The sequence below is a fragment of the Amniculibacterium aquaticum genome (assembly GCF_003852705.1).
GTDB classification, from domain to species: domain Bacteria; phylum Bacteroidota; class Bacteroidia; order Flavobacteriales; family Weeksellaceae; genus Amniculibacterium; species Amniculibacterium aquaticum.
In genome coordinates this window covers 57,672-115,342 of the sequence record NZ_REFA01000004.1, presented here as the reverse complement: position 1 = coordinate 115,342, position 57,671 = coordinate 57,672, and the positions used below count along the sequence as shown (strand labels likewise).

The 57,671-nt window shown below is 38.4% G+C and carries 47 protein-coding genes (2 of these 47 cut by a window edge); 25 read left to right on the top strand and 22 right to left on the bottom strand.

Annotated elements, in window-relative coordinates:
* The 3 genes from secA to EIY84_RS03085 all read right to left on the bottom strand — a co-directional run.
* A protein-coding gene (gene secA / locus EIY84_RS03095) for a preprotein translocase subunit SecA (protein WP_124640404.1) crosses the window boundary here: on the bottom strand, nt 1-1,116 show its start. 1,956 nt of this gene lie to the left of the window's left edge; only the first 1,116 of its 3,072 coding nucleotides appear in the window; the start codon lies at nt 1,114-1,116; the stop codon falls past the left edge of the window.
* A 160-nt stretch (nt 1,117-1,276) separates the two neighbouring features.
* Nucleotides 1,277-1,498 (bottom strand): DUF2795 domain-containing protein, encoded by a 222-nt coding sequence (locus EIY84_RS03090; RefSeq protein WP_002662059.1) that lies wholly within the window; start codon nt 1,496-1,498, stop codon nt 1,277-1,279.
* 108 nt (nt 1,499-1,606) lie between these two features.
* Nucleotides 1,607-2,635, bottom strand: a complete 1,029-nt coding sequence (locus tag EIY84_RS03085) for a GDP-mannose 4,6-dehydratase (RefSeq protein WP_124640402.1) — start codon at nt 2,633-2,635, stop codon at nt 1,607-1,609.
* Nucleotides 2,636-2,829: 194 nt separating this feature from the next.
* Here EIY84_RS03085 and EIY84_RS03080 point away from each other — a divergent pair, with 194 nt between their 5' ends.
* Nucleotides 2,830-3,621, top strand: a complete 792-nt coding sequence (locus tag EIY84_RS03080) for a DUF2797 domain-containing protein (protein WP_124640401.1) — start codon at nt 2,830-2,832, stop codon at nt 3,619-3,621.
* Between the two features lie 84 nt (nt 3,622-3,705).
* On the opposite strand, the gene EIY84_RS03075 is transcribed toward EIY84_RS03080, so the two are convergent.
* A complete protein-coding gene (locus tag EIY84_RS03075; RefSeq protein WP_394336890.1) occupies nt 3,706-5,748 on the bottom strand; it encodes a prolyl oligopeptidase family serine peptidase in 2,043 nt (680 codons plus the stop codon).
* 208 nt (nt 5,749-5,956) lie between these two features.
* Between EIY84_RS03075 and EIY84_RS03070 the strand changes: the two genes are divergently transcribed.
* Nucleotides 5,957-7,471, top strand: a complete 1,515-nt coding sequence (locus EIY84_RS03070; RefSeq protein ID WP_124640443.1) for a GH3 auxin-responsive promoter family protein — start codon at nt 5,957-5,959, stop codon at nt 7,469-7,471.
* Between the two features lie 2 nt (nt 7,472-7,473).
* On the opposite strand, the gene EIY84_RS03065 is transcribed toward EIY84_RS03070, so the two are convergent.
* The 4 genes from EIY84_RS03065 to mutL are packed head-to-tail and all read right to left on the bottom strand — an operon-like array spanning nt 7,474 to nt 11,324.
* Nucleotides 7,474-7,806 carry a hypothetical protein gene (locus EIY84_RS03065; protein ID WP_124640397.1) on the bottom strand — a complete coding sequence of 111 codons (333 nt, stop codon included), beginning with the start codon at nt 7,804-7,806 and terminating at the stop codon, nt 7,474-7,476.
* Nucleotides 7,806-8,789 carry an endonuclease/exonuclease/phosphatase family protein gene (locus EIY84_RS03060; protein WP_124640395.1) on the bottom strand — a complete coding sequence of 328 codons (984 nt, stop codon included), beginning with the start codon at nt 8,787-8,789 and terminating at the stop codon, nt 7,806-7,808. The genes EIY84_RS03065 and EIY84_RS03060 overlap by 1 nt, the downstream gene beginning before the upstream one ends.
* Nucleotides 8,790-8,791: 2 nt before the next feature.
* A complete protein-coding gene (locus EIY84_RS03055) occupies nt 8,792-9,550 on the bottom strand; it encodes a rhomboid family intramembrane serine protease (protein WP_124640393.1) in 759 nt (252 codons plus the stop codon).
* A 4-nt stretch (nt 9,551-9,554) separates the two neighbouring features.
* Entirely contained in the window at nt 9,555-11,324 is a 1,770-nt protein-coding gene (mutL, locus tag EIY84_RS03050) for a DNA mismatch repair endonuclease MutL (protein WP_124640391.1), read from the bottom strand.
* A 172-nt stretch (nt 11,325-11,496) separates the two neighbouring features.
* On the opposite strand from mutL, the gene EIY84_RS03045 reads away from it, so the two are divergent.
* From EIY84_RS03045 to rnhA, 4 genes are all read left to right on the top strand, one after another.
* Nucleotides 11,497-11,697, top strand: a complete 201-nt coding sequence (locus EIY84_RS03045; RefSeq protein ID WP_124640389.1) for a hypothetical protein — start codon at nt 11,497-11,499, stop codon at nt 11,695-11,697.
* Between the two features lie 237 nt (nt 11,698-11,934).
* On the top strand, nt 11,935-14,007 hold the full coding sequence (locus tag EIY84_RS03040; RefSeq protein ID WP_124640387.1) for a T9SS type B sorting domain-containing protein: 2,073 nt from the start codon (nt 11,935-11,937) through the stop codon (nt 14,005-14,007).
* Nucleotides 14,008-14,170: 163 nt separating this feature from the next.
* Nucleotides 14,171-15,757 (top strand): replicative DNA helicase, encoded by a 1,587-nt coding sequence (gene dnaB, locus EIY84_RS03035; RefSeq protein WP_124640385.1) that lies wholly within the window; start codon nt 14,171-14,173, stop codon nt 15,755-15,757.
* Nucleotides 15,758-15,795: 38 nt separating this feature from the next.
* A complete protein-coding gene (rnhA, locus tag EIY84_RS03030) occupies nt 15,796-16,272 on the top strand; it encodes a ribonuclease HI (RefSeq protein ID WP_124640383.1) in 477 nt (158 codons plus the stop codon).
* A gap of 49 nt (nt 16,273-16,321) precedes the next feature.
* On the opposite strand, the gene EIY84_RS03025 is transcribed toward rnhA, so the two are convergent.
* A complete protein-coding gene (locus EIY84_RS03025; protein ID WP_124640381.1) occupies nt 16,322-16,603 on the bottom strand; it encodes a cytochrome C in 282 nt (93 codons plus the stop codon).
* Nucleotides 16,604-16,653: 50 nt separating this feature from the next.
* Between EIY84_RS03025 and meaB the strand changes: the two genes are divergently transcribed.
* Entirely contained in the window at nt 16,654-17,637 is a 984-nt protein-coding gene (meaB, locus tag EIY84_RS03020; protein ID WP_124640379.1) for a methylmalonyl Co-A mutase-associated GTPase MeaB, read from the top strand.
* Here meaB and EIY84_RS03015 read toward each other — a convergent pair whose 3' ends face one another.
* Nucleotides 17,638-18,156 carry a DUF4251 domain-containing protein gene (locus EIY84_RS03015; RefSeq protein ID WP_124640377.1) on the bottom strand — a complete coding sequence of 173 codons (519 nt, stop codon included), beginning with the start codon at nt 18,154-18,156 and terminating at the stop codon, nt 17,638-17,640.
* A 172-nt stretch (nt 18,157-18,328) separates the two neighbouring features.
* On the opposite strand from EIY84_RS03015, the gene EIY84_RS03010 reads away from it, so the two are divergent.
* The 3 genes from EIY84_RS03010 to EIY84_RS03000 all read left to right on the top strand — a co-directional run bounded on the left by EIY84_RS03010 (nt 18,329) and on the right by EIY84_RS03000 (nt 26,148).
* Nucleotides 18,329-19,141 (top strand): M48 family metallopeptidase, encoded by an 813-nt coding sequence (locus EIY84_RS03010; RefSeq protein ID WP_124640376.1) that lies wholly within the window; start codon nt 18,329-18,331, stop codon nt 19,139-19,141.
* A gap of 346 nt (nt 19,142-19,487) precedes the next feature.
* Entirely contained in the window at nt 19,488-23,501 is a 4,014-nt protein-coding gene (locus EIY84_RS03005) for a fibronectin type III domain-containing protein (protein WP_124640374.1), read from the top strand.
* A gap of 262 nt (nt 23,502-23,763) precedes the next feature.
* Entirely contained in the window at nt 23,764-26,148 is a 2,385-nt protein-coding gene (locus EIY84_RS03000) for a fibronectin type III domain-containing protein (protein WP_124640372.1), read from the top strand.
* A 222-nt stretch (nt 26,149-26,370) separates the two neighbouring features.
* Here EIY84_RS03000 and EIY84_RS02995 read toward each other — a convergent pair whose 3' ends face one another.
* Nucleotides 26,371-26,898 carry an SPOR domain-containing protein gene (locus EIY84_RS02995; RefSeq protein WP_124640370.1) on the bottom strand — a complete coding sequence of 176 codons (528 nt, stop codon included), beginning with the start codon at nt 26,896-26,898 and terminating at the stop codon, nt 26,371-26,373.
* A 182-nt stretch (nt 26,899-27,080) separates the two neighbouring features.
* On the opposite strand from EIY84_RS02995, the gene EIY84_RS02990 reads away from it, so the two are divergent.
* The 10 genes from EIY84_RS02990 to msrA all read left to right on the top strand — a co-directional run bounded on the left by EIY84_RS02990 (nt 27,081) and on the right by msrA (nt 39,376).
* A complete protein-coding gene (locus EIY84_RS02990; RefSeq protein ID WP_124640368.1) occupies nt 27,081-28,454 on the top strand; it encodes a c-type cytochrome in 1,374 nt (457 codons plus the stop codon).
* Nucleotides 28,455-28,476: 22 nt separating this feature from the next.
* A complete protein-coding gene (locus tag EIY84_RS02985; protein WP_124640366.1) occupies nt 28,477-31,545 on the top strand; it encodes a TAT-variant-translocated molybdopterin oxidoreductase in 3,069 nt (1,022 codons plus the stop codon).
* 18 nt (nt 31,546-31,563) lie between these two features.
* Entirely contained in the window at nt 31,564-32,961 is a 1,398-nt protein-coding gene (gene nrfD, locus EIY84_RS02980) for an NrfD/PsrC family molybdoenzyme membrane anchor subunit (RefSeq protein WP_124640364.1), read from the top strand.
* Complete coding sequence (locus EIY84_RS02975; RefSeq protein WP_124640361.1) at nt 32,948-33,469, top strand: DUF3341 domain-containing protein; 522 nt, start codon at nt 32,948-32,950, stop codon at nt 33,467-33,469. Before nrfD ends, EIY84_RS02975 begins: the two co-directional genes overlap by 14 nt.
* Entirely contained in the window at nt 33,462-34,181 is a 720-nt protein-coding gene (locus EIY84_RS02970) for a c-type cytochrome (RefSeq protein ID WP_124640359.1), read from the top strand. The genes EIY84_RS02975 and EIY84_RS02970 overlap by 8 nt, the downstream gene beginning before the upstream one ends.
* A gap of 16 nt (nt 34,182-34,197) precedes the next feature.
* A complete protein-coding gene (locus EIY84_RS02965; protein WP_124640357.1) occupies nt 34,198-35,526 on the top strand; it encodes a quinol:cytochrome C oxidoreductase in 1,329 nt (442 codons plus the stop codon).
* Between the two features lie 571 nt (nt 35,527-36,097).
* Nucleotides 36,098-37,213 (top strand): hypothetical protein, encoded by a 1,116-nt coding sequence (locus EIY84_RS02960; RefSeq protein ID WP_124640355.1) that lies wholly within the window; start codon nt 36,098-36,100, stop codon nt 37,211-37,213.
* Between the two features lie 7 nt (nt 37,214-37,220).
* Nucleotides 37,221-37,757 carry an adenine phosphoribosyltransferase gene (locus tag EIY84_RS02955; RefSeq protein ID WP_124640441.1) on the top strand — a complete coding sequence of 179 codons (537 nt, stop codon included), beginning with the start codon at nt 37,221-37,223 and terminating at the stop codon, nt 37,755-37,757.
* Between the two features lie 5 nt (nt 37,758-37,762).
* A complete protein-coding gene (locus EIY84_RS02950; protein ID WP_124640353.1) occupies nt 37,763-38,725 on the top strand; it encodes an ROK family protein in 963 nt (320 codons plus the stop codon).
* Nucleotides 38,726-38,830: 105 nt separating this feature from the next.
* Nucleotides 38,831-39,376 carry a peptide-methionine (S)-S-oxide reductase MsrA gene (gene msrA / locus EIY84_RS02945; protein WP_124640351.1) on the top strand — a complete coding sequence of 182 codons (546 nt, stop codon included), beginning with the start codon at nt 38,831-38,833 and terminating at the stop codon, nt 39,374-39,376.
* Nucleotides 39,377-39,411: 35 nt separating this feature from the next.
* Here the strand turns inward: msrA and hemE are convergent, their stop codons facing one another.
* Genes hemE through hemC form a run of 3 tightly spaced genes read right to left on the bottom strand, consistent with a single transcriptional unit; the run spans nt 39,412 to nt 42,057 of the window.
* Nucleotides 39,412-40,440: a uroporphyrinogen decarboxylase gene (gene hemE / locus EIY84_RS02940; RefSeq protein ID WP_124640349.1), complete on the bottom strand. Its 1,029-nt coding sequence runs from the start codon at nt 40,438-40,440 to the stop codon at nt 39,412-39,414.
* Between the two features lie 16 nt (nt 40,441-40,456).
* Entirely contained in the window at nt 40,457-41,146 is a 690-nt protein-coding gene (locus EIY84_RS02935; RefSeq protein ID WP_206428187.1) for a uroporphyrinogen-III synthase, read from the bottom strand.
* 2 nt (nt 41,147-41,148) lie between these two features.
* Nucleotides 41,149-42,057 (bottom strand): hydroxymethylbilane synthase, encoded by a 909-nt coding sequence (hemC, locus tag EIY84_RS02930; protein ID WP_124640345.1) that lies wholly within the window; start codon nt 42,055-42,057, stop codon nt 41,149-41,151.
* Between the two features lie 170 nt (nt 42,058-42,227).
* Between hemC and EIY84_RS02925 the strand changes: the two genes are divergently transcribed.
* Complete coding sequence (locus EIY84_RS02925) at nt 42,228-42,824, top strand: superoxide dismutase (RefSeq protein ID WP_124640344.1); 597 nt, start codon at nt 42,228-42,230, stop codon at nt 42,822-42,824.
* A 121-nt stretch (nt 42,825-42,945) separates the two neighbouring features.
* Here the strand turns inward: EIY84_RS02925 and EIY84_RS02920 are convergent, their stop codons facing one another.
* On the bottom strand, nt 42,946-44,148 hold the full coding sequence (locus tag EIY84_RS02920; protein WP_124640342.1) for an endonuclease/exonuclease/phosphatase family protein: 1,203 nt from the start codon (nt 44,146-44,148) through the stop codon (nt 42,946-42,948).
* A 298-nt stretch (nt 44,149-44,446) separates the two neighbouring features.
* On the opposite strand from EIY84_RS02920, the gene EIY84_RS02915 reads away from it, so the two are divergent.
* Together EIY84_RS02915 and EIY84_RS02910 are read left to right on the top strand one after the other, a co-directional pair.
* Complete coding sequence (locus EIY84_RS02915) at nt 44,447-47,314, top strand: carboxypeptidase-like regulatory domain-containing protein (protein WP_124640340.1); 2,868 nt, start codon at nt 44,447-44,449, stop codon at nt 47,312-47,314.
* Nucleotides 47,315-47,341: 27 nt separating this feature from the next.
* On the top strand, nt 47,342-48,736 hold the full coding sequence (locus EIY84_RS02910) for a DUF5689 domain-containing protein (protein ID WP_222933870.1): 1,395 nt from the start codon (nt 47,342-47,344) through the stop codon (nt 48,734-48,736).
* A gap of 433 nt (nt 48,737-49,169) precedes the next feature.
* Here the strand turns inward: EIY84_RS02910 and EIY84_RS02905 are convergent, their stop codons facing one another.
* The 3 genes from EIY84_RS02905 to EIY84_RS02895 are packed head-to-tail and all read right to left on the bottom strand — an operon-like array spanning nt 49,170 to nt 51,037.
* On the bottom strand, nt 49,170-49,736 hold the full coding sequence (locus tag EIY84_RS02905) for a hypothetical protein (protein WP_124640338.1): 567 nt from the start codon (nt 49,734-49,736) through the stop codon (nt 49,170-49,172).
* A gap of 4 nt (nt 49,737-49,740) precedes the next feature.
* Nucleotides 49,741-50,553, bottom strand: a complete 813-nt coding sequence (locus EIY84_RS02900) for a GLPGLI family protein (RefSeq protein WP_164472003.1) — start codon at nt 50,551-50,553, stop codon at nt 49,741-49,743.
* Between the two features lies 1 nt (nt 50,554).
* The gene (locus EIY84_RS02895) at nt 50,555-51,037 is read right to left on the bottom strand and encodes a hypothetical protein (RefSeq protein WP_124640334.1); all 483 of its coding nucleotides are present in this window, start codon (nt 51,035-51,037) and stop codon (nt 50,555-50,557) included.
* Nucleotides 51,038-51,155: 118 nt separating this feature from the next.
* Here EIY84_RS02895 and EIY84_RS02890 point away from each other — a divergent pair, with 118 nt between their 5' ends.
* Nucleotides 51,156-51,470 carry a helix-turn-helix transcriptional regulator gene (locus EIY84_RS02890; protein ID WP_124640332.1) on the top strand — a complete coding sequence of 105 codons (315 nt, stop codon included), beginning with the start codon at nt 51,156-51,158 and terminating at the stop codon, nt 51,468-51,470.
* A gap of 6 nt (nt 51,471-51,476) precedes the next feature.
* On the opposite strand, the gene EIY84_RS02885 is transcribed toward EIY84_RS02890, so the two are convergent.
* The 4 genes from EIY84_RS02885 to EIY84_RS02870 are packed head-to-tail and all read right to left on the bottom strand — an operon-like array spanning nt 51,477 to nt 57,191.
* Nucleotides 51,477-53,021 carry a protein adenylyltransferase SelO gene (locus EIY84_RS02885; protein ID WP_124640330.1) on the bottom strand — a complete coding sequence of 515 codons (1,545 nt, stop codon included), beginning with the start codon at nt 53,019-53,021 and terminating at the stop codon, nt 51,477-51,479.
* Nucleotides 53,022-53,075: 54 nt separating this feature from the next.
* Entirely contained in the window at nt 53,076-55,445 is a 2,370-nt protein-coding gene (locus EIY84_RS02880) for a transglycosylase domain-containing protein (protein ID WP_124640329.1), read from the bottom strand.
* Between the two features lie 8 nt (nt 55,446-55,453).
* Nucleotides 55,454-55,918 carry a gliding motility lipoprotein GldH gene (locus EIY84_RS02875; RefSeq protein ID WP_124640327.1) on the bottom strand — a complete coding sequence of 155 codons (465 nt, stop codon included), beginning with the start codon at nt 55,916-55,918 and terminating at the stop codon, nt 55,454-55,456.
* Nucleotides 55,911-57,191 (bottom strand): PSP1 domain-containing protein, encoded by a 1,281-nt coding sequence (locus EIY84_RS02870; RefSeq protein ID WP_124640325.1) that lies wholly within the window; start codon nt 57,189-57,191, stop codon nt 55,911-55,913. The genes EIY84_RS02875 and EIY84_RS02870 overlap by 8 nt, the downstream gene beginning before the upstream one ends.
* 335 nt (nt 57,192-57,526) lie before the next feature.
* Here EIY84_RS02870 and EIY84_RS02865 point away from each other — a divergent pair, with 335 nt between their 5' ends.
* On the top strand, nt 57,527-57,671 hold the beginning of the coding sequence (locus EIY84_RS02865; RefSeq protein WP_124640323.1) for an OmpP1/FadL family transporter. Its footprint extends 1,094 nt past the window's final position; 145 of the gene's 1,239 nt are visible here — the first part of the coding sequence; the start codon lies at nt 57,527-57,529; its stop codon lies beyond the right edge, outside the window.

The following is a 57,671-nucleotide window of genomic DNA, read 5'->3' as shown; positions in this document are numbered from 1 at the left end:
AGCTTGCAACAATTTGAAGCCTCCGTCTTTGGTGTTTCCTTGGGCAATTAATTTTTTAGCTTCCGCAAAAATGTGAGTTACGGTTTGTTTTTGAACTCCAACAATACGGTCAACTGAAGGTTTCAGTACATCGAATTCTTGGCGGTCACCTTGTGGAACCGGTCCGGAGATGATCAATGGAGTTCTGGCATCATCGACCAAAACAGAATCCACCTCGTCGACAATGGCAAAATTTAATTCTTTTTGAACCAACTCGTCTGGATTGGTGACCATGTTGTCTCTAAGATAATCGAAACCAAATTCGTTGTTGGTTCCGTAGGTAATATCGGAGTTGTAGGCTTTTCTTCTGGCGTCAGAGTTGGGTTGATGATGGTCGATACAGTCAATACTCAATCCGTGGAATTGGTACAAAGGTCCCATCCAAGCGGAGTCTCTTTTTGCCAAATAGTCGTTTACGGTTACAACATGCACCCCTCTTCCTGGAAGAGCATTCAGGTAGATGGGTAGTGTCCCTACAAGGGTTTTACCTTCACCGGTTGCCATTTCGGCAATCTTACCCGAGTGCAAAACAACACCACCAATAAACTGCACATCGTAGTGCACCATATCCCAAACTACATCGGTGCCGTGAGCATTCCATGAGTTTTTCCAAACGGCTACATCGCCTTGGATTTCTACAAAATCTTTGGTTTGGGCCAAGTCTCTATCGTAATCTGTCGCTGTAACACGGATTTCTCCATTTTGAGCCCATCTTCTTGCGGTCTCTTTCAGCAAAGCAAAAGCCTCAGGAAGAATTTGGTTCAAAACCACTTCTTCTAGTTGATATGCTTCTTTCTTTAGAACTTCAATATTTCCAAACAACGCTTCTTTCTCATCCACATTGTTGGACGATTTGATTTGTTCTTGAATTTTTTCGATTTTCTCGTTTACTTGTGCAGAGGCTGCTTTTATTTGAGATTTGAAAGCTTCGGTTTTTTCTCTCAATCCGTTGTCGGATAGCTGTTGAATACCCGCTTCAACCGATTTAATTTTAGCGACTACTTTCTTTACTTCTTTCAGGTCGTTGGCATTTTTATCGCCTAGAAAACCTTTCAGAACTTTGTTTAAAAAACTCATAGTATAATTGGGAATAGCAGCAGAGAAACCGATGCTAAACTTTGGTTTTAGATTTAATAATTCAATGATTGGTCTTTCGATTGAGTAACCGAATGATAATAAGACTGTTGACTAAAAATTAAAAAAAGGCAAATGACAATAAGCCAAGTGCCAATCGTTTTTAGTACTCATCCTCGTTCCAAAGGAAGTCTTCGTCTGTAGGATAATCGCTCCACACCTCTTCGATGCTTTCATAGATTTCTCCCTCATCTTCAATGGCTTGTAGGTTTTCTACCACTTCCATTGGTGCCCCTGTACGGATGGCATAATCAATTAGTTCTGCCTTGGTCATTGGCCAAGGAGCGTCGCTCAGGTATGATGCTAATTCTAATGTCCAATACATAAAAATTATTTTTTTTGCAAAAGTATAAAAATAGGTTAATAATCAAAGTTTTTTCGTACTGATTTTTAGCGGTTTGCTAAGATAAAATCAAAATAATTAAAAAAAACATTAGCGTTGTTTTCTCAAAAACCATTCCACAAATTTTTTTATGCCATTTTGGAATGTTGTATCTGGTGCATAACCGATCATGGTTTTTGCCTTGTCGATGTCGGCATTGGTTCTCTGCACATCACCAGGTTGCATGGGCAACGGGTTGATGTCGGCTTTTTTGCCCAACTCGGTTTCAATGGTAGAAAGCATTCTGTCTAAGCTAACCACTTCACTTTCACCAAGATTGATGATTTCATAAACTTTCGTGTTGCTTTCTAAATATGAAATGGACTTTAATACCCCGTCGATTATGTCATTGACAAAGGTGTAGTCTCTGGCGGTTTTGCCATCGCCGTAGAATGGGATTTTATCTCCTTCGATGATGGATTGCGTGAATTTTCTAATGGCCAAATCCGGTCGTTGTCTTGGTCCGTACACGGTGAAAAATCTCAGGAAAATTAGATCTAAATGATAAAGATGATGGTAAACATGACCCATAATTTCTCCGCATTTTTTGGTCGCAGCATAGGGCGAAATCGGTCGGTCAACAGGATCGTTTTCAGAAAAAGGCACCTTGTCGTTGTTTCCGTAAACGCTTGAGCTGGAGGCGCAAACAAATTTTTTAACATCAAATTCTTTACACAGTTCCCAAAGATTCATGCTTCCTCTTAGGTTGACTTCTTCATAATCCAAAGGTCTTTCTATCGATGGCCGAACTCCGGCCAATGCCGCCAAATGAATCACCATGTCTATCGAATGATTTTTAAAAATGTTTCTTAGACCATTTAGATCTCTAATGTCTTGATAATAAAGAGTGTAGTTGTCCGAATTTACAATTTTCTCCAATTTCTGAAGGTCTTTTTCTCTTTCTTCAAACTGAAAATCAATGTCTTGACCGATACTTTCTAAAGTATTCAGAATTTTATTTTGATACTTATAAAATGTGTCAAAATTATCTATATTGATGACAGAATGTCCATTTTCCAGAAGATGTTCTACCAAATGAGAGCCAATAAAACCACTCCCTCCAGTTACAAGATATGTCATTTGATGCTTTTTCGCAAATATATTGACTTTTTTAGAAAAGATTAATATTGAATTGAAAATCACGGTTTCATGTTGATTATCAATATAAAAGCCTTAAATTTACTTTGTAAAAATAGCAGAGCTCTGAAAATAGTATTCGTTGAAACAATGATTCTTGCGGTGTTTTATTATTTTTACCCAAGAATTTACACACCATGATATTTCAAGGCACTCTAAAAAAAATGATTTCCGAAATGGGAAATCCCATTCAATATTTTTTGAATTTGAACAACGACTTAATCAGCATGAACCAATTGATTGGGAAGGATATTCGCTTTCAGCATACCGGCTATCACTGTGTGTCATGCGGTAGCGAACAACCCATTTTCCGAATGGGATTCTGTAAAAAATGTTTTTTTGAAAGTCCGTATGCCAGCGAAACCATCATCAGACCCGAATTGTCCAAAGCTCATTTGGGTATTGAAGAGCGAAATCTGGAAGTGGAAAAAGAAATACAACTTCAGCCTCACATTGTATATTTGGCCTACACAGGCGATGTAAAAGTAGGCGTTACCCGAGAAAATCAAATCCCAACGAGATGGATCGATCAAGGTGCGACCTTTGCCATCCCCATTGCGAGAACCGAAAACCGGTACGAAGCCGGCGTTATTGAAGTGGAGCTTAAAAAACACTTGGCTGACAAAACCAATTACAAAAAAATGCTGTCTGCAGCGTTGGAAAGCGATGTGGATCTGGCGGATTTTCGCGATAAAGTGAAAGCCTATTTTTCGGATGAAAGTCAGAAATTCTATACCGATGAGCAAGAAATTACACGATTGGATTATCCCTACGAGGCACCAGAAAAAATTGTAGCATTCACTTTGGATAAAAGCCCCGAATTTTCAGGTGTTCTGAGAGGTATTAAAGGTCAATATCTTTGTTTTGACGAAGGTAAAGTCATCAACATCCGAAATCACGAAGGTTATGTCGTAACTATGGAAGTTTAGTTTAATTTTCTTTCAAAAAATATAAAAATCCGCATCCTGAAAAGAAGCGGATTTTATGATTCAGACATTCTTTAAGAACTCTGTTTATTTTTTGTTTAAAGATTTAATTCCCATTTCGAAAAGAGCAAAACTCAACAAATCGGTATTTTCACCAATGACTTGGGCGGTACTTCTTCCGGCACCGTGACCGGCATTGGTTTCAATTCGTATCAGGATCGGTTGTGTACAGCTTTGTTTTGCCTGAAGTTCGGCACCGAATTTAAAAGAATGCGCCGGAACCACTCTGTCGTCGTGATCGCTGGTGATGATCATGGTAGAAGGGTAACAAACAGTGTTCTTCACATTGTGCACCGGTGAGTAGGATTTTAGATATTCAAACATTTCTTTGGAGTCTTCGGCCGTTCCGTAATCGTAAGCCCAGCCCGCACCTGCAGTAAATTTATTGTATCTAAGCATATCCAATACCCCAACACCTGGGAAAGCGACTTTTGCCAAGTCCGGTTTCATGGTCATGGTTGCTCCTACCAAAAGTCCGCCGTTGGATCTGCCAGAAAGTGCCATGTAGTCTTTGGAAGTGTAGCCTTTGCTTTGCAAATATTCACCTGCAGCAATAAAATCGTTGAAAACATTTTTCTTTTGCATTTTGGTTCCTGCGTTGTGCCATTTGTTTCCGTACTCGCCACCACCTCTAAGATTTGGTACGGCATAGATCCCGCCGTTGTCCATCCAAACGGCATTCACCACAGAAAACGATGGGGTAAGGCTAATTTTGAAACCTCCGTAACCGTAAAGTATCGTTGGATTTTTCCCATCCATTTTTAGTCCTTTTTTATAGGAGATCATCATGGGAACTTTTGTTCCGTCTTTTGAGGTGTAGAAAACCTGTTCCGAAACATAATCTTCTGGGTTAAAATTCACTTTTGGTTTTTGATAAATCTCAGAAGTTCCTTTCTCTACATTGTATTTGTAAGTCGTAGGTGGAGTGATGTAATTGGTGAAAGAATAGTAGAGATCTTTTTCGCTGTCTTTCCCTCCAAAGCCGCTGGCAGTGCCGTTTCCGGGCAATTTGACCTCACGGACTAATTTTCCGGAATAATCCAATTGCTTCACCCAAGTTAGGGCGTCTTTCATGTATTTGGCAAAAAGATAACCACCACCGGTAGAAAGGCTCAGTACCTCGTCGGTCTCTGGAATTACCGTTTCCCATTGTTCGGGCTTGTTGATGTTGAATTTCACCAATTTGTTATTCGGTGCATTCTTATCGGTACTCAGATAGACGGTTTCTCCTTTGGTGTCCAAAACATGAGAGTTGTTATCAAACCCTTTTTGTATCGCTACCCAATCGGTTTTTTTCTTTTTAAGATCTTTGATGTACAATTCGTTTCCGTTGGTGGTGTTGGAGGCGGATAAAATCAAAAATCGCTGATCATCGGAAACGCTAACGCTCATGTATCTTCTTTTGAAATCTTCGCCGCCGATGATCAATTTATCTTCTTTCTGCTTGGTTCCTAATTTATGAAAATATACTTTTTGGGTATCGGTAATCCCGGAAAGCATGCTCCCTTCCTTTGGTTGATCGTAGGTTGAATAGTAAAAACCTTCGTCCCCGAGCCAAGAAGCACCAGAAAATTTCATCACGATGGGTTCGTCCAATATTTTCTTGGATACAACATCCATGATGATGATCTTTTGCCAATCCGAGCCGCCCTCAGAAATGGAATATCCCACCAATGTGCCTTTTTTGTTGAATGAAATTCCGGACATGGAAGTGGTTCCTTTCTCTGAAAATTTATTGGGATCCAGGAAAACCTCTGTTTTTCCGTTCTTATCCGTTCTATACAATACAGATTGAGCCTGAAGGCCATCATTCTTGTAGAAATAGGTGTAATCTCCTTTTTTAAATGGCGCCGAAATTTTTTCATAATTCCAAATGTCATTCAATTGCTTTCTGATCTGTTCCCTGAACGGGATTTGTGAAAGATAATCTTGGGTAAATTTATTCTCTTCCTTGACCCAAGCGCCGGTTTCGACAGATCGATCGTCTTCTAACCATCGATACGGGTCTTGCACCACAGAACCAAAATAGGTGTCTTGATGTTCTATTTTATGGGTGGTAGGGTATTTCATTTGTTGCGCATTGATGGTGTTTGCCGCGATAGCCGATGCAAAAAGCATCACGGCAGTTCGTCCTAATTGTTTTTGAATTTTCATTTTAAAAAAATTTATGTCCAAAAATAAACATTAATTTATGAATGAACGAGAAGATGAAAAGCATCATGCCAAATTAAAGCTTAAAAAACTTGGTCGAGTTGCAAAAAAAATTAACTTTGTCCTAATGGCAACAAAAGCACTTTTCAATTCGGTAGTCAATTGGTTTATCAAGCAAAGGATAGATCAAATTCAGCATTTTATCGATTATCCCATCGATACTCAAAATGGCGTTCTATTTTCCCAATTGTATCATGCCGAAGACACGGTGTATGGTAAAAAATTTGGGTTCAACAGCATTTCTTCCTACGAAGATTTCAAAAACAAAGTCCCAATTGTGAGTTATGAGGGGATAGAGCCCTACATTGAAAGAGCCAGACAAGGCGAGAAGGATGTAATTTGGCCTGGACAAATCAGAAATTTTGCAAAATCCTCTGGGACCACCAATGCGAAGAGCAAATTCATCCCCATTACCGATGAAAGTTTGGAGTTCTGCCACATGAAAGCGGGAAAAGATTTGGTCTCCATCTATGCCAACAATCATCCGGGCAACCAACTTTTTGTTAATAAAAATTTGAGATTAGGAGGTAGTGCCGAATTGTACGAAAATTTCAACACCAAATTTGGAGATTTATCAGCAATTTTAATTGATAACCTTCCTTTTTGGGTAGAGATGACCACCACACCCAGCAAAAAAGTTTCTTTGATGTCCGAATGGGAAACGAAACTAAAAGCCATAGTCGCTGAAGTGAAAAATGAAAATGTGGGCAGCCTTACCGGAGTTCCGAGTTGGATGATGGTGCTTTTGCAAAGGGTAATCCAAGAAACCAATGCGGTTAATATTACCGAAATTTGGCCCAATTTAGAAGTCTTTTTCCACGGAGGAATCAGCTTTAAGCCGTACAAAGATCAGTACATGAAAATCATCGGCAAAGACATCAATTATTACGAAATTTACAATGCTTCCGAAGGTTTTTTTGCCATACAAGACCAAGCCGGTAGCGACGAAATGTTGTTGATGTTGGATTATGGAATTTTCTATGAATTTGTTCCGTTGGACGAGATTGGTAAAGAAAACCCCATAGCTCTTTCACTGGATCAGGTCGATATAGGGAAGGTCTATGCCGTGGTGATCACCACCAATGGTGGATTGTGGAGATACATGATCGGTGATACCGTAATTTTTACATCCACACAACCGTATCGCGTTCGTGTTGCCGGAAGAACCAAGCACTACATCAATGCTTTTGGTGAAGAATTGATGATTGATAATGTAGAAACGGCCCTAACCAAAGCCTGTGAAAGCACAGGTGCTTCCGTGAGAGAATATACCGGTGCTCCGGTGTACATGAAAGAAGGCGAAAGTGGTGCCCACGAATGGATTATTGAATTTGGTGAAATGCCCAATAATTTGGATTATTTTATAGAAGTTTTCGATAACCATCTCAAGGCAATCAACTCAGACTATGAAGCGAAAAGATACAACAACATGACCCTGAAAAGGCCGATTGTTCATTTGGCAAAAAATAATCTTTTCTATCGTTGGATGGAGCAAAGAGGAAAATTGGGCGGACAAAACAAAGTCCCAAGACTGAGCAATACCCGAGAATTTATAGATCCTTTGTTGGAGCTGAACCAATAAATTTATTCTGCGGTTGATGTTTGTACATCAGCCGTTTCTTTTTTTACAGACTTTTCAACTTCTTTTTTAAGTTTTTCTTCCAGCTGTTTTTGTTTAAGCAGTTCTGCTTCCTTTTGCAAAGCCTTTTTTAAAGAATCTTGATAGGACGACGACGCCATCCTGATCCTTCTGGCGACATCGGCAGAAGTGGCACCTGCAGAAAAAGAATCGACCGGAGTGGTGTCGTACTTGGGTTCTACAAAAACGGCATCCGGATAATTGGCATGGTCATTTTGATTTTCGGAACAATACGAAAAACAAACAGCGAGAGTGAAAACGAGTACGAATTTTTGCATTATTTAACAAGTTTGAATTGGGCAATTACAGGATAATGATCGGAGATATGAACCGTTCTGTCCACCTTATACGACAAGGCTTTGATTGTTTTTGAACTGAAAATATAATCAATCCGGATGGGGATTTTATAATCGTGAAAACTGGTGGACAATCCGGATCCACTGTCTATAAAGCCATCGTTCAGACCTTTAACCAGCTGATAATATTCGTAAGAATTGGGTACGGCATTGAAATCGCCACACAAAATAATCGGATACGGAGTTTGTTCGATAAACTTTTTAATTTCCTCTACCTGTGTTGCGTGCGTTTCGTAGGTGGTCAGCAACCGTTTGATGATGAACTTTGCCTTGGCTTCATCTTGTTCAAAATCACCATCGGTTAGCAGTTTCTTCTTCTCAAAAGAATACGGTTCTAGGTAAATATTAATGAGGCGTATGCGTTGTCCATCAATTTCCACATCGGCATATTGCATATTCCCGGTATAATCTTTAGGGTCAAATAAAATTCCTTGCTCAAGTATTTTGTATCGGCTGTGGATGGACAAAAGCCAATCGTGATCGGTAACATACTTCAGTCTGATTTCCGGACGGCTGGCGTTTTCCGTTCCGGATTCTTGTAAAAAAACGATGTCTGCATTTTGATGGTTCAAATACTCTTCGGCATCCTTTTTACTTTTATTGTTAAAAGAAACCACCTTTAGTGTTGCATTTTCTTTGGATTTTGTGTTGAAATTAACCCATCTCAGGACTGGTTTATAAAAAAACAAACCTAAAATCAGGAAAACCAAAGCTCTTTTTTTCCAAAGAACCATCCAGAACAGACAAAGCAAAACATAAACAATTAAGAGCCCTGGAAATGCCAAGGACAGCAGATTGAAATACGGAAAAAAAAGAGGCGAAACATAAGCGTTCATCAAAACACCCATCAATACGAAAAAGAGGAGTACATGGATGAGGGTGAAAATAAATCTAAACGGTTTCAACTTTAGTAAATTCTAAATCGATTGCGGTTCCAGATTTTAGCCATAATGTATCCGACAAGTGCACCGCCCACATGAGCAAAATGGGCAACACCACCCACATTTCCGCTAAATCCGAGGTATATGGAAACCAAAATGATAATGGGCAACAATATCTTGGCTTTAATAGGAAAAGGAATGAACATGAACATTAATTTGGCATCCGGAAATAGAGTGGCAAAGGCAGCTACAATTCCAAAAATAGCACCAGAAGCACCCAACATCGGACTTCTAAGATCCGAAAACAACTGTCTGGAAAGGTCGATCGCTTCCTGACTGTTGGCCGAAATGTTCATATCTCCTTGATAGCCAATTTTTGCTTTTAGGTAAATGTCCGAAACATCTACACCCAAAACCTGCAATTGACCGACCAAATGATTTACCTGGTAGAAATTCCAAATGTTAAAGAGTAAAAAAGAGCCGATCCCTGAAAGAAAATACAGCCACAGATATTTTTTTTGTCCTAAAGATTGCTCCAAAACCGGTCCAAAACTCCACAAAGTAAGCATGTTGAAAAGGATATGCGTAATCCCGATTCCCTCGCCCATTGGTGCGTGCATAAACATGTGTGTGAGGATTTGCCACCAATGAAAATTGGGAGAAAAAGGATAATATGCAGAGAGCACATTGTACAACGCACCGTTCATCAATAAATTGGTAAGTAAATAGACCACCACATTGATGATGATGATGTTTCTGGTGATGGGAGGGATATTTTGAAACATAAGTTTAAAATTTATTTTTAAAATCGTCTATCGGCAATTCGATAAAACACCTTTTGCCATCGGGCAAATATTCTGGGAAGCCTAAATTAGTAAAATCTTTTATTAAATCTTCAGCATCATTTTTATAAATAAAATCAAATCTGGATTTGCTTTGCATTTTATTCCATTGATTTTCATAGAAGTGTAAAAATTCTTCTTCGGTTTTGTATTCCAAGATATCGAATAAGTTCTCTAAAAACTTCATCACCTGAGTTTCCTTCAAGCCTTCAGGGACGGCATCTATCCTCAGGACATTTTCATACGCCACATGCATTTGGAAACCCAAATCCGGCAGGTATTTTTTGAAGGATTTGTATTTGTTTTTTTCAATTTCGTTCATGTGATATTCCAAAGAAAACAGGAGGGCATGGCTTACCGAGCTTTTGTTTTGCACTTTGTTACCGTTTGCAATTACCAAACGATGCATGCGTCCCAAATCCAGCATCAGTGTTCGGTCTCCCTTGTTGAAAACCCAATATCCGTTGGGCAATCGCATCAGATCTTCTTCAAAATCTTCGTCCTCGAAAAGGTTGATTTTAGATGGCGCCGCCTCGATATTTTGATGGTACAGTTCTGCCAGATTCTGGATTTCTGCATGTTTGTGTGAGATGCTTTCTTCTTTGAACGGATTAAAAGTTCGATCTACAGAAATTTCAGGGGTCTTAAAATTTTGCATAGAAGGAGTTTTTCCGCCAAAAAAATCGTCCATTTTGACATCCCTTTCAAAATCCAAACTCGGTGCAATGTTGTATATGCCCAAAGCTCTTTTGATGGTAGATCTTAGCAATGCAAAAATCAGATGCTCGTCTTCGAACTTTACTTCTGTTTTTTGAGGATGAATGTTGACATCGATTTTCTCGGGATCCATTTCCAAAAACAAGAAAAAAGAAGGGATGTATCCCGGTAGCAATAGTCCATCAAAGGCTTCTTGTACCGCTTTGTTCAGATAAGGGCTTTTAAAATATCGACCGTTTACAAAAAGAAATTGTTCGCCTCTAACTTTTTTGGCACCTTCAGGTTTTGCGACAAATCCGTTAAGGTTCACCCAATCCATATCTTCTTTGATGGGTACCAAAAGCGGTTGAAGTTTTCTTCCAAAAACATCAACAATTCTTTGCAGGAGAGATCCTTTTCTGAGTTTGAAAATGGGTTCGTCGTTGTGGAACAAATCAAATTCGACTTGGTCATGAGCCAAAGCCACGCGTTGAAATTCATCAATAATATGCCTGAATTCTATATTGTTGTTTTTCAGGAACTTTCTACGGGCAGGCACATTGTAGAATAAATTTTTTACTGCAAAATTAGAACCTTCAACCGTCTGTACAGGTTCTTGAAACTGCAATGTTCCCCCTTCAATATAGATGTTTGTTCCAATGCTGGCCTCTTTTTTTTTGGTTTTCAACTCCACCTGAGCCACCGCAGCAATGGATGCCAAGGCTTCGCCACGAAAACCTTTGGTTGCGATTTTAAAAATATCTTCAGTATTTTTTATTTTGGAAGTTGCGTGTCTTTCGAAGGCCATTCTGGCATCGGTTTCTGACATTCCCAATCCGTCGTCCACCACTTGGATCAGGTTTTTTCCGGCATCACGAACGATGAGTTCTATTTTACTGGCTTTGGCATCGATGGCATTCTCCATGAGTTCTTTTACGATAGATGCAGGCCTTTGTACCACCTCGCCCGCAGCGATTTGGTTGGCGACATGATCCGGTAAAAGTTGTATGATATCCGACATATAAAACAAAATAATTCGCAAAAGTAACGAGAATTTCTCAAATCATCTCGGTCTTAGAAAATCTGAAATGGTCAGTATTAACAAAGTTTAGATTTTTATTAACATAAATTTAAAACAACATGCATAAAAAAGGCATGTTTTTTGCGAATGTTTGGATACAAAAAATGAAATTATGAAAAGCGAAACAAAAATTATTTTGGCCGCAGGTATTGGATTGTTTACCGTATTGGGTATATGTGCGTTGAATAGAATCATGAAAACCAAAAAAAGAAAAAATCAAGACATTTATTTGTATAGAGATGAACATCGACATTTTGATATTTCTGAACATACAGAAGATCTGGATGGAGTTGAGCTTTATGCATTAAAATAGAGAAACTTCATATTTTTTATAATTAACTTCAGAATCAATAATGCTCCAGCGTTATTGATTTTTTTATGTTTACATCCCTAGTTATTTAATTTGAAACAATACAGCTTCATAATAAAATGCATAAATCATAGGATTTATGGAGCAATAAATCGGAACTAAGCATCAACAAAAGCATTTTGCTGTGTAAACAACAATCAAATGCAGAAAATTTTATAAATTTGTTCACATTTTATTTTTATGAAGAAAATTGTACTCTTAACACTTATTTGGTTTTCCCAATTTATTTATGCGCAGTCCGATTGCGAAACAGCAATGGCTGTTTGTGGAAATACCGGAATTTCATACACCCCAAGTGGAAACGGAAATGTACCTGAAACTTTAGGGGGCTGTCTATCTTCTAATGAGCACTATTCGGTTTGGTATAAATTTACCGTGAATACCGCCGGAACATTGACTTTTCTAATCGTTCCGAATGGTAATGCCGATTATGACTGGGCGGTTTACGGACCCAATGTCACCTGTGCTACCAAAGGTACACCAATCCGTTGTTCTTATGACGGCCCACCAAGTGATGACGGTACTTATACCACAGGACTTAGCCTGACTTCTACCGTAATCACAGAAGGTGCAGGAGGTACAGGATATTGTAAATATTTGGATGTATTGCCTGGGCAAACATACTACATGGTCATCGATAACTATTCTGCAAATACAAACGGTTTTGCGCTAACATGGGGCGGGACTGCAACTTTGTCATCGTCGTTTGATAATCCTGGGGTTCAGCCTTTTCCGATTATTGCTCCAGGACCTAACCACGACGGTTTTATCCCGATGTGTGTCAATACAGCGACTTATGATTTCACACAACTGAATGCAGGAATTATCAACGGTAACCAAAACTTCATCATTACCTATCACAGCAATCAAAACGATGCCCTTACGGGTGCCAATCCTTTGCCAATGCCGGTAACCATTAATGTTCCATCGATCTATTACTACAGCATCCGTTACGAAGATCCTAACGATCCCAACAATATCATCAACAGTTGTAGAAAAGTGGGGCCGGTAAAATTTGTATATGGAAACATTTCGTTGAATCCGGCAACGGTACAAGCGTGTAACAACAATAACATCGGTTATGGATTTTTCAATCTGAACAATGCCGCTGTAATCAACGATCCTACAGCAACCAAAAAGTTTTACCCAACCATGGCCGATTTGAACGCAGGAACCAACCAAATTACCAATCCTAATGCGTATCAATCGACCGCTCCAAAGCAGGTTTTTGTAAAGGTAACAACGGCGCAAAACTGTACCAATTCTGGACCTATTAATTTAGAATATTTCCCATCGTTTCAAGTGAATGAAGCAAGTTTGGTATCTTGTTTTATAGAAAATACGCCTACCAAAGCCGTATTCAACCTGACCAATGCTGTGGTTACTGCGCTTCCTGGAGCCGTTATCAAGTATTATCCTACAACCAATGATGCTGCCCAAAATGCCAATGAAATCCTAAATCCTACGGCATATATTTCTGAAACAAAAGCGATCTATGCGAAAGTTTTGGATGCAAACGGTTGTTATAATTTAGCTAAAATTAACCTTTCGGTTACAGCTCCGGCACCGTCATCAGTTTTGGTGGACAAAATTATTTGTGCAGAAAAAACGACAACCCTTGATGCCGGTTCGGGATATACCGCTTACGAATGGAGTACTGGTGCAACTACGCAAATCATCAATAATGTAGGGGTTGGTAACTATTGGGTTAATCTTACCAAGAACAATTGTGTGACCAAACAAAATGTAAAAGTTGTTGCAACCGTAGCTCCCATCATTTCAAATGTAGAAATTACCAACAACACCATTGTTATAAACGCAACAGGAGGTGTAGCTCCGTACAAATACTCTATCGACGGTGTCAACTGGCAAGATTCCAACACTTTTTCTGGATTGCCAAGAGGTTTGAATATGGTCTATTTAAAAGACAGTTTCAACTGTATTCCTGTTTCCTTACAGATCACTGTACCCAATCTGTTGAACGCCATCACTCCTAATAACGATGGAGTGAATGACGAAATAGAATATTCGGCTTTGGCTTACAAAGAAAATCTTCAATTCACTGTATTTGATCGTTATGGTAAAAAAGTTGCCGTAGCCGATAAAACCAACGGTTATAAATGGGACGGAAAATTCCAAGGAAAAAGATTGAATACCGGAACCTATTGGTATGTTATTACTTGGAACGAAGACGATGCCAATAAAACTCCGGTAACCTATTCCGGATGGATTATGTTGAAAAATTTTGAATAAATTTAACATGAAAACCCAAAATAAAAAAAAGAGATTGCCACAGCGGCAGTCTCTTTTTTATTAACATTGTATCTGTTTGTAAGTCAGTAATATGAATGTGGATTGAACATGATTGTTGATTAAATATTCGGAAGATGAAGTGTAAATATTCTATCTTTGTTTCATGGCACAAAAGGAAACCTTATCATCTCTTACCCACGGCAATTTTGCTAAAGAACTTTCCATTTCCGATGGAAAACTACCTCCCAATGCAGTTGATCTAGAAAAAATTGTAATCGGTACTTTTCTTATTGACAAAAAAGGACTCGATTATTCCATTGACTTGCTGACTCCGGAAGTTTTTTACGATCCCAGACATCAAGTTATTTTTTCGACGATTGTCAAACTTTATTTGGAAAGTAAACCGGTGGATATGGTTACGGTGATCCAAGAGCTTAAAAAAAGTGAACAATTGGGGACAGCAGGAGGTGATCATTATATCATTGACCTCACCATGGGGGTTTCGTCCAGTGCGCATATCGAATATCATGTTCGAATTATCTTGGAAAAATTTATTCTAAGAAGCCTTATCAATGTATCCGCCAATGTTATCGACAGTTCATACAAAGAGTCAACCGATGTTTTTGAATTGTTGGACAAAGCCGAACAAAGTTTTTTTGAAATTACCAACGGAACCATCAAAAAAGGATTCGATACAGCGAATGATTTGGTAAAACAAGCCATAGAGTCCATCAAAGCCTTGAAAGACAAAGAAGGTCTTTCGGGGATTCCTTCGGGATTCACAAAATTGGATGAACTGACAGGCGGTTGGCAAAACTCGGACTTGATTATCATTGCAGCGCGTCCGGCGATGGGTAAAACGGCTTTTATCCTTTCCATGGCCAGAAATATTTCTGTACAACACAAAATTCCTTTGGCCTTATTCTCTTTGGAGATGGCATCTGTACAGTTGATTACGAGGATGATTTCTTCTGAAACCAATATTTCATCAGAAAAATTAAGAAAAGGAACCCTAACCGATGACGAATGGCAAAGGCTTTTCACCAATGTTTCTGAATTGGAAAATGCCCCATTGTACATCGACGAAACGCCATCGCTTTCCATATTTGACTTTCGTGCAAAAGCCAGAAGATTGGTGATGCAACATGGAGTGAAGATTATCATGGTCGACTATCTCCAGTTGATGACCGCCGGCGGAGGAAAAGGATCCGGAAACCGTGAGCAAGAAATCTCCATGATCTCTCGATCGTTGAAGGCCATTGCTAAAGAATTGAATGTCCCTGTCATTGCCCTTTCACAGTTGTCCAGATCGGTAGAGACCCGTTCTGCAACCAATAAAAGACCTCAGCTTTCCGACCTTAGGGAATCGGGAGCCATCGAGCAGGATGCCGATATTGTTTCCTTCATCTATAGACCGGAATATTATAAACTCGGAACTTGGGATAACGATCCGGAGGATGCACAAACTTCAACCGAAAACCAAGCCGAAGTCATTGTTGCAAAACACAGAAATGGATCTGTGGACGATGTTCGGTTGGCATTTTTAAAAACCATGGGTAAATTTGCCGATTTAGAAGCGCTTACCACTTACAATTACGGTTCTTCTAATTTTTCAGATCACAATGAGCCTTCTGGATTTGATAAAATTAGAACCACCATCGATCCTGGTGCTGCCTTCAATATGGGAGGAAATAACAACCTGAGTGCCTCATCCATGAACGATGACGACGATGAAGGAATGCCTTTCTAAGAAAATTGAATAGTACTGATACTTTCACAAAACAATTCATGAAAATAGAGATTTTCACCGATGGTGCATGTAGCGGAAACCCCGGAAAAGGAGGCTATGGAATCCTGATGAGGGTGGTGGGTAAAAATTATCAAAAAACCTACAGCTGTGGCTACAGAAAAACCACCAACAACAGAATGGAACTTTTGGCGGTCATTGTGGCTTTAGAAAACCTAAATTCCACGGGACACGATGTTCACATCTATACCGATAGTAAATATGTTGCCGATGCCATCAACCAAAAATGGTTATTGGGTTGGGTGAAAAAAGGTTTTAATAAGGTTAAAAATCCCGACCTGTGGAAAAGGTTTTATCCACTCTTCATTCAACATCAGCCAAAGCTGCATTGGATAAAAGGACACAATGGACATCCTGAAAATGAAATTTGTGACCAATTGGCCGTAAAGGCATCTCAGTCTGCACAATTAGAAATAGATCATTACTACGAACAACCTGAAGGCAACGGATTGTTTTGAAAGTCAAAAAATAAACAAGCCACCTCAGAAAAAGGTGGCTTGTTTTCAATTAGTTTTGGGTTAGATAGTCATAAACCAAAGTTGATTGAGCCTCGTCCAATTTTGCTTTTGGTGCCATAGACTTCATGATTCCCACCCATTTTTCAGCAGAATAATCTTTTGCTTTTGGCAAATCGTGACACTTACCACAAGATTTTTCAAAAAGCATTTTGCCTTCTGCTAATGCTTCTTTAGAAACTTTCTTGGTTGCAGCAGTTCCTGCTTGGGTCTTTGTTGTACACGACATTACAAAGGCAGTTGCCAAAACGGATAATACAAATAATTTTTTCATAACTTTCAAATTAAAACATTCTTTCAAATATATATATTATTTTTGTTTTGATGAAAGTTTCAACAAAAGATTTGTACCAAGGCATTATCAATGGAGATACCCGATTGTTGGGTAAAGCAATCACTTTGGTCGAAAGTAAAAAGCCAGAACACCGAGAACAAGCCGAAGATTTATTAAAGATGATTATGCCTCTCACCGGACAATCGGTTAGGATTGGTATTACTGGAGTGCCGGGTGCTGGAAAATCTACTTTTATAGAAAGTTTTGGACTTTTTGCCATAAAAAAAGGACTAAAAGTTGCGGTTTTGGCCATTGATCCCAGTTCTGCTCTCAACAAAGGTTCTATTTTGGGGGACAAAACCAGAATGGAAGAATTGGCAAAAGAGAAAAATGCCTTCATCCGTCCTTCTCCAAGTTCCGGATTTTTAGGCGGTGTTGCCAATACGACCTTTGAGACCATGTTGATTTGTGAAGCGGCAGGTTATGATTTTATCCTAATCGAAACCGTAGGTGTGGGACAAAGTGAAGTTTTGGTCTCCGATATTACTGATGTTTTTTTGTTTTTAAAAATTATTGGTGGAGGCGATGAGTTGCAAGGTATTAAAAGGGGGATTATGGAAATGGTAGATTTGATCTTCATCAACAAGGTCGATGATCAGAACATTCAAAAAGCCAAAAATACCAAGTTGGAATTGATGCGGGCCTTGCATTTTATACATCCTAAAGAAGAAAATTGGAAAATTCCTGTTTTGCTGGGATCGGCATTGGAGCATCGTGGTTTGGATGAGGTCTATGCTCAGATTGAAGCGTATATTCAGCTAAAAAAATCGACCGGTAGATTTGATGAGGTGAGAAAACTTCAGGCTGAAAAACGCTTTGATTATTGGGTGCAAGAGCTAATTTTACAGAAAACCAAAACCGGAAATTACGGAAGTTTGGATTATGAGCATCACAGAAAAAATGCTTCCAACCTTTTGGCCAATCCCAGTACAGAAGCGGCAGAGTTTGTTGAAAGCATTTTCAAAAAAATCTAATTATTTTTTAAATTTTTCGAGGTAGCCGTCGTAAGTGATCGGTTGTCTGTCGTTGGAGTCTACAGAAACCATTGCCGATCCTGAAGGGTATATTTCTATGCTGATTCTTCTGATTGCTGTATTGTCATTGGGCTCGATGGTGTAGATCATTTTACCGTTCTTTCCTACAGATTTTTTTAGATAAAAATCTTTTGATGCAAAACGATAACCGATTTCTAAAGGATTGGTAGAGGCTTTGTACGCTCTTCCAAAATAGGGTAAATTAACCTCCAGTAAATTTTTCTTTAGACTCAGCCCGTAACCGGTGCTCAATTCCAAAATTCGGGTAGCTGTAGAATTTGGAATGGAATTAATAGTATTGATCACTGCATAATTGGTAGGGTTGGCTCTTTTTGCAACAAATGAAAACTCATCGGATTGAATTGCTGTATTCAGTTCCTGGGGTTCCATATAGATTTGTGAAGCACAACTTTGAAGAAGTGCAATTGCAGAAAATATTAAGATGAATGTTCTTTTCATGAATAACACTGTTTTTTGGTAAAATCTTTTCTTAAAAAATTAACAACCTGAGATTGAGTTGCTTTGTAAAGCACAACAAATTTAATGCTAAACATCGGTCAAATCATGAAAAAGTGGAATAAATTTTGTTGATCGTGAGAAAATTATTAATTTAGAATCTTAAATACCGATTATGAAAAAAATAAAATTTTTTGGTTATGCATTGGCGTCAGTTGCATTGGTGTCGTGTGTTACCAATCCCATGACGGGCAGAAGTTCCTTACAAATTGGAAACAATGCAGAGCTAAGTACTATGGCTTTGAAAGAATACAACAATACGCTTTCTAAATCCAAAGTTATCAAAAATACCGCTGCGGCAAAGTCGGTGACCAATGTGGGTATGAGGATAAAAAATGCCGCCAACAATTATTATAAAAGTATCGGAAGGGAAGGGGATTTGGCCAATTACCAATGGGAATTTACTCTGATAGAGGACAAGCAACTGAATGCTTGGTGTATGCCGGGAGGTAAGGTTGCTGTGTACACCGGGATTTTGCCCATCACCAAAGACGATACAGGATTGGCTGTAGTGATGGGTCACGAAGTATCTCACGCTTTGGCAGGTCACGGAAACGAAAGAATTTCTCAAGCCATGATTGCCCAATATGGAGGTGCTATTTTGGGGGCGTCCATTTCCAATGCTCAATTACAAAGCATTTTCCAACAGGCGTATCCTATGGGTTCGCAAGTAGCGTTATTGGCTTACGGTCGAAAGCAAGAGTCGGAAGCCGACCAAATGGGCCTTTACCTAATGGCTATGGCGGGATACGATCCAAGACAAGCTGTACCTTTTTGGAACAGGATGGAAGCGGCGTCTAGTGGAGCTAATAAACCACCTGAATTTTTATCGACACACCCAGGTGCTGAAAACAGAATTGCCGGACTGAATGCCAATATGGCTAAAGCTTTGGAGTATTACAAAGCAGCAGGAGGAAAAATTAAATAAAAGCATTTAGAAGTTATCAGGCAAAATAATTTTCAAAGAATTATCAGAAAAGGAGTTAAAAATCTTAGGATTTTTACTCCTTTTTTCGTTGTGCCTAATGTGTCTAATGAATGTTGTTTTGTGTGAAAATCATCTTTTGGTTGGATGATAGGAATGTGTTTTTAATTAGATGTTTAATTATATTGATATTTTGATGGACTATTTGTAATTATTTTTAGTTAATATAAATTGATTTAATTCATTAATATCAACTTAAAGCTGATTAAATGTTAAAATTTAAAGTATATAGCAAGGGTATATTTAGATTTTTTTTACATTTGTTGAAGTTTAATAAAATATTAGCGATATGAAGAATTTTAATTTATTTCGAGGTTTTAGTCAAAACCTCAAGATGTACAGGCTGCGGCACACGGTTGTGTTGCTCTTAGCTCTGCTTGGTTCCCAGTTTTCCTGGGCACAACTTTATCCTGTTGCCGGTACCTGTACCGGTGGTATTGGGACTACTGTATATGCGCCCGCAAGTTCCACCAATTCGTTGTCCACCAGTAGACATGCGGTGATCTATCCTGCAAGCCAATTGTCCGGAATTGCAGGGCAAACATTGTCTTCTCTGTATCTTTGGAAGTTTACAACGGCAGATATGGTGGGAACACCGAATCTTAAGATTTATCTTAAAGAAACGACTGCAACGGATCTTGGTACAAGCGCAGTGGATTGGTCAACCGTTTCTACTGGAGCTACTTTGGTTTATGATGGAAATCCGGTTACTGCAACAGCTGGTGTTGCGGGATGGAAGCAATTGGTATTCTCTACCAATTTTCCGTTTACCTCAAGTACCAACAATTTAATGGTTTTGTTTGAGTATGTGAACACCGGGAATACGGTTAATACAACATGGGAATATGAATATACATCTCCTTGTGTAAATACATCAAACAACAATACAGGTAAGTATGTAACGACAACTACGGGTACACTTGGTACTTCATTGACATCTTCGAATTATAGAAGACCACGAATTGCTTTTGATTATTTGGTTTCTTGTCCTTGGCCTTCAGGATTGGGTGCTACGAGTATTACATCTAACTCTGCAACGGTGTCTTGGGTTGCTGGTGGTACGGAAACTTCATGGGATTATGCGGTTCAACCTGCAGGATCAGGAACTCCAACTTCGTTTTCAACAACTTCATCTTTAACAAACAATGTTAGTTCTCTTACTCCAGGAACCATTTATGAACTTTATGTAAGAGCAAAATGCGGTGGAACCAACGGAGATTCTGCTTGGAAAGGTCCTTTTACTTTTCAAACGGCTTGTGCGCCAATAACTTCTTTGTACGAAGGATTTGAAAATACAACGACAGGAAATTTTGTTCCAATCTGTTGGACAAGAATGGCGCCGGCTACTACTCCGGGGTCAATGTCTGTTTCTACGACTACACCGGCTGCTGGAACCAAAAATGTTTACCAATACGCATCTTCTACTCAGTCTCCGACCATTGTTGCTTTACCGGAAATGTCAAACATTAATGCAGGAACGCATTGGTTGAGATTAAAAGCGAGAGTATCAACAGCAAGTGGTACATTGAGTGTTGGTTATGTAACGGATGTAACGGATGTTGGAAGTTTTGTTACCATACAAGATTTGACCATCAACAACACCACATATACCACAGTTGATGCAGAATATACCGTTGCTATTCCTTCTTCCGTTCCAGCAGGAGCTCGTTTAGCAATTAAAAATGCAAATGATGGTAAATCCTACTATTGGGATGAGGTATTTTGGGAGCCTATCCCAACTTGTGTGAAGCCGACGGCTTTAGTAGCATCTGCAATAACTGATAATTCTGCAACAATATCTTGGACGGCTTCTGTTACACCTCCTGCAAACGGATACGATGTGTATTACAGCACTACGAATACTGCCCCAACAGCAACTTCTACTCCAAATATGAATGTTGCAGGGACATCCGCAAACCTAACTTCGCTTACGGACAATACCACCTATTATGTTTGGGTAAGAAGTGTGTGCAGCACGACTGATAAGAGTATTTGGAATGCGTTACCGAGTTTCGAAACGGCATGTCTTCCAATGACTTCATTGTATGAAGGATTTGAAACCACTGCAACGGGAAATAATGTCCCTGATTGTTGGGTGAGAATGGCGCCGGTTACTACTCCGGGATCGATGTCTATTTCTACGACTACTCCTGCTGCAGGTGTGAATAATGTATATCAATATGCTTCTGCAACTCAGAATCCTACCATTGTTGCCTTACCGGTATTTTCAAATGTAAATGCAGGAACGCATTGGTTAAGATTTAAAGCGAGAGCAACCACTACCGGAGGTACACTTTCTGTAGGTTATGTTACGGATATTTCTGATGTTGCAAGTTTTGTTTCTATTGAAGATTTAACCATCAACAATACAACTTATACAACTTCAGATGCTATTTATAAAGTTATAATTCCTACCACTGTACCTGCAGGTGCAAGATTGGCCATTAAAAATAAAAACGATGCAAAATCGTATTATTGGGATGAAGTGAATTGGGAACCAATTCCAACTTGTGTTGCGCCAACATCCTTAGGTGCATCTGCAATTACTGACAATTCTGCAACCGTTTCTTGGACTGCTTCTACTACGCCTCCAACCAATGGATACGATGTGTATTACAGCACTACCAATACAGCTCCGACAGCAACTACAACACCGTCAGTTAATGTTGCAGGTACTTCGGCTAATTTGACTTCTCTAACGGATAACACCACCTATTATGTTTGGGTAAGAAGCAATTGTGGTACAACCGATCAAAGTATTTGGGTAGCATTGCCAAGTTTCGAAACTTCTTGTTTGCCTGTGTCTTACATGTATGAAGGTTTTGAGACTACTGCATCAGGGAATTATGTTCCGGATTGTTGGGTGAGAATGGTTCCTGTATCCAGTCCGGGATCCATGACGATTACAACAACAACTCCAGCATCAGGAACTAAGAATGTATATCAATACACTTCTACTACAACCAATCCAGTTATTGTTGCCTTACCTGTATTTTCAAATATTAATGCTGGTACTCACAGACTAAGATTGAAAGCTAGGGTGTCTTCTGCTGGCGGAACTCTTTCTGTTGGCTATGTAACAGATGTGAATGATGTGAGTTCTTTTGTTTCTATTGAAGATTTAACCATCAATAATACGACTTATACCGATCCAACAGCGCAATACAATGTAATAATCCCTAACACAGTTCCTGCTGGAGCGAGGTTAGCCATTCATGGTAAAAACGATGCAAAATCCTATTATTGGGATGATGTTTATTGGGAGCCAAACTCAACTTGTGCTGAGCCTACTGCATTAACGGTAACAAGTACGACTACGACGACAGCGACATTGTCATGGACGGCTCCGGCTACAGCACCGGCAGAAGGATATGATGTGTATTATAGTTTGGTAAATACTGTACCTACTCCAAGCACGACTCCATCGGTCAATGTAACCACAACTACTGCAAACTTATCTTCATTGTCACCTAGTTCTATGTATTATGTGTGGGTAAGATCCAGATGTTCATCTACCGATCAAAGTCCATGGGTAGCTTTGCCAAGTTTTGCAACGGCTTGTGATGCGGTGAATTTACCTTATGTTCAAAACTTTGAATCGGTAACTACACCTGCATTGCCAACTTGTACCACCAACCAAAATGTTGGAACAGGAAACAATTGGGGTACAGTAGCAAGCCCAGGATATGGGTTTACAACGAATGCATTGATTTACAGTTATAATACATCAAATGCTGCTAATGTGTGGTTCTATACAGCAGGAATTAATTTGACAGCCGGTACAAACTATAAGATTTCATTTGATTATGGAAATAACAGCACCACATATGCTCCAGAGAAACTAAAAGTTGCTTTTGGTACTTCAGCGGTTGCAACAGCAATGACCACACAGATTGTTGATTTACCAAACATTAACCAAGCGGCATTGCAGTCAGGTACCTATACATTCACTGTACCTACAACAGGAGTGTACTATTTTGGATTCAATTGTTATTCTGATGCCGATAAATTTTATTTGTATGTAGATAACATAGCGGTAGATGTTAACAATCTAGCAACATCCGAAGTAGATACTAAAGACAGCATCAAGGTATATCCTAATCCTTTCCATGATGTAATTACCATTTCTGAAATTAGAAATGTAAAAACCGTTCATGTAATGGATGCTTCTGGAAGATTGGTGAAAACCATTGAGAAACCTACTGCACAATTGCAATTGGGTGATCTAAAATCCGGAATGTATATTTTACAACTGGCTCATAGAGACGGAACAACAACTTCTGTTAAAGTGATCAAAAAGTAAATATTTTTAACCAAATGTTAAGGAAGTTGCTCAAACTTGAGCAGCTTTTTTTGTTGCGTTTGTGTGTGTGATGTCCTTGAAAACATGATTAATAATAGGGAGAGCTAATTTTTCTCCATTGAGTTTAATAAATGCATATCTTTGCTGAGATTAAATTTAATGTAGATAGAATGAAAAATTTTAATTTAATTAAAGATTTCAAGATCAACAAGCTTCAAAATATGGCTATTTTGTTGATGACGATTTTGATGTCTCAATTCTCATGGGGCAGTTGTTTCCTGTGGGTGGAGCGTGTTATGCAACAACTCCATTAGTCAATGGCACTTATGCCATGGCGAGTAATAATGTGCCTCTTTCGACCAATAGAGTTGCAACAATTTATCCGGCAACTCAACTTGCGGGTATTGCGGGACAAACGCTAACCTCTCTTTATCTAAAAAAGATCACTGCAACAAATATTGGTGGTACTCCAAATTTTAAAGTGTATTTGAAAAATACATCAGCTCTTGATTTTGGTGATGCATCAGCAGATTGGACTACTTTAGTTACAGGAGCCACTTTGGTTTATAATAGCAATCCAGCAGTTGCAGCAGCAGGTCCTGCAGGTTGGAAGGAGTTTGTACTGTCGACCAATTTTAATTACACAACTGGTTCCAATTTAATGGTGCTTTTTGAATATGTAAATACAGGAAATACGACCAATGTTACTTGGGAGTACGAATGGAACAACCCTTGTGTGGATGTTACCAATGACAATACGACAAAAAATCAAACCAATAACGACGGAACCTTGCCTGATCTTCTAACAGCAACTAATTATAGAAGGGCTAAAATAGGATTTGATTATTTGGTATCTTGCCCAGCTCCAACAGCGCTAACTGCAAATAACATTACAACAAATTCTGCAACGGTATCTTGGACTGCAGGAGGTGCTGAAACTTCTTGGGATTATGTGGTGAAACCTGCCGGAACAGGTGTACCTACAACCTTTACCAATGTGAGTACCAATTCGGTTAATGTTAACTTGGCTCAAAATACCTATTATGATCTTTATGTTCGTGCAGCTTGTGGAGGTGCCAATGGGAATTCCGCATGGAAAGGACCGTTCACTTTCAAAACAGAATGTGCACCGGTAACTTCTTTATTTGAAGGGTTTGAAACTACAGCAACCGGAAATTATGTGCCGGATTGTTGGATTAGATTGGCTGCTCCTTCGGATTCCGGAAACCAAACCGTAACTACAACTTTGCCGGCAACAGGGACTAAAAATGTATCTCAATATGCTTCGGCTACTCAAACCCCGGTTATTGTAGTGTTGCCAGAATTGTCCAACATCAACGACGGAACTCACCGATTGAGATTGAAAGCAAGGGTAAATTCAGCAGGTGGTGGTACCTTGTCTGTAGGATACATCACCGATCTTACCGATATGCTCAGCTTTGTGGTGATTGAAGATTTGAACATCATGAATACCGTTTATTCAGTTCCAAATGCGGAATACAGTGTTGTTATTCCTGCAGCAAGCATTCCTGCCGGAGCAAGATTGGCCATTGTAAATAAAAATGATGGTAAAACATACTATTGGGATAATGTGTATTGGGAGCCGGTACCAACTTGTATAGAACCTACAGATTTGGTATCTTCTTCAGTAACGATGAACAGTGCCGTTCTTTCTTGGGCGCCTTCTGTAACGCCACCAGCACTAGGATACGATGTGTACTACAACACAACAGGTGTGGCTCCGGATGCAAGTACTTCAGCTTTGTTGAATGTGCCAACTGCAACCACTACTGCTAATTTAACCGGCTTAAATTCCGGTACAACTTATTATGTTTGGGTGAGATCTAAGTGTAGCGACACCGACAAATCGGTGTGGAAAGCTCTTCCTTCTCTTGCAACAGAATGCGGTGTAGGCAACTTACCGTATGTTCAGAATTTTGAATCTGCTGCTACTCCAGCACTTCCAAGTTGTACTACGAAACAAAATGCAGGTACAGGTAACAATTGGGTAACCATCAACAACCCTGGATACGGTTTCGGAACTAAAGCTCTAATGTATCCGTATAATATGGCAAATGATGCCAATGCATGGTTTTTTACCCAAGGTTTAAACCTTATGTCGGGTATAACTTACAGAGTAACATTTGATTATGGTAACGACGATGGTGTTAATTATACAGAAAAATTAAAAGTGGCTTTCGGAACAACGGCCGATGCTGCAGCCATGACGACTCAAATTGCAGACCTTCCGAGCATTTCAACGATTACATCACAAAATGCAACCTATACATTTACCGTTCCGGCTAACGGAATCTATTTTGTAGGATTCAATGCGTATTCCGATGCCGATAACTCAAATTTATTCTTGGATAACATTAATATTGAAGTAGATCCTTTGTCAACAGACGAAGTGAATGCAAAAGATGCCATCAAAGTATATCCGAATCCTTTCCATGATGTGGTGAATATTTCTGATGTGAAATCTGTTAAAAACATCCAAGTTTTGGATGCGACAGGCAGATTGGTGAAGGCTTTCGATAGACCAAGTACACAACTTCACTTGGGTGATTTGAAATCAGGATTGTATATCTTGAAGCTTCAGCACAAAGATGGAACCACGACTTCATTAAAAGTGATGAAGAAATAATTTTTAGATCAAATCAACGATCGAATAAACCACTCGAATAGAGTGGTTTTTTTATTATTAATTTTGATGACCATTCAGAAGTTTCGTTAAATTATTTAAAGGTATTGCAATGTCTTTCAAATTAGATTTCGTTTGTTTCTGTGGCTTGTAGACATTCACACTAAATAAAAACACCTGACTTCCACAAAAGTCAGGTGTTGTATTTTTTGGTGAAATTGAATTTTATTTCGCTTCAACACAAAAAATTCTGTATTGGATGGGTACGGCTGTATTGTACTGTTTTCTAATGCTTTTAAGATCAGATGCAGCGCTGGTTTTTGTAAAATAACTGCCTGCTAAAATTTTATAATTTGGCCTAAGTGAAGCGTCGATCTCTACTTTGAGGTATGGGAATTTAGTACGGAAGTCACTTCGTATTTTATTCGCCTCATCGTTGGATTTTACGACGACTACTTGAATTTTAAAGCCAGAAATTCTTGGGTTTTTTCGACAGATTTCTTCGTTGGTCAGCGCTCTATTGGGAACAACGATTTTATTGTTCTCTTTTGTACCATTTTCGAAATTTGGGTTTCTGTCTTTTTTGTCCAGGCATTTTTCTTCCAAATCGGAAAGTTCATTGGATATTTTTGTGTCCATGGTCATGATCAATTCCGTCCCGTTCAAAGTGTCTCTCTTTGTAACTTGTTGGGCACTAGACAGGTGAGAGATTAGTGCTAAAGCAATAAAAAATGTTCTTGAAATAATTTTCATCTAAATCTTTTTCGCAAAATTATAATAAATAAAATATATGACAGTGATAGTTATTTAGAATAGTTATAAATTAGCCTTTCGGATAGAATTGTCATATTTTGTTACTGTTAAATATCTGTTAAAAGTGTTACTTTTGCGCAATTGATTATATACTCAATTTTTTCTAACCCAAGATTTAATAAATGATTAGTTGGAGTAAGCATTACAAAAAAGGATTGTTGGCAATAGGTTTGTTGCTAGCAACTACTGCTTCTATCTATGCGCAAGGAGATGCGAAAAATGGAGAGAAACTCTTCAAGGCAAACTGTGCTGCTTGTCACGCTTTGGACAAGCAATTGGTTGGCCCTGCATTAGGCGGTGTTGTAGATAAGGTAAAAAAGGAGCAAAACCTTGATGAAGCATGGTTCATCAAGTGGATTAAAGACAATAAAGCTTTAAGAGCATCTGGCGACAAGTATGCCAATGAGCTTTATGAAAAATTCAATAAGGTTGAGATGACTGCCTTCCCGAGTCTTTCGGATCAGGACATCAAAGACATTCTTGAGTACACGACTAACCCACCAAAAGAGGAACCTAAAGCAGAAGATGCTGCCGGTGCTGCTTCAGCAGATCAAGGGTCTAGTGCGGATCTAGAAAAAGAAAGACAAGGGAAGAATGATGGCTTAATCATTTTTGCTTCCTTGTTGGCAATCGGTGGATTGTTAATTTGGTTACTCATTAAACTAAGAGGTTTGGTGAAATTGCAACAAACCGATGAGTTGGGAGGCCTTAACGATAACCGTGTAACTTCTTTTGCAGATTTTTACAAAAAATACAACGGTGTTGGCAAACTTGCCCTTACATTGTTGGCGGTATTTGCATTCTACGGAGTTTGGAACTGGTTAATGTGGATCGGTGTCTATAAAGGATACCAACCGGAACAACCCATTCATTTCTCACACAAAATTCACGCTGGAGAAAATAAGATCGACTGTCAAATGTGTCACACCGGTGCCAAGTACGGCAAGGTGTCCGAAATTCCGTCCATGAATGTGTGTATGAACTGTCACCGTATGATTTCTGAATACAACGGTAAATATATGGAGCCTGGAAAAGATAAAGCATTCTACGATGGAGAGATCCAAAAGATCTATGCTGCAACAGGATGGGATCCGTCAAAACAAATGTACACGGGTAAAACAAAACCAGTGGAATGGGTGAGAATCCATAACATGCCGGATTTCGTTTATTTTAACCACTCTCAGCATGTTGTTGCAGGCGAGCAAGCAATCATTAATTCATACAACAAGAAAAATCCAAACGACCAAATCGATACGGTATGTAAAGCATGTCACGGTAAGGTAGATACAATGAATGTGGTACAAATGGCAAACGACTTCACCATGGGATGGTGTATAGAATGTCATAGAACAACAGAAGTTGATATGAACAACGGTTATAATAAAGAGTACTTCAAGAATCTACACGACAAACTTGCGAAGCAATATCCTGCTTCTGGTGGTAAAGTTACAGTAGATGCTATTGGAGGTCTTGAGTGTGGTAAATGTCATTATTAATAACTAAAAATTAGAAGTATCAATGGCTTCAAATAAAATACAATTCAGAAGTATCCACGAACTACAAGATCCAACTTTGACAAAAAGATTGGCTCAGAAGGAATTTCATGACGAAATTCCAGTGGATGAAATCAGAAGTGGTGATAAGAACAGCCCTGTAAATACAACCAGAAGAGATTTCCTAAAACTTTTAGGTTTCTCTACTGCAGCCGTTACATTGGCCGCTTGCGAAGCACCAGTTGTGAAAACTATACCTTATGTCGTAAAACCTCACGATGTAATCCCGGGAGTTGCTAATTATTTCGCATCTACTTATTTTGATGGTGCCGATTTTGCAAGTGTCTTGGTGAAAACAAGAGAAGGAAGACCAATCAAGATTGAAGCAAACCCTGCAGCAAACGAATTGGGTAAAACCAATGCAAGAGCTCAAGCTAGTGTATTGTCTCTTTATGATAACGATAAGGTAAAACAACCAAAACTAAACGGAAAAGACGAAACTTTCGACAAGGTTGATGACGAAGTTCTAAAAGCATTAAACAATGCCGGAACTTCAGGGAAAAAGATTGTGGTTCTTTCTCACTCTTTTGCTTCTCCAACTTTCAAGAAGTTGTTCGGCGATTTCAAAACAAAATATCCAAGTGCAGAACTTGTTACTTATGATGCCCTACCTCACGCTGCAAATCTAGATGCTGCGCAAGAAGTTTTCGGTCAAAGAGCCTTACCGGTTTATGACCTAACAAACTCAGAATTGGTGGTGTCTTTCCAAGCGGATTTCTTAGGAGATTTCAATGCTCAAAGTTTAGAGTCTTCTTATGCCGCTGCAAGAGTACCTGGAGAAAACATGTTGGAGCATATCCAAATCGAGTCTAATTTGTCTCTAACTGGAGCCAACTCCGACACAAGAATTCCTCTTAAACCAAGTGCGGTTAATAAACTTTTAGTTGAAGTGTACAACGGACTTAATGGAGGGACTTCGGATAAAGTAGCCGCTGATTTAGTAAAAAGATTACAAGAGAAGGGAAACAAAGCAGTTGTTTTGGCAGACGGCTCTAAAGCAGCCATCGTACTTTCTCATTTGATTAATCAAAAGTTGAATTCTACAGCTTTCACAGGTAAAGCTAATTTCTTAAAAGAATTTGACGGAGCTAGATACCAAGAATTCTTAGGCTGGATGAATGCCGGTCAAGTAGGAGTGTTAATCGCAAATAATGTAAACCCAATCTACTCCAGCAACAAAGGTGAAGACTTCAAAAAAGCGCTTTCCAAAGTAGGTTTCGTAATGTCTTTCTCTGAGAAAAAGAACGAAATGTACGACGCTTCTAAAGTCGTAATTCCTGTTGCTAACTGGTTAGAGTCTTGGGGAGATATTGCTCCACAAACGGGTGCTTATTCATTAATGCAGCCAACCATTCAAAAGATTTTCAAACCAAGACAGTTGGAAGAATCTCTATTGGTGTGGATTAATGGTAAAGGAAGTGAGCTAAATAATTATTATGATTATTTAAAGACCAATGCAACTACATTACTAGGAGCTACACCATTTAACCAAGCATTATATAACGGATTCAATGCAGGTGGTGTTGCTACAACATTGGCTTATTCCGGTGGTAATGCTGCTCAAGCTGTAGCGGATTTAGGAAACTTCAAAGCTTCAGAATTCGAATTAAAATTATATACAAAAACTGCAATTGGTGACGGTACACAATCCAACAACCCTTGGTTGCAAGAATTACCAGATCCAATTTCACGATTGTCTTGGGATAACTACCTAACCATTTCCCCAGCAGATGCTAAAACTTTAGGATTGTCAAACGATCTTAACGGTAGAATGCAATTGAATGGTGATTTGGTAACACTTACCGCAGGGAATGTTAAATTAGAAAATATTCCAGTTTTTATACAACCGGGTCAAGCGCAAGGATCACTAGGTCTTGCCTTGGGTTACGGTAAGAAAAGCTCTGGTAAAGTTGCTGCTACAGGTATCAATGCATATCCTTTGTTCGATGGAAATAATTTGGTCGTTACCAATGTTAAAATCGAAAAAACAGGTTCTGGACATGAGTTTGCCGGAATGCAGCTTCAAAATACAGTAATGGGTCGTTATGACATCGCAAAAGAAGTATCTTTAGCAGATTTCATCAATGTACCTTTCAACGATCCTAAAAACGGATGGAACAAACCAATCGAATACCATACAATTACGGGTCAGGCTACTGCAGCAAGAAAAATTGACCTTTGGAATTCTTATGACGATACCGACGGTCCACACTTCAACATGTCTGTAGACTTAAATGCTTGTACAGGATGTGGTGCTTGTGTCATCGCTTGTCAAGCAGAAAACAATGTACCTGTTGTTGGTAAAGACGAGGTAAGAATGTCCAGAGATATGTATTGGTTGAGAATCGACCGTTACTATTCTGCTGTAAGAAAAATTCAACCTGCCGAAGCCGTAGCTGAAGGTTTGGATGTACCAGGAATGTACGGTCATGCTTTCGATAAAGAAAGTGGTATCTTGAACCACCCTGCGGACAACCCTGATGTAATCTTCCAACCGGTAATGTGTCAGCACTGTAACCACGCACCATGTGAAACGGTTTGTCCAGTTGCGGCAACTTCTCACGGTAAGCAAGGTCAAAACCAAATGGCATACAACAGATGTGTGGGTACAAGATATTGTGCAAACAACTGTCCATACAAAGTAAGAAGATTCAACTGGTTTACTTATAATTTGAATGATAAATTCGATTATAACCAAAACAACGATCTAGGAAGAATGGTATTGAATCCGGATGTTGTGGTAAGAACCAGAGGGGTTATGGAAAAATGTTCTATGTGTATCCAAATGACACAACAGACCATTTTGGAAGCTAAGAAAGACGGTAGAAAAGTAGAAGACGGAGAATTCCAAACTGCTTGTTCTAAAGCGTGTTCTACTGGTGCAATCCAGTTCGGTGATATGAATGATAAATCTTCTCATGTGAGAAAACTTTTCGCAAGCAACAGAAGATATATCTTGTTAGAAGAAATTGGTACCAAACCAAATGTATTCTACCATACGAAAGTGAGAAATAGAAAAGAAAATAAAGTTTAAATAATAAATAGGTAAAAAATGTCAGGACATTACGAAGCTCCGATAAGGGAACCTTTAATTATTGGTCACAAGACTTATCATGATATCACGGAAGATATCGCAAGACCTATAGAAGAAAGAGCAGGCAAATTGTGGTGGGTATCACTATATGCTGCCTTAGTACTTTTCATCTATGGATTTGGTTGCATCGCTTACACTATCGGTACTGGTATTGGAGCATGGGGACTAAACAGAACCAACAACTGGGGTTGGGATATTACTAACTTCGTTTGGTGGGTAGGTATTGGTCACGCCGGAACCTTGATCTCTGCGGTATTGTTATTATTTAGACAAAGATGGAGAATGTCCGTTAACCGTTCTGCGGAAGCGATGACAATCTTTGCGGTAGTACAAGCAGCCATCTTCCCGGTTATTCACATGGGTAGAGTTTGGGTAGGATATTGGGTATTCCCAATCCCGAACCAATACGGTACTTTGTGGACCAACTTCAACTCTCCATTACTTTGGGATGTATTTGCAATCTCTACTTATTTCTCAGTATCAACCGTATTCTGGTTCATGGGATTGATCCCTGACTTTGCGATGATCAGAGATAGAGCAAAAACACCTTGGACTAAAAAGATTTATACTTTATTAGCATTCGGTTGGGGTGGAAAAGCAAAACATTGGCAAAGATTCGAAGAATTATCTTTGGTATTGGCAGGTCTTGCAACTCCACTAGTATTCTCGGTACACACAACGGTATCCTTTGACTTTGCTACTTCAGTAATCAAAGGTTGGCACTCAACCATCTATCCTCCATACTTCGTTGCCGGAGCAATCTTCTCTGGATTCGCGATGGTACAAACATTATTGTTGGTGGCTAGAAAGGTGTGTAACCTGGAAGATTACATCACCATGTATCACATAGAGATCATGAACATCGTAATCGTTGTAACCGGTGGTATGGTAACTGTAGCTTATGCTACCGAGTATTTCATCGGATGGTATTCGGGATCACGATACGAAGATTTTACATACCTATCTCCAGGTGCAGCAACTGGACCTTACTGGTGGGCTTTCTGGGCGTTGATTATTTGTAACTTAGTTGTTCCTGCATCTTTCTGGTTCAAAAAACTAAGAACTAATATCTTCTGGACTTTCTTCGTGGCATTGATCATCAATATCGGTATGTGGTTCGAAAGATTTGACATCATCGTAATCAACATTTCTAGAGATTATTTACCATCGACTTGGACCATGTTTATGCCAACCATTATTGATGTTGGAGTTTACTTAGGAACAATAGGATTCTTCTCCGTATTATTCCTACTTTACGCAAGAACATTCCCTGTAATTGCACAGGCTGAATTGAAATCTATTTTGAAAATGTCAGGTGAAACCTATAAAGCAAAAGAAGGAGATGAGCACCACTAAAATTGTATACGGCTTATACGCCGACGATGATGATTTGATGCAAGGCGTAAAATCATTTAGAGAAAAAGGAATTGAAATTAATGAAGTTTATACTCCTTTTCCTGTTCACGGGCTTGATAAAGCTTTAGGACTTAAGAAGACCAGACTTTCTGACGCTGCTTGGTGTTATGCAGTTTACGGAATTTTAATCGGTATTCTATCCACTTGGTACATGATGAACCACGATTGGCCTCAAAATATTGGTGGTAAACCTGCTTTTACTTGGGGGGAGAATATGCCAGCTTTCGTAGTTCCAATGTTCGAATTAATGGTATTTTGTGCTGCACACATGATGTCTTGGACTTTCTTAGTAAGAAATAAAATGTATCCTGGTTGTCCACCACAAAACCCAGATCCAAGAACAACCGACGATAAATTTCTAATGGAAATTGTTACCGACAATGTGGATGCTGTAAAACAATTATTTGTTGAAACCGGAGTTGAAGAAATAACCGTAAAAGATGCTTAATATGAAAAATAATATTTTAAAAATAGGAGCTGTCTTAGGTGTAACTACTGTTTTACTTAATTCTTGTGGACCAAAAGACAATCCACCGTTGGTGTACTTCCCAGATATGTATTTTCCGGTAGCGTACGATCCATTGCAAAAAGCTGAAGATGCTTATTCTAAACACGAAAACTCAATTCCTGCTTTTGTAAAAAATGATTTTGCTACAGGATTGGTATCTGTTGATGGAACGGTATCTCAAAATAAAGATGGAGTAGTAGATGTGAATTCATCTAAAATGATGAAAGCCGATGTTTATAACGCAGGTTATGATGCTGCAAAATTGACAACTTCTTCACCTCTTAATCCTGCAAACCAGGAAAAAGACATCGAAAGAGGTAAGAAATTATTTAACCAAGTCTGTGCTGCTTGCCACGGAGAAGCAGGTGACGGACAAGGTAGTATTGTACAAGGAGGTGCTTATGCAGGTGTTCCTAACTACAAAGATAGAGAGCTTACCATAGGCGCTGTACATTATGTACTTAGCCACGGTAAAAATGCCATGGGATCTTTTGCTGGGCAACTTCAACCGGGTGACCGTTGGAGAGTCGCCATGTATGTGATGAGTGCTTTTAAAGGAGGATTAAATCCTGCGCCTGCAACTGCTGCAGCTCCTGCTGCAACTACAGAAGCGGCTCCTGCGGAAGCGAGTGATAAACCTGCAACTAAATAACTAAAAGAATTTTAAAATGTACACATTTTCACCTAAATTAAGATTAATATCGATTATACTGATTGTTCTAGGGTTAGTTCTTTTTGGAGCAGGTTATATGATGAACCACGGTTTGTTAGGAGACGAAGCTAAAATCACCCATTTGATGGAAACGGTTCATGCCAACGGACACAATGCACCAACGCATTCTAGTGAAATGAACGGAGGACATGATGCTGCATCTCATATCGAACATGTAAAGCATCAAATTGCCAACGAACCTTTATCTGCAATTCATTTTGTAGCAGTTTTCCTTTTCGGATTAAGTGCCGCAGCAATGTTTTTCTATAGCATTCAGCATGTCGCTCATGCAGGATGGTCCATCATTATTACCAGAGTAATGGAAGCCGTAGGTTCTTTCATGCCTTGGGCAGGTGGCGTATTGATTATCATTGCGATTTTGAATGCTGCTCATTTTGGTCATCTTTTCCACTGGATGGATCCGGCTTTGGTTGATCCTAATTCACCAGAATTTGATCCATTGATTTTCGAAAAGAAAAAATTCTTAAATGTACCTTTCTATGTGATTAGAACCTTAATCTATGTAGTAGGAGGATCTTTCTTCGTATGGAAGTTGAAGTCTTTAACTAAAAAAATGGACGAAACAAAATCCAGAGAAGTTTATAAGAAAATTTACAGCTGGTCTGTAGGCTACATCGCTTTCTTCGGATTTTGCTCTGCAGCTTGGGCTTGGGATTGGTTGATGTCCATCGACCCACACTGGTATTCTACCATGTATATTTGGTATGCTTTAGTAAGCTGCTTAGCTGCTGCAATTGCTGTGATCATCATCATTTCTGTTTATTTGAAGAGAAAAGGATTTTTACCTCAATTCAACGACAACCACTTACACGACTTAGGTAAGTTCTTATTTGCATCTTCAATGCTTTGGACATACACTTGGTTCTGTCAGTTTATGTTGTATTGGTATGCCGATGTACCGGAAGAAGTTAACTATTTCTTAGGACGATTTGAATACTATCCACAATTGTTCTTGCCAAGTTTAATTCCAGCTTTCCTAATTCCATTAATTGTAATGGTGAGCTCAAGCATTAAGAGAAATTACAAAGTGGTCGTTACCATGGCCGTGGTAGTAATCTTTGGACAATTAATCACGCACTTCCTAATGGTAATGCCAGGAACAGTAGGTCCATTCTGGAACTTCGGATTGTTAGAAATCGGTTCTGTAGTTTTCTTTGCAGGTTTATTCATCTTCGTAGTGTTGACAGCATTGTCAAAAATGAAGCTGATCCCTTCAGGAAACCCATTCCTACACGAATCAATCATTTTCGAATATCCATTCTAAGACTGATTTTACATCCAAATACAAAGCCCGATTTTTTCGGGCTTTTTTTATTTAATTTTTTTTGTGAAAGTTTTAAAAAATAATGTAATTTTGTAACGATGAAAAAAGAAGTTACAATAAAGTAACAAAAACAAAACACAATTTCAATGGATAATGCACGATATCTTGAAAGAGATGTGCTTCAGATTTTCTTAGTTACTTTTAGGGTGACTTCCTTTTTCATTCCCTCTACAATTGTTTTTAAAAAATATGGAGGCGGAATAACATCAAAAGCAAGCAAAACCTTAAGTAATTTTATTACTTTTCCTTTCCGCCTCTTCTTTTATTAATCGATTGTTTAGTTTTTATCTTTGATTAAAACTATAAAATTATATATTTGCAAAAATTTCTGGAGGCGGAGACATCAAAAGCAAGCAAAACCTTAAGTAATTTCATTACTTATTTATCCGCCTCCTTTCAATAATCCTTTTTCTTTTCGTTGTACAATTAAGCATTTTTCATATTTTTGTATTCTACATGCCCATTTATTTTGAAATTTCTGTAAATGGTTAAAGTGTTGAATATTTTAAATATGAAAAAATTAATCCCTTATTTGTTTCTTCTTTTTTTATTGGTTTCTTGTAAAAAAGACCGTGTAGATGCCAGCAGTACTCAAGCTTTTCAGTCCAGTATCAACGATATGGCATCTTCGCTAACCACTTTGCAGCAAATAAAGTTCAATGAAGCGCTTTATATCCTCAAAAAGTTTGCTGTTAACGGAGACGATGATATTACAGAACTGAAGCAACTCTCTAAATTACTTAACGGTAAAAATGTAGAAGAAATTCTAAGTTTGGCCGATCAAACGGCTCAAAAAAATGGAATGGATTGGACAAGCTCCGGGCCTCCTTCTCTTGGTGAAATGAATATTTTCGGAAATGTTACCGCAAGTGAAGTCGACAAAAATGATGTAGAGGCATCGTCTCTAAACATCGACATCGTGCCTGTAGGTAGTGATAGCCTGGGAGTGAAAGCTTTAAAAGTAGTTCCTCGATTGGTGGATCAGGCCAATAAAGAAATCGAGTTTTCTGATGCAGGTTTAGAAACTTTAATGGAAGTGTACAGTGGCGGAAGCAAAATATCAACCTCCAAAAACATCATGTCCGATAACCATTTTAGAGGTTTTTATTTGAATTTTTCTTCAATACCTCAAGACAAGATTTTTGATAATAAAATTGACATTAAAGTCAGTATTAAAACAACAAAGAAAACGTATCAATTAACCAAAACAGGTATTTCTATCAATCCTGATGCTTTACAAAAACCAAAAGTTGTGGTCTCCGATTCTACAGCACTTCCAACAGAAGTGGTGCCAGAAGTGGTTCGGCCTGTTGCAGATCCTAAAAATTCGGTATCTAAATTTTTGAGTAATCTAAATGCACAAAATTTAAAGGCGGCTTACGAAGGATCTCAGAATCCAAATTGGGGTTCGTATGAATCATTTTCCAATACCACTTCCGGTTTTGGAGCTGTAAAATCCCTCTCTGTAAAATCACTTTCAACCAATTCTACATCAGCAACAACTTCTACAGTTAATGCATCTTACGATGTAACCGATAAAAATGGAAAAACAACCTCGTTGCAAGTGGTTTTCGGTCTGAAAAATGTTAACGGTGATTGGAAAATTGTTTCGTATCAAATTCAATAAAATGATGATGAAGAAAGACGAGTTAATACAAACTTTAGAACAAACCATAGAGAATATTTCGGATTTTCCAATACCGGGAATACAGTTTAAAGACATTACGCCTATTTTTCTTAACCCAAAATTGTATGAAGCGGTTATTGCAGACTTGGCTGCTTTTTCTAAAGATAAAATAGATGTGGTTTGTGGAATTGAAAGTCGTGGCTATTTGTTCGGTATTGCAATTGCTGTCGCCCTAGATGTCCCTTTTGTTTTGATACGAAAAAAAGGGAAGTTGCCACCGCCATTTGTTTCTGAAAAATACGATTTAGAATACGGAACGGCAGAAATTGAAATGAAAGTAGGTCAGATAAAACCCGGACAACGCGTACTGATTCATGACGATCTTCTGGCTACAGGAGGTACAACGGAAGCGGCTGCCAAACTGGTAGAAAAGCAAGGAGCCATTGCCAGTCAATTTAGTTTTTTGATCGGTCTAAAAGATCTGAAAGGAGAAGAGAAACTTTCGCAATTCGATGCTGAAGTTTACCAAATATTACACTATTAATTGAAATGGAAATTATTGACCTATCCCACCAAATTGCCCTAGGCATTGATATTGGAGGCACAACTACCAAATTTGGAATTGTAAACTTAAGAGGCGAAATTCTTGCCAAAGGTGTACTGCCAACAGATAAATACGAAACCATTGAAGATTTTGTTGATGCGCTTTATGACAGGGCTCAACCTTTATTGGATCAATATGCAGCAAAGTGCGATTTTATTGGGGTCGGAATTGGAGCTCCCAACGGAAACTATTATAACGGTTGTATAGAATATGCTCCCAACCTGAAGTGGAAAGGAAAAATAAATATAGCAAATCTTATTGGGAAAAAGTTTAATACAAAAGCGACCTTAACCAACGATGCCAATGCTGCTGCGCAAGGTGAAATGCAATTTGGAGCAGCCAAAGGACTTAAAAATTTCATCATGATGACTTTGGGTACCGGTGTGGGAAGTGGCATCGTCATCAACGGTCAAATGGTCTATGGACACGATGGTTTTGCTGGCGAATTGGGGCATACCATTATTGTTCCCGATGGAAGAATGCATTGGTCAACGGGTTTTAGAGGCAGCTTAGAAACCTATGCTTCGGCAACGGGAATTGCCATTACAGCCAAAGAGTTTAGAGCTGCTCATCCTGATTCTCTTTTAAATTCAATCCCTCTCGAAGAAGTAGATGCCAAAACCGCATTTGAATGTGCCGAAAAAGGAGATGCTGCTGCCCTAGAAGTTTTCCGATATACCGGTGAGATTTTAGGTAAAGCCTTGGCAAATTTCGTGATGTTTTCTTCACCAGAGGCCATTTTGTTTTTTGGAGGAGTGGTAAAAGCTGGAGATTATCTTTTGAAACCGGCTTATGAAGAAATGGAGAAAATGGTTTTACCAATCTTTCAAAATAAAGTGAAATTTGCAGTCAGCAAGATGAACGAATCCGACGCCGCCATTCTTGGTGCCGCATCATTGGTTTGGTAATTTTATAAAATACTTCTTATGAAAGTACTGATGGTTATTTGTAGTTTTTTACTCTTTTCTTGTCAGTCACAGGAGCAAAATTTACGCATTCCAAAAATTATAAATATGGAAAATACAAAAACAATAACTTTCGGTGGAGGATGCTTTTGGTGTATTGAAAGTTGTTTCAATAAATTAAAAGGGGTAGAAAAAGCGATATCCGGATATTCCGGTGGGAAAACCGAACACCCGACCTACAAAGAAGTTTGTACAGGAGAAACGCACCATGCAGAGGTGGTACAGGTTGTTTATAATCCCGATATTATTTCGTACGATCAGTTGTTGGATGTTTTTTTCTTTTTACACGATCCTACACAGCTCAACAAACAAGGCAACGACATCGGAACGCAATACCGATCCATTGTTTTTTATGAAAACGATGAGGAAAAAAATATGGTTTTGAATAAAATTTCAGCCATCAACCTATCGGGGAACTATAAAAATAAAGTCGTTACGGAAGTGGTGGCTTTTCAAAAGTTTTGGCCTGCAGAAGAGTATCACCAAGGATATTATAACGAGAATCCCGACCAACCGTACTGTTCTGCTGTTGTGGGTCCAAAAATTAAAAAATTCACAGAATATTTCAAGGCAAAAGGTCTGATAAAAGAATAAAAAAAGCGGTGTCCCAATTCAGACACCGCATTTTGTTAGTTGGCTTTCCAATCGACCACTGCTCGGATAAAGGCTTCTGCATTTTCCAATGGGATGTTCGGCAAAATACCATGTCCAAGATTGGCGATGTATTGGTCTTTACCAAAACGATTGATCATTTCAGTCACCATTTTTTTTATGGTTGCCGGATCCGAATGCAAACGCGCCGGATCAAAATTTCCTTGTAGGGTTATGCTGTTATTGGTCAGTTTTCTGGCAATTTCCGGACTGATGGTCCAATCCACACCCAAAGCAGAAACTTTAGATTTCGACATTTCTTCCAATGCAAACCAACATCCTTTTCCAAATACCACAACATGAGTCATTGGTGCCAAAGCTTCAACGATTTGGTTGATGTATTGCCAAGAAAACTCTTGATAATCTGCCGGTGAAAGCATTCCGCCCCAAGAATCGAAAATTTGCACCGCAGACACTCCTTTTTCTACTTTTCTTTTAAGATAAGCAATGGTGGTGTCCGTTATTTTTTGAAGCAACAAATGAGCAGCTTCCGGCTGTTGGAAACAGAAAGATTTTGCAATATCAAAAGATTTAGAACCTTTTCCTTCTACGCAATAACACAATAATGTCCAAGGAGATCCTGCAAAGCCAATCAACGGGATGTTGTTTTCTAATTTTTGTAAAGTGATCTCGATGGCATCAAAAACATAGCCCAAAGAGTCGTTGACATCCGGAACTTGTACGGCTTGTACATCTTCTAGGGTGCGGATGGGATTGTCCAGCCAAGGTCCAACGCTTTCTTTCATTTTGAAATCGATGCCCATGGCTTGTGGTACCACTAAAATGTCTGAAAATAAAATTGCCGCATCCAAAGGAAATCTACGGATGGGTTGAACGGTAATTTCTGCTGCCAATTCTGGAGTTTGGCATCTTGTGAAAAAGTCGTACTGATCGCGTAGCTTGATAAATTCGGGTAAATATCTTCCGGCCTGTCTCATCATCCATACCGGTGGTCTTTCTACAGTTTCGCCTTTTAGGGCGCGTAGGTATAAATCGTTTTTAATCATAATCTTAGGTTATAGCTTAAGAAATCAAAGTTTTATAATGCGTGTTAATGAGGTTTAACAAATCGTTCAAACTGCTTTCTTTGCTGGTGTATATTTTATTTTTTGTCCAATTTTTTAATTCCTTTTCAGTTGTTTCGCCAATGGAAAATAAGGTTTTCCCTTCCAAGGAATTTAATTTTGCAAAACTACGAACTCCACTTGGGCTAAAAAAGCATACCGCATCATGATTTTCGTCAATTTTAGGATGAAGCAGCTCGGTGTCGTAGAGGATTACTTTTCTATAAACAATATTTTGCAAGGGTAATTTTTCATTCAAGAGGTCCAATGCCATGTTGCCACAAAAATGGATGAATTGTTCTTTTGAGGCGTGTTCTATAATGAAATCTAAAAGTTCGCTAGCGTGTTTGGCAACTTTAAAAGTGCCAAATCCGTTTTTCCTAAGTTCTTTTTTGGTTTTATTTCCAACCGCATATATTTTATTGTATCGGTAAGGATTGGTAAAATCTTCTTCGGGCATAAAACCGTTTTCAAAAAAAGATTGTACGCCATTGACACTGGTAAAAATTAAAGATTTGTTGGACAGTGAAAAAGGACTTTCTTTTCGATGTTTTATTTTTAGCACATCAACAAACTCACATTCTATTTCTGAATTTATTTTTTGTCTGACCTCTTTTTCAATACTTTTTTTAGTGAAAAGAATTTTCATGATTATTCATTAATTTGTGCCTTAATCTCTTTCATTAGTTCTTTCCCACCACGATCTAAAATGTTTTGAGCAAATTTTTCTCCCAAATTAGATTCGTTTTTATTCACCGTTTCATCAATTTCCAAACATTGTTTGCCGTCCAAAGAGCACAGCCTGCCGGAAAAATGCAGTTGGTCTCCATCGGTTTTAGCAATACCACCAATCGGTGCGGTACAGCCTCCTTCTAAGGTTTTTAGGAAAATTCTCTCGGTTTCCACGCAAAGTTGGGTTTCTTTGTGGTTGATTTTTCGTATAATCTCGTTGATCTCTACATTGTCCTTGTGTCCGGCAATGGTAACAACCCCTTGAGATGGAGCCGAAATCATGAAAGGCAATTCTTCATAATTAAGTTTAAGATCCAATCGTTTTAGTCCGGCCAAAGAAAATAGGGTAGCATCTGCCAATCCGTCTTCAATTTTTTGCAAACGGGTATTCACATTTCCACGGATATCTACAAACTCAGTATTAGGAAATTCTTTTAGCCAAAAAGCGCGGCGTCTCAAGCTGCTGGTTGCAATTTTTAGTTCATGTAGCGGTTTGTCCATGGCTTTGGAACTTCTAACCAACACATCTTGTGGGAAATCTCTTTCGAGATAAGCAATCAGTTCGATGTTTTCTGGCATTTCTGTTGGGACATCTTTCAGAGAATGAACAGCGATGTGAACCTCGTTGTTTAGAAGGGCAATATCTAGATCTCGAGTAAATACACCGGTTATTCCCATGGCGTATAACGGTTGAGACAGGTCTTTGTCCCCTGAAGATACAATGGGTATTATTTCGGTAATGCAGTTGAGATTTTGTAGTTGTCTAGCGACTTCTCTGGCTTGCCAAAGGGCTAAAGGAGAGTTTCTTGTACCTATTTTAATTTCCATGAAATTTCTTAATTTTAAAACTTTAAAGGTACTGACTTTTTTGTAAATAGGACAATTTTGTTTTTGTCTATTTAAGTGATAAAAATTATGTTAAAGACTCGCTTTTATCAAGTTGATAATTATCATTACCTTTGGGCTACAAAAGTTTAACAAAAATCAAAAATTACATTATGGCATTCGAATTACCAAAATTGGGTTATGCATACGATGCATTGGAAAGCAACATCGACGCAAGAACCATGGAAATCCATCACACAAAACACCACCAAGCATACATTGATAACTTGAATAATGCAATTGCAGGTACAGAACTGGAAGGAAAAAGCATTGAGGAAATTTGTAAAATAGGAACGGACAAACCTGCGGTTAGAAATAACGGAGGTGGACATTATAACCACAGCCTTTTTTGGGAAGTAATGACTCCCGGTGGAAGCAATGCTCCAGTTGGAAATGTTGCTAAGGCTATAGAAAACTACGGAGGTTTAGAAAAATTTAAAGAAGATTTCTCCAACGCAGCCAAAACGAGATTTGGTTCTGGTTGGGCTTGGTTGTGTAAGAAAGAAGACGGTTCTGTAGCGGTATGTTCTACACCAAACCAAGATAATCCATTGATGCCGGTTGCCGATTGTCAAGGAACTCCAATTTTAGGTTTGGATGTTTGGGAACACGCTTACTATCTGAATTACCAAAACAGAAGACCGGATTATGTTACGGCTTTCTTTAATGTAATCAATTGGGATAAAGTAGAAGACCTGTTCAATAAATAATTGAACTTTACTGAAAATCAAAACCCGCCAGAGAAATTTGGCGGGCTTTGTTTTTTGAACCAGATTCTTTCAAGGATTTTAATTTCTTGAAGGATTGAGTATATAAAGGTTGTGAGTGGTTTTATTCGGCAGCTCTTTGCAGCACTACGAAAGCCGGGAAGTGGTCGCTGTAGCCTCCGGTAAATTTGTCGCCTGCCCAAGAACGGAAAGGATATCCTTTGTAGTTTCCTTCTTTGGTAATGAGATACGGAGGTGCATACAATTCTGCTTTGAAAACGCTGTATTCTTTTCTCGCTTCATTTTTCTCGTTATACATATTCCCGGAAACGATGATTTGGTCAAACAAATTGGGAGCATCTTGATAGGCTAACGAGGCAACACCGTTTTTGTAAAGAGGGTACATCAAGTTCAGGTACGGATCTTTTTCCGAAAGATCTTTCGGGTTTCCAACAGCCTTCAAAACTTTTTTAAAACTGCTGCTTACAGGATCGTCGTTAAAGTCGCCCATTGCCATCAATCGGGTATTGGGATCCAAAGCTCTTACGCTGTCCATTTGTTGTTTTAAAACTGCTGCTGCAGCATTTCTTTTGGGTAGAGAAATGGCTTCACCACCTCTTCTGGAAGGCCAGTGATTTAGGAATAAAGCAACTTTTTCATTGTCCAACATTCCTGTAAGAACCAAAATATCTCGGGTATATTCTCTTCGTCCCTCTTCGTTGAAGATGACCACTTCTTTCTTAAGGGAGTGACTTGGAGTGAATCTTCTTTTTTGATAAATGAAAGCCACATCAATCCCACGATAATCGTAGGAGTTATAATGCACAATGCCGTAGTCGTATTTGGCTAAAGCGGGTTGCTTGATAAGGTCTTGAACAACTTGTCTGTTTTCAACTTCTAAAAGTCCAACAATGACCGGGGCTCCTCCAGAATATTTGGCTCCCATTTCGGAAATGACTTTGGACTCGTTGGCCAATTTGGTGTTGTAGATTTTGGTGTTGTAGTTCTTAGCGCTTTTCGGAGTGAACTCTTCATTGTTTCCTTGGTATCGCACAACTCTTTTACCCTTTAGTTTGTCGTCATTCCAAACGCCTTTGTATTCTTCATCTACACTTAGATACTTTATGGAGTCTACCGGGATGCTTCTGTGAAATGCAGGGTTGGACTTGTCCTTGGTTCCGTCAATATAATCGGCAGATGGGATGGTGTCCCAGATGTTTTCAACATTTAGAAAGCCCACAACAGCGACTTTTCTAAGTTCGCTTTTTTTCTGTGCAAAGACTAAACTTCCAAGACATAATGCGAAAATACCAAAATACTTGTTCATTGGTTGAATGATTTTAAAAAATGGACAACAAAATTAATTCTTTTTATGAGATAAGCGTCTATCTATCAAAATCTTTTTCGAATATGAACAAAATTTATTGTTACCAATACGGAGTCGTATTAACAATTGCGCAAACATACAGCGAAACAACAAGGTGGATTTTCTAATATTAACATAATTTAAAACAAAAATCATAAGGGTTGTTTGACAAGGTTATAAAATTTTAAGTAACTTTGCTTCCCTTTTCATAAAATATTGAGAATTAAACTAAAAGGAAATTAAATACAAAAAAATAAGTATGTTTAAAAGGTTATCACTACTCTCCTTATTTACATTGCTGCCAGCATCGTATTATTATGCACAAACCACGGCTTTTGCATATATAAAAGATGCCGACGGAAAAGTCGTTGAGCAAGCTTCTGTAGATCTAAAAGGAGCTGGACAAGAGGTGAAAGCAGACAAAATTGGATATTTCCAATTTGTGGACCTTAAACCCGGACATTATCAAATTGTGGTTTCTAAACCCAATTTTGATACTAAAGTTTTAGAATTTGATGTCAATGACGAGAAAAAGAAAGATTTAGGTGTCATCACACTTTACTCTCAGTTTTCTGGCGCTGGACAAGGCTTGGTACTTTTGGATAGTTCTGGAGAAGACGACAACAACTCCTCACAGACCGCAACCGTAGGACTCTTACAATCGTCACAAGATGTTTTCTCTAGGATTGCTTCCTTTGATTTGGGTGCATATTGGTTCCGACCAAGAGGTATTGACGGCAGGACTGGAGAAACCATAATGAACGGTGTTGCAATGGCAGCCGGTGATGATGGAAATGTAGATTTTGGCACTTGGGGTGGACTTAACGAAATTACTCGTTATCCCGAAATATCTGCCAACCATTCTCCTTCAGAATATGCTTTTGGTGGTGCAAGCTCAGTGGTTTATAAAAATACCATTGCTTCAGAATACAGAAAAGGAAGTCAGCTCACTTATTCTTTAACCAATAGAAATTATAGAAACAGACTTTCATACCGCTACACTTCCGGAATGAACAAAAACGGTTGGGCGTTTACCGGAATGATAGCAAGAAGATGGGCGCAAGAAGGCATACAGGAAGGGACTTTCTACGATGCGCTAAGTGGTTATCTGGGAATTGAAAAGAAATTCAATGATAAACACAGCATGACCTTCAATGCCATCGGATCCAATTTCAAGAGAAGTACTTCCAGTCCAAATACTCAAGAGGTGTATGACTTCAGAGGGGTGCATTACAATTCGTATTGGGGATGGCAAGATGGAGAAAAGAGAAGCGAAAGAATCAAAAAAGGATTCCAACCTCTTCTTCAATTAACCGATTATTGGAAAATTAATAAAAATACCCAATTGTGGACCACTTTGTCCTATCAGTTTGGGAAAGAAAAAAGCTCGAGATTGGATTGGTACAAAGCCAATAACCCTTCACCAACTTACTACAGAAACCTTCCGAGTTATTGGTTGAACTATACCAACCCTTCTCCGGAACAATTTGAAAATATTGCCCTAACACAAGGTTGGTGGACCAATAACGATCCGGCTCACACACAAATTAATTGGGACAATCTTTACGCTGCCAATTACAACGCTCCATACATCAATGAATTTGGAGGCAAAAGAGCAGTTTATTATTTGGTAAATGATGTCAAAGACGATAAAATCTGGAATGCATCAACACACCTTACCCACAACTTTAACGATACCACAAAATTCATTTTAAATGTATCGTATCAAAATTACAAATCCGAACAGTATAGAGAAGTAAAAGACCTTTTGGGAGCCGATTTTGCTCTAAATATGGACGCTTTTGCATCGAACACAACAGGTGCTAAGTTCTGGGGAAAATTCAACGAACTGGAATCGGATAGTCAAATTGCTAAAAAAGAAGGCGATAGAATTGGATACAATTACATCCTTAGAAGACAAGAGGTAAAAGTAAATCCAGGGTTGAAATTCTCCACCGGAAATTTTGATGTTTTCGTTTCTGCACTTTTGGGTTATACCAACAACAGCAGAGAAGGGAGGTACAAGCACTACTTGTATCCAAGCTCCTTGGGCAAAGGTGCCGACATGAATTTCTGGGACGCAGGACTTAAAGGTCAGGTGACTTACAAAATCAACGGTAGAAATTTCTTGGTGTACAACGGTGCTTACTTTAGCCAATCTCCTTTCTTGAACGATATTTTCTTCAACGCAAGAGTAAGTGGTGCAACAACTCCAAAAATTAAAAATGTTGTTATCGATGCCAACGACCTAAGCTATGTGATTGCTACACCTTTTGTTAAAATGAGACTGACAGGGTATATGGTGAATACACAAAACGATACCAATGTACAACGATTTTTTGCAGACGGAATTAAGCTAACCACTCTGGACGAAACCGGCGGTCAGACTCCGGTGCAAGAAGGAGCTTTTGTAACTCAGGTACTTTCGGATGTTAACAAAAGAAACATGGGTGCAGAACTTGGTTTGCAAGTCAAAGTAACTCCAACCCTTACTGCAAGCGGATTGGTAAGTTACGGACAATATACCTATACCAACAACCCAACGGTGTATTTCGCTTCCGATGCCATCGGAACTTTCAGAGAACAAGATGCCAATGGAAATTTGGTGGATAAGTCCTATACCAATATGGGAACCGCTTACCTAAAAGATTACAAACAAGGTGGCACACCACAAGAAGCCTATTCATTAGGTCTTAGATACAGCAGCCCAAAATACTGGTGGATCGGTGGTAGCTGGAGCTATCTTGGACATTCGTACCTGGATCCATCACCGGTAATTAGAACCGACCGTTTCTATACCAACCAAGTGACAGGCGTACCTTATGATGGCGTAAATCAAGCCGAACTTACAAGAGTTCTGGCTCCAACAAAATTGCCTACCGCCTATTTCTTTGACCTAAATGTGGGTAAATCTTGGATAATCGGTAAATATTATATGCTGGTTTCGGCTACCGTCAACAATATTTTGGATAACAAATCATACATTACAGGTGGTTTTGAGCAAACCCGAAATGTGAACTACCAAGATTATGTTGCCGATAAAGACAGCGGAAATATGGTATTCTCTCCAAAATATTGGTACAACCAAGGACGATCGTATTTTGTAAATGTTCAATTCAGATTCTAAATCCATCAACAATTAAATTTTAATAAAATGAAAAATTATAGATTTATAAAAACAACAGCCGTAGCGGCGATTATGGCTTTCGCCCTGACCTCTTGCGTAAAGGACGATGATTATGCCGTACCAACCATACAATGTACGACCCAGTTTGCTGCTGCAAACCACACACTTGGCGATTTGGTTGCCCTTGCAAAAACGAACCCTACACCGGCAGATATCATTACAACCGACTACATTGTCGAAGCTTATGTGTCCTCCAGCGACGAGCAAGGAAATATCTACAAAATGCTTTTTGTACAAGACTCTCCAAACAACCCAACTCAAGGGGTAGAAATCGATATAGACGGAGCCAACCAATACCTGAACTATCCGGTTGGAGCATTGTTAAGAATTAACCTAAAAGGATTGATCGTGCAAGGTTCTAATGGAAATATTAAAATTGGTTCTTACGATCCAAGCTATGCAATTGGTCGTATCAACCCGAATAAACTTTCTCAGTACATCGAAAGAGTTTGCGACGGACAATACCCGGTATTGGCGCAAATGCAACCTTTAGAGTTCAACTCAATCGGAGAAGCTCTTAAAAACAGTGCCCACATCAACCAATTGGTGAAAATTAACAATGTTCAGTTTCACGAAGATGAATTGACAAAAACTTTTGCCGATGCCGACAAAACGGGAGACCGAAAAATCGTTGATAAAAAAGGTGCTTCTTTAACACTTCGATTCTCCAACTATGCTACTTTTGCTAAATCTCCAATCTCTCCAAATTATGCAAAAAGCGGAAGTATTATTCTTAATTTAAGCAGATTCAGTACGACCGATCAGGCCTATGTAAGAAGCTTAAACGATATTAACTTTACAGAGCCACTTTTTGCTCCAGGAGTTCCTGAAGATCCAGCAGCAACTGCAGTTAATCTTTTTGCAGGTGCCGATTATGAAGATTGGACAACATTCTTGTCAGGAGTAAAAATGCCATTTGGGGTTAAAGCTTATGCAACTCAAGGTGTGGGTCAAGGTTTTAACGGAACCAATTCTTTACAAATTTTAGGAACACCAACCGGAAACGATTATGTGTTTACTTCGTATGCAACAGCAGGTTTGCCGGCCAATCCTAAGAGAATTACCATGTACATCAAAGGGACTTCTCCAGGGAAATCCATGTCTTTCAATGTCTATAAAACCGATGGCTCTTTCTATGCATTTAATCTTGGGGCTTTTACAACAGGTGCCATTTTGGATCCAGCAGCGAACAACCAATACACAGGTTCGATCAATACGGGTGGACAGTGGAGAAAAGTGGAGTTGACATTAACAGGTCTTACAGATCTTAATCTAACCGATACCACCAAAGATATTTTTGCACTGAAAGTAGGTTCAGGATCTGCTTTCAATGTTCAAGTTGACAACATTAGAATTGAATAATTCTAAAAGAATTTTATAAAATTAATCCCCAAAGTTTTCAGGCTTTGGGGATTTTTATTTTTTTAAGAACTGCAGGAGAGCATGCTGCATCCGGATTGGTTGTCGTATTTGCCGGGTCTTTTTTTTGTTAATGAAGCATTGTTGCAAACCCACCGAACTCCATTACGAAACTTGTCAGCAAAAGAAAAAGTATAACATGTATAGAGCTTATTTTATAGGAGAAATCTTCTTTTTAATATTACCGAACAACCATTTTTCTATGTGAAATTTTCGTTATTTCAGATTATGAAAATTATTGCAGGGGTAGAGATTGGACTCATCTTCTGCAGAATTGAGTGATATATAAGTTTAGGTTTGAATAAAAAATAAACAGAAACAAAATTGACTTAAAAAAAGTTGCCCGAAAAGGACAACTTTTTTATTTTTAAGATCATTAATTAATATTTTCCAATTTTTTTGGCTTAGGTGAGCTTGTTTTATCGTCGCAACTCAACATGCAATCTGCCGAACAAAGTGCCGCTCCAAGGTTGGTAGGTTTATCATAACAGCCATTTTCTCTATGACATTTTATTACACATTTTGTTGCCTCATTACTAAAAATAGGATCTCCATCTACAACTATGGTTTGATGAAAAATGGTCTTGCTAACCGAAACTGCATTATTCTTGGACTCTACAGATATTTTTTCTTTTTTTTCATTTGCCAAGTAAGTCGCTATAGGTAGTTGTGTTGCTCTATCTACAATTACTTTGAAGTAATAACCGTTGCCATTTGTATCTTTTTTGTATATGGTGTAAAAATCATCAATTTTTTCATCGTATCCAACAAAAGAGGTCTTTGATTTGGTTAATAACTCGAATGTTACATTTTTAGGGCTTTTGTTTTTCTTGAATTCAGAATAATTTGTAGGTGTATCGTCATTTACAGTATTTGCTTGGCAAATTGATATACCTAGAGTATAAATGATTAAGAATGTTGTTTTTAATATTAAATTTTTCATGTTTTTAAGGTTTTATTTCAATTTTATTTTGTGTTTTGAATTGTTCAATCATTGATTTTTGAACTCTGTTATTTAATTCTATGAGATTAACCATGTTTCCATTGGCGTCCGGTTTCTCATAAATTTGTGTACTATTCATTAACTCGAATAACCTTTGCATAGGGTTGGATTCATAATTTTTTCTGACAATAAAATATTTTTGCCGTGTAATTTCTACGAACTTCCGTTTGGAAATATCCAATTGTATATACGCTTTGTTTTTTGTGATACCAACCGCGGTAAAAGAATGTTTTCTCTCCACATCATAGACCTGCAAAATTAATCCTGGTAAACCAAAAAACTTGTAGGGACCTTCTTGTATGGGTATTTGATTGGTGAAATAAATGTTATAATCTCTACCGCCATAATTGGTTTTGGCTAATGTACAATCGTATCCAAGGATATTTTTTTTCTTATCGGTTATTTCAAATTTGAAATTTGGATTTTCAGAATATTTAAAATTGTTTTCTAAAAAATCATTAGAGTAAAAAACGATTTCTTTTTTTGATAAATCTTTTGTAATTATACAACCTAATCTATCATCCGGTAAACTTTTAAAATCTATTTTTTGTTTACTGTTATTAATAATAGAATCGCTTTTATACTCTCCTTCACTAAAGAATATCGATTTATTACCGGATATTTTCAAATAATCATACTCTGTAATTTTCAAAGTGTCTTTTAATGAATATTGTTTTTCGTATTTATATTGCACAATTAAGTCTTGTCCAAAAATCACATTTGATAAAAGTAAGAAGAATAATATTAGATTTTTCACATTAATTTAAATTTTGTATTGAATTAGATTTTGGTAAGAAGTAACATTCTATAACACAGTCTTGTAGGCACAAGAAAGTTCCTACTTCGGTAGGCTTGTTATAGCAATTATACTTGTCGTTGCAATCCATTGCACATTTTACTGCTGCAGGTTCTCCAATACCGTTTGGTGTATTATTGATAAATTTTCCAGAAATATATTCTACAACTTTTTTTATTCCTGTTTGCATTTCATTTAGATTAAATACCTTTTCCAAAGATATTGTATTATTCTCAGTTTCTATTGAAATTGAAGTTATTTTTCCTTCAAAATCAGAGCCTACAACAATGATTGTTTCCAATTTTTCGTTGTTGTGGTAAATTGATAAAGGTTTTTTATCAACTTTTATCTCATTAATGTTGTTGTTTCTATATACCTCTACTTTTTGATTGGCATAGAAAAGTGTACTGATAAAAAGTACAACTAATAGTGTAAAATTTTTCATAATGTTTTTTTTAATTACTTATACAAATGTAGATTGTAAAAATTGAACAAGTAGTCCATTTTTTTTCACAAAAAATGGGTGTTTTTATGGATACTTTTATATTTTTGTAAAAAAGAGTATGATGATTGGAAGTAAATTAAGGGTGTTAAGGTCAAGAAACAAACTATCACAGCAAGAAGTTGCTGATTTGTTAGAAGTAGACAGAAAAACTTATATTAATTGGGAAAACGAATTATGTGATATAAAATCTGAATTCATTCCAAAAATTGCTGAAATTTTTGGAGTAGAAATAAGTGATTTATTTAAAAATGAAGAAAAAGTTAATATTATTCAAGATTTCAAAGATAATACATTCAACAACAGTGTTATGATTATGTTGGTATCAGATAAAAAAACGATAAATGAAGTTATGAAAATTCTAAAAAATCCATAAAACTTTTTACGAACTACACGACAGCATACTGCATCCGGATTGGTTGTCGTATTTGTTGGGTCTTTTTTGGGTTAATGAAGCATTGTCGCAATCGTAAGGGGTTTGTAAAGCGAGAAATAAGGTGTTAAAAAGCTCCATTTTTCCCTGACTAACTTCTTCTATGCATTCGTACAGTAAATAGTTTCTAAGCACAAATTTTGGGTTGTTTTCTTGCATCAATTGCATTCGTTTTTCTTCTTCGAAATTTTGATTTGAAATGAATTCATCATATTTTTTTAAAAACGCACTTAGCTTTTGAAATTCTTCCGGGCTGTTGTTTTTGTAAAAACAAGTTTGAAAATGGCTTTTGAGCTCAAATTCCGGTTTCCATTTTTCCAATGCTGTGAAAAATAAGGTGTAGTCCAAGACCAAATCTTCCATCAACAATTGCCATTCTTCAAAAAACGCAGCATAGTCCTCTTTCATGTTTTCAAATCCAAATTTTTTACAGAGCATTTCATCGTTCTTTTGGTTGAAATAATCGTTGAAGTATTCCAGTTTTTCGGTTAAATAATCAGCGTCTTCAATCAAAGGGAAAAGGGCATTTGCCAATTTCCAGAGGTTCCATTGTGCGATTTTTCCTTGCTCGCCAAAAGCATATCTTCTTCCCGGAAGGTCGGTCGTATTTGGGGTGAAAGAGGTGTCGTACTCGTCCAACATCGAAAAAGGCCCATAGTCTATGGTTAGTCCGATTATCGAAAGATTGTCGGTGTTCATCACACCGTGTACAAAACCGACTCTAAGCCAATCTACCATCAAATTGGCAGTTCTTTCAAGGATTTGTTCAAAGAATTTTTTGTATTTATTATCGTCATTCAAATCGATTTCGGGATAATAATTTTCAATACAAAATAGACCTAGTTTCTCTAGAGTTTCATAATCCCTTTGAGCCGAAAACCACTCGAAATGTCCAAATCTTAGAAAAGATTCAGCGGTTCTTAGCATAACGGCTCCTGGTTCCGGTTTGGGATTGCCGTTGTATAAAACATCTCGGATGACTTGTTCGCCAGTCAGGGAAATGCTTAGACCTCTTGTGGTTGGGATTTTTAAATGATGCAGGGCTTCGGACATCAAAAACTCACGAATGGTCGATCGCAATACCGCTCTACCGTCTCCAGCTCTAGAAAATGGGGTTGCACCTGCTCCTTTCCATTGTAATTCTTGAAATTTTCCATTTTTCTGTAGGATTTCTCCGGCATAGATTGCTCTGCCATCGCCCAATTGTCCTGCCCATTGTCCAAACTGATGTCCGGCATAGGCCGTTGCAAAAGGACGGATGTTTTTGGGGAGATTTTGGGCAGCTAAGAAATCTTCGTCTTTATGATTTTCAATTTTTCCTAAACCCAATTCTTCCGAAAGTTGTTCATTAAAATAGAGAAGTTTGGGAAGGTCGAATTTTACGGGATCAACCAAGCAAGAAAGAATGTTTGGGACGGTTCTTTGCATGGTATTCTTAGATCTGTCGGTTGGAAAAAGGTCTAAATATCTTTGTGTAATTTTTTCTAAATGCATAGGATGAGGTTGAATAAAAAAATCCTTTCAAAAATAGAAAGGATTTTTTAAAATTTATTGGTTGAAATCTATTTCGTCCGATTTTTGTAAGTTGTCGTTAACATTGTTTTTTTGATCGCCGTTGTTTTTAGGCTTATCGTTAGTGTTGGGTTCTTTAGGATTTTTTATTTCATCTAGGGTTTGCAAGCCTCCATCGTCGCCATAGCCTCCATTGATGCCTTGCAATTCGCCACATCCGCCTTGCCAATCGGAAGGCTTGATGAATTTGTCTTCTGGTGAAATTCCTAATTTTTTATCGGCCCAAACTTTCTTCATATAGATGGCCCAAATTGGCAAAGCCATTTTAGCACCTTGTCCTTCACCGGTACTTCTAAAGTGTGTGGCTCGATCTTCCCAACCTACCCAAACGCCGGTGGCAAGATTTGGAGTGATGCCTACAAACCAACCGTCGGAGTTTTCCTGTGTGGTTCCGGTTTTACAAGCAATCTCTACACCTTTGCTGATGCCTCTTCTAGAAAGTTCGCCGGAGGCGGTACCAAATTCGGCTACACCGCGCATCATTTCAATCATGGCATAGGCGTATTTTTCATCCATCACTTCTTTTTCTACCGGCTTCACTTCTTTGATCAATCGGCCGTTGGCGTCTTCAATTCTCCAAACCATTTCCGGTTTTATATAATTTCCATAATTGGCAAAAGTACTGTAGGCACCCAACATTTCGTAGATGGTAATTTCAGAAGATCCCAAAGCGGTTGATAGGTTGTCGGGGATGTCTTCCGTAACTCCTAAATCTCTTGCCAAACGGATCACATTTTTAGGACCTACTTCGTCCATCAATCGTACCGCAACGGGGTTCAGGGATTTGGCCAATGCATCTTTCATGGTATAAGCACCGCCTCTTTCGGAAACCCTCCATTTGCCTTGTACAAAGTCGGCATTGGAGATAACCGTACATGGGGTTTTACCCAAATTCATAATGGCAGCGGCGTAAACAAAAGGTTTGAAGGTAGATCCTACCTGTCTTTTCCCTTGTTTGATGTGGTCGTATTGGAAATATTCCCAGTTGATGCCTCCCACCCAAGATTTTATTTCTCCAGTTGCTGGCACCATAGACATGAGTCCAGCTTGTGCAATTTGTTTGTGATAACGGATAGAATCCCAAGGAGTCATTTCCACTTCTTCCTCTCCACTCCAAGCAAATTTTGTCATTTTTGTAGGTGTATGAAAATCCATCATGATGGAATCTTCAGGCACTCCGTTGGCTTTTTGCAATTTGTACCTTCCAGTTCTTTTTACAGCGGCCATCATGATTCTATTGACCTGACCGTCGTTGATGTAATAAAAAGGAGCGGCTTTTCGACCTCTTTGTTCTCGGTCAAAGCTTGCTTGCAATTGGCTTAAGTGTTCCTTCATGGCTTCCTCGGCATATTTTTGCATTTTGGAATCCAAGGTGACATAAATTTTTAATCCGTCACGATAAAGGTTTAGGGATTTTCCTTTTTCTTTTTCGTAATCTTTCAGGTATTCGTTGATTTCTTTTCTGAGATAGAATTTGTAATACGCAGAATATCCTTCGTCAACGGTTTTTACCGGTTGATAATCAATTTTTACCGGTGTAGCTTTAGCTTGTTCCCATGTTGCTTGGTCGATGTAGCCGGTTTTCAGCATCTGATCCAAAACGACATCTCTTCTTTCTTTAGCTCTTTCTGGGAATCTCTTTGGGTTGTTTTTCACCGGATTTTCCAACATGGCCACAAAAGTGGCTGCTTCGGGTAAAGTCAGCTCTTTGGTGGTTTTGTTAAAATAAATTCTGGAGGCCATTTCTACTCCGTTGGCATTGTTCAGGAAATCAAACTTGTTGAAGTACATCGAGATGATTTCTTCCTTGGTGTATCGTTTTTCAAGACTTACTGCAACGACCCATTCTTTAAGCTTTTGGAAAGCTCTTTTAATTTTGTTGGATGCAGGATCCGGCGTGAAAAGTAATTTTGCCAACTGTTGGGTAATGGTAGAACCACCACCACGACCACCACCGTAAACGACTGCTCTGGCTACCGATTGCAGATCGATGCCGGAGTGTTCTTTGAATCGCTCGTCTTCTTTGGCCTGCAATGCGTAGATGAGATAAGGAGGCAAATCCTTGTAGGTAATGGGTAGGGTTTTTTCTTTTTCAAAAGATCCTAATTTTACTCCATCGGCTGAAATGATTTCGGATGCAACATAGATGTCCGGGTTTTCCAGTTGTTTTACTTCCGGCATTTCTCCAAGAAATCCTTGAGAAACGGCGAAAAATAATACAACAATACCCGCAATGGATGCGAAAAATGCCATCCACACCATTTTCACCCATTTTTTCCAACCGGTATTCTTTTTTTTAGGAGGCAATGGGAACGATCTATTTGTTGTATTTGCTTTTTTTTCCATAGGTGCAGTTAATGCTTTGCAGGTTCAATTTTTATTCCAATATCTTCAATTCCGGGTAATTTATCCATTCTCATGGCTTGTTTTATTCCCATTTTATATTTTCCATTTTTTGGAAATGCATAATTTAATTTATACTGAAATAAGATTTCTTTTGTATCTCCGAAACCACTACCTAACCATTCGCCGTTGGGCTGTGCCAAGACATAATTGACGGTGTCAATTTTCTTGTTTTTCCCTTTCTCATCCGATAGATCTACAATAAATCGGATGTTGCTGTACGGGTAATCGTTGTTGTTTCGTACAACAAATATAATATTTTTTGGATTTTGCGAATCGTTGATTTCAAAATCAAAATTTTGAGTTTTTTTTACATCCCAAGTGCCATCAACAGCATGAACGATTACTTGTTCCGATGCGGATTGGCAACCGGTCAAAAGTCCGAATAAAGTTAAAATGAAAGCTTTTTTAAGCATCTGGATCTTTTTTGTTGTTGTTGGGCTTCTTCTTGAAAGGTTTTCTTTTTGCAGGTCTCTGATTTTCAGAAGAGTTGGATTTCTGCTGAGGTTTCTGCTGAGGTTTTTGTTCTGTTGTAGCGGTCTTTCTTTCAGGGTTTTCGGGTTTGTTGTTTCTGTTTTGAGGCTTTTTATTTTTGGATCTTTTGGGCTTTTCAAAACGATTGACATTGTTTTCCTGAATCAAATCTACCGGTTTGCTAAGGGTATCCACCGGTTTGGTGTCTTCTAGCGGAGGACATTTTTCTCCTTTTTTATTCAGAGAAATGTATTTTTTAACATCAGAAATGTCCATATCGTACCACGCGACAGGACTGTCGGCATAGGCGAACCACATTTTCTTTTTGAAGACATCGATTTTTATACAAAAAGCCTTTCCTTTTTCTGTATCCAAAGTTGTTGATGAAGACGGAAAATGGGACAATGCATCCATGTAGCTGTCCAATTCGTAATTCAAACAACATTTTAATTTACCACATTGGCCAGCCAATTTTTGTGGGTTGATGGACAGTTGTTGGTATCGTGCAGCATTGGTGTTTACCGATCTAAAGTCGGTAAGCCAAGAAGAGCAGCACAATTCTCTTCCACAAGAACCGATGCCACCGACTTTTGCAGCTTCTTGTCTGAAGCCGATTTGTCTCATGTCGATTTTTATTCTGAAAGTCGCGGCATACTCTTTTATTAATTGGCGGAAATCGACTCTGTTTTCAGCGGTATAATAGAAAATAGCTTTGGATCCATCGCCTTGAAACTCTACATCGGTGATTTTCATTTCCAAACCTAGGGAAGTAGCGATTTTTCTGGCTTCTATTTTTATACCTTCTTCTTTGCTTCTAATGTTTTGCCAAACATCAATATCTTTTTGATTGGCATGGCGATAAATTTTCAGGGCAGCATCTTCTGAAAATTTCTTTTTTTTCATTTGAATTTTTACCAATTCTCCGGTGAGGCTTACCACACCGATATCATGACCCGGACTGGATTCTACAGTGACTATGTTCCCAATATTTAGGGGTAGCTTGTTGACATTCTTATAAAAGCTTTTTCGTTCATTTTTAAATCGAACTTCGACCAAATTACTGGCCGTAGAGGTAGGATTGTTGATGTTTGAAAGCCAATCGAAAACGCTTAATTTATAGCTATTACCACAGGTGTCTACTTTGTCGCAGCCATTCTCGGATTTTGTGCCACAAGAATGGGTAGAATCGCCGGATGTTTTGCATCCACAACTCATATAATTTTTATTTTATCTGCAAATTTAGAATATTTTTTAAATCTATAATCAAAAGGGCGTAAGTTAAAAAGAAATGTAAGTCAATCTTTGTTGTTTTTGATCGCTTTTTGTCTAGTATTTTCTTTGCTGTGGGACTAGTGTTTGGTTTTTATGGTATTAAATGCGTGTTCTTTTTTCTTGTGTTTATTCGATTTAACATTCTGATTATAAGTTAAACCGTTGATATGTATTATTTTAAACATAGTAAATTTTATGCTTGATGTTTAAAAAAATTAAGAAAATTTAACACATTCTATTTATAAATCTTATATTTGAATTATAAATATCTAATCTTTATGAAAAAAATACTTATTTCCTCAGCATTATTGGCTGGTGTTTTATCGTATGCCGGAGGCTTCAAGGTTTCTTTGCAAGGGGTGAAACAACTGGCTATGGCTCATACCAGTGCACACGCAGAAGATGCAAGTGTGGGCTTTTTCA

What these genes read in the sequence shown, in the direction of transcription:
- EIY84_RS03075 (WP_394336890.1), bottom strand. Translation starts at nt 5,748, where the DNA reads ATGAAATACCCTACCACCCATAAAATAGAACATCAAGACACCTATTTT.
- EIY84_RS02985 (WP_124640366.1), top strand. Translation starts at nt 28,477, where the DNA reads ATGGCTTCAAATAAAATACAATTCAGAAGTATCCACGAACTACAAGAT.
- msrA (WP_124640351.1), top strand. Translation starts at nt 38,831, where the DNA reads ATGGAAAATACAAAAACAATAACTTTCGGTGGAGGATGCTTTTGGTGT.
- EIY84_RS02910 (WP_222933870.1), top strand. Translation starts at nt 47,342, where the DNA reads ATGAAAAATTATAGATTTATAAAAACAACAGCCGTAGCGGCGATTATG.
- EIY84_RS02960 (WP_124640355.1), top strand. Translation starts at nt 36,098, where the DNA reads ATGAAAAAATTAATCCCTTATTTGTTTCTTCTTTTTTTATTGGTTTCT.
- mutL (WP_124640391.1), bottom strand. Translation starts at nt 11,324, where the DNA reads ATGTCGGATATCATACAACTTTTACCGGATCATGTCGCCAACCAAATC.
- EIY84_RS03040 (WP_124640387.1), top strand. Translation starts at nt 11,935, where the DNA reads ATGAAGAAAATTGTACTCTTAACACTTATTTGGTTTTCCCAATTTATT.
- EIY84_RS02950 (WP_124640353.1), top strand. Translation starts at nt 37,763, where the DNA reads ATGGAAATTATTGACCTATCCCACCAAATTGCCCTAGGCATTGATATT.
- EIY84_RS02905 (WP_124640338.1), bottom strand. Translation starts at nt 49,736, where the DNA reads ATGAAAAATTTAATATTAAAAACAACATTCTTAATCATTTATACTCTA.
- EIY84_RS02955 (WP_124640441.1), top strand. Translation starts at nt 37,221, where the DNA reads ATGAAGAAAGACGAGTTAATACAAACTTTAGAACAAACCATAGAGAAT.
- EIY84_RS03000 (WP_124640372.1), top strand. Translation starts at nt 23,764, where the DNA reads ATGGGGCAGTTGTTTCCTGTGGGTGGAGCGTGTTATGCAACAACTCCA.
- EIY84_RS02875 (WP_124640327.1), bottom strand. Translation starts at nt 55,918, where the DNA reads ATGCTTAAAAAAGCTTTCATTTTAACTTTATTCGGACTTTTGACCGGT.
- rnhA (WP_124640383.1), top strand. Translation starts at nt 15,796, where the DNA reads ATGAAAATAGAGATTTTCACCGATGGTGCATGTAGCGGAAACCCCGGA.
- EIY84_RS02880 (WP_124640329.1), bottom strand. Translation starts at nt 55,445, where the DNA reads ATGGAAAAAAAAGCAAATACAACAAATAGATCGTTCCCATTGCCTCCT.
- EIY84_RS02995 (WP_124640370.1), bottom strand. Translation starts at nt 26,898, where the DNA reads ATGAAAATTATTTCAAGAACATTTTTTATTGCTTTAGCACTAATCTCT.
- EIY84_RS02975 (WP_124640361.1), top strand. Translation starts at nt 32,948, where the DNA reads ATGAGCACCACTAAAATTGTATACGGCTTATACGCCGACGATGATGAT.
- EIY84_RS02890 (WP_124640332.1), top strand. Translation starts at nt 51,156, where the DNA reads ATGATGATTGGAAGTAAATTAAGGGTGTTAAGGTCAAGAAACAAACTA.
- EIY84_RS02870 (WP_124640325.1), bottom strand. Translation starts at nt 57,191, where the DNA reads ATGAGTTGTGGATGCAAAACATCCGGCGATTCTACCCATTCTTGTGGC.
- EIY84_RS03045 (WP_124640389.1), top strand. Translation starts at nt 11,497, where the DNA reads ATGAAAAGCGAAACAAAAATTATTTTGGCCGCAGGTATTGGATTGTTT.
- EIY84_RS03070 (WP_124640443.1), top strand. Translation starts at nt 5,957, where the DNA reads ATGGCAACAAAAGCACTTTTCAATTCGGTAGTCAATTGGTTTATCAAG.
- EIY84_RS02920 (WP_124640342.1), bottom strand. Translation starts at nt 44,148, where the DNA reads ATGAACAAGTATTTTGGTATTTTCGCATTATGTCTTGGAAGTTTAGTC.
- dnaB (WP_124640385.1), top strand. Translation starts at nt 14,171, where the DNA reads ATGGCACAAAAGGAAACCTTATCATCTCTTACCCACGGCAATTTTGCT.
- EIY84_RS03010 (WP_124640376.1), top strand. Translation starts at nt 18,329, where the DNA reads ATGAAAAAAATAAAATTTTTTGGTTATGCATTGGCGTCAGTTGCATTG.
- EIY84_RS02970 (WP_124640359.1), top strand. Translation starts at nt 33,462, where the DNA reads ATGCTTAATATGAAAAATAATATTTTAAAAATAGGAGCTGTCTTAGGT.
- EIY84_RS03065 (WP_124640397.1), bottom strand. Translation starts at nt 7,806, where the DNA reads ATGCAAAAATTCGTACTCGTTTTCACTCTCGCTGTTTGTTTTTCGTAT.
- hemE (WP_124640349.1), bottom strand. Translation starts at nt 40,440, where the DNA reads ATGATTAAAAACGATTTATACCTACGCGCCCTAAAAGGCGAAACTGTA.
- EIY84_RS02885 (WP_124640330.1), bottom strand. Translation starts at nt 53,021, where the DNA reads ATGCATTTAGAAAAAATTACACAAAGATATTTAGACCTTTTTCCAACC.
- EIY84_RS02990 (WP_124640368.1), top strand. Translation starts at nt 27,081, where the DNA reads ATGATTAGTTGGAGTAAGCATTACAAAAAAGGATTGTTGGCAATAGGT.
- EIY84_RS02965 (WP_124640357.1), top strand. Translation starts at nt 34,198, where the DNA reads ATGTACACATTTTCACCTAAATTAAGATTAATATCGATTATACTGATT.
- EIY84_RS03090 (WP_002662059.1), bottom strand. Translation starts at nt 1,498, where the DNA reads ATGTATTGGACATTAGAATTAGCATCATACCTGAGCGACGCTCCTTGG.
- EIY84_RS03055 (WP_124640393.1), bottom strand. Translation starts at nt 9,550, where the DNA reads ATGTTTCAAAATATCCCTCCCATCACCAGAAACATCATCATCATCAAT.
- EIY84_RS02895 (WP_124640334.1), bottom strand. Translation starts at nt 51,037, where the DNA reads ATGAAAAATTTTACACTATTAGTTGTACTTTTTATCAGTACACTTTTC.
- hemC (WP_124640345.1), bottom strand. Translation starts at nt 42,057, where the DNA reads ATGGAAATTAAAATAGGTACAAGAAACTCTCCTTTAGCCCTTTGGCAA.
- EIY84_RS03025 (WP_124640381.1), bottom strand. Translation starts at nt 16,603, where the DNA reads ATGAAAAAATTATTTGTATTATCCGTTTTGGCAACTGCCTTTGTAATG.
- EIY84_RS03085 (WP_124640402.1), bottom strand. Translation starts at nt 2,635, where the DNA reads ATGACATATCTTGTAACTGGAGGGAGTGGTTTTATTGGCTCTCATTTG.
- EIY84_RS02925 (WP_124640344.1), top strand. Translation starts at nt 42,228, where the DNA reads ATGGCATTCGAATTACCAAAATTGGGTTATGCATACGATGCATTGGAA.
- nrfD (WP_124640364.1), top strand. Translation starts at nt 31,564, where the DNA reads ATGTCAGGACATTACGAAGCTCCGATAAGGGAACCTTTAATTATTGGT.
- EIY84_RS03005 (WP_124640374.1), top strand. Translation starts at nt 19,488, where the DNA reads ATGAAGAATTTTAATTTATTTCGAGGTTTTAGTCAAAACCTCAAGATG.
- meaB (WP_124640379.1), top strand. Translation starts at nt 16,654, where the DNA reads ATGAAAGTTTCAACAAAAGATTTGTACCAAGGCATTATCAATGGAGAT.
- EIY84_RS02915 (WP_124640340.1), top strand. Translation starts at nt 44,447, where the DNA reads ATGTTTAAAAGGTTATCACTACTCTCCTTATTTACATTGCTGCCAGCA.
- EIY84_RS02935 (WP_206428187.1), bottom strand. Translation starts at nt 41,146, where the DNA reads ATGAAAATTCTTTTCACTAAAAAAAGTATTGAAAAAGAGGTCAGACAA.
- EIY84_RS03015 (WP_124640377.1), bottom strand. Translation starts at nt 18,156, where the DNA reads ATGAAAAGAACATTCATCTTAATATTTTCTGCAATTGCACTTCTTCAA.
- EIY84_RS03080 (WP_124640401.1), top strand. Translation starts at nt 2,830, where the DNA reads ATGATATTTCAAGGCACTCTAAAAAAAATGATTTCCGAAATGGGAAAT.